Here is a 56,421-nt window from a genome sequence, read left to right on the forward strand (position 1 = left end):
AGACCTGCGTCGCTGCGCTCCGACTGCCTGTCCAAATGGACGTGGATCAGGTGTCCAAATGAGCATGGAACGAGTGTCCAAATGGTAGCGGTCTGAGTGTCCAAGTGGCGTGGAATGCGCAATCGAATCCTCTAAAAGGAATGAAAAAACGATAACGACAGGGCGATGCTCCGCGAAAACGCTAATGCATAATGCGCTTCTTGGAGGAACTTTGGATCCATTAGTCAATCCTATCCGGGCTCGATTGATGTCCTGCCTTAAAAGGAAGCCACACGTAAATGGATACCAAAGCGAAAAGCAATAACCCTATTGTTCTGGCGAGCGTGGTTCGTCGTTTGTCTGCACGAGTGCTTGATCAAAGATCGTGGCAAACCCCTTCCTTCAGGTGGGGGAAGGATAGCGTGGCCGGCAAGGCCGGCCTGGTTTTTTCGGTGAGTCCTGATTTTCGATGTACTGCCTGATGACCTCAATGGGTGCCCCGCCGCACGACCCTGAAAAGTAGCTCGGCGACCACAAAGCCCCTTTCCAGATATACTTTTCCAGCTCCGGAAACTGGTTTCGAAGTACTCTGCTGGAGGCGCCTTTCAAGCTGTTTACCAGTCCTGAAACGGCTACTTTTGGCGGGTAATTCACCAGCAGGTGGACGTGATCGTCCTCGCCGTTGAATTCCACAAGCTGCGCCTCAAAGTCTGCGCAAACCTTCCGAAACAGCCCCTCAAGGCTTTCCAGCATTGGCTGCGTCAAGACGTCTTTCCTGTATTTGGTGAGAAAAACCAAATGCACGTTCATTGCGAAAACGCAATGCCTGCCTGTTCTGATGTCATTTGCTTTATTCATAGACCAAACTATAGTCAATGCCATGAAGAGAGTCCAAGCCTATAAATTCAGAATCGAGCCAACCGGTGAGCAGCGGCAAAAGCTGCAGCAATTTGCTGGCATGGCTCGTTTCGTTTTCAACAAGGCTTTGGCAATCCAGAAGGAAAACTTCGAGGCGGGCGGAAAGTACATTCACTACGTCCCGATGGCCAAGCAATTGACCGCCTGGCGCAACGGCGATGAAACCCCATGGCTAAAGGATGCACCCGTGCATCCCTTGCAGCACGCGCTCAAACACGCGGACCGCGCCTACAAGAATTTCTTTGAAAAGAGGGCTTCTTTCCCAACGTTCAAGAAACGTGGGCAAAAAGATAGCTTCAAGTTCCCGGACGGTAAGCAGATCAAGCTTGATCAGCAGCAGGAACGAATTTCCCTGCCGAAATTGGGCTGGCTGAATTACCGAAAAAGCTGCAAGGTTCAGGGGCTCGTCAAAAACGTCACCGTCAGCCAAAAGGCGGGGCACTGGTACGTTTCTATCCAGACTGACCGCAAGGTAGCACTCACATGCCACCCCGCCACGACAGCAGCCGGGATCGACCTTGGTGTTGTTCGTTTCGCGACCCTCTGGGATGGACAAAAAGAGACAATCGTCCAGCCGGAGTCAAGCTTCAAGCGACATGAGCATCGTCTGGCCAAAGCCCAGCGTCAGATGAGTCGTAAGGTTAAATTCAGCCGCAACTGGAAGCGTGCCAAAGCACGTGTCCAGAAGATTCACGCCCAGATTGCCAACGTCAGAAACGACTTCCTGCACAAGACCTCGAACAGCATCAGCAAAAACCACGCGATGTTGTGTGTCGAGGATTTGCAGGTCAAAAACATGAGTCGTTCGGCCAGTGGAAGCCTAGAGGAACCAGGTCGAAACGTGCGGGCCAAGTCAGGTCTGAACAAGGCGATCCTGGATCAGGGCTGGGGTGAGTTTCGCCGCCAGCTCGATTACAAGTCCGCTTGGCAAGGTGGATGGCTGGTGGCGGTGCCAGCGGCCAATACAAGCCGGGAATGCCCATCATGCGGCCATACCCATGCCGATAATCGAAAAAGCCAGAGCGTGTTTCTCTGTGTAGCCTGCTGCCACACTGAGAACGCGGATCTGGTGGCGTCGAAGAATATCCGTGAGCGTGGATTGAACTGCTCAAAGGCCAGGACACTTGGCCGGATCGCCTGTGAAGTGAGTGGTGTTTCAGTGCCGCCAGTAGCAGGAACCCATCGAAGCGAGCAGCCGACTCTGGTCGACTGACGCAGTAGGGAATCCCCTTCCTTTCCGGCGAAAGCCGGCGCCTAACAAGGCGAGGTGGGGGAGGATGTCAAAACGGCCTCGATCTATCTGCTGGTCAAATCCATGGCCGCATGGATTCCCGGGTTCACCCTGAAACACGGTTTTACGGCGGCAGTTTTTCTGGCGGCGGCGTATTTCCTTCTTGCCGATGCGCTGCCGGGCGGGCAAAGCCTGGGCAAGCGGCTGTTGAGCATCGCCGTGGTCGACCGCAAAACCTTCAAGGCCTGTACGCCTGGACAATCCTTTACCCGCAACAGCGGCACGTTGATCGTTCTGGACTGGATCTGGATTTTTATGGAAGCGCGGATGCGACTGGGCGACATGTTCGCCAAGACCATCGTTATTCAGACCGGCAAGTTGCGCCATCAGGTAAGAGGCCTGTCGGATATTTATCACGGTTAAGCGCAAACGGCACACCCGTGGGCGTGCCGCTTGGTCTTTATGTCAATCACACCCCCAGATAACGCTGGGACAACTCCGGTGTCTCGGCCAGCTGCGCCGGTGTGCCGTGCCAGACCTGGCGGCCTTTTTCGACGATGTGATGGCAATCGACAACGCGGGCCATCTCCTTGAGGTTCTTGTCGATCACCAGAATCGTTTCGCCTTCCTGTTTCAGGCTCGCCAGGCAGCTCCAGATGGTTTCGCGAATGATTGGCGCCAGGCCTTCGGTAGCTTCATCGAGAATCAGCAGTTGCGGGTTGGTCAGCAGTGCGCGACCGACCACCATCATCTGTTGCTCGCCACCGGACAGGGTTTTCGACAGTTGATCCTGGCGCTCCTGCAACCGTGGAAACAGTTGGTAGATACGTGCCAGGTCCCATTTGCCCTTGGTGGCGGTGGCCAGCAGGTTCTCGCGTACGCTCAGGCTGCCAAAGCCACGCCGGCCTTCGGGCACCAGGCCCAGACCGGCCTGGGCGATGCGATAGGGCGCGGCGCCGCGCATTTCCCGGCCGTGAATCAATACACTGCCCGCCGTGGGTTTGATCAGGCCCATGATCGACTTGACTGTGGTGGTCTTGCCCATGCCGTTGCGACCGATCAGCGACACCACCTGGCCTTGTTCGATCTTCAGGTGCATGTCGAACAGCACTTGGCTCAGGCCGTAGCCGGCCTGTAATCCACTGACTTCAAGCATGTTCTTCTCCCAGGTAGGCGGCGCGCACTTGCGGATCGTTGCGGATCTGTTCGACGCTGCCGGTCAGGATGGTCTGGCCGTACACCAGCACGGTGATACGGTCGGCGAGGGCAAACACCGCGTCCATGTCGTGCTCGACCAGCAGAATCGAATAACGGCCTTTGAGTTCAAGCAACAGTTGGGTCATGCGCGCCGATTCTTCGGCGCCCATGCCCGCCATCGGCTCGTCGAGCAGCAGCACCGAGGCTTCCTGGGCCAGCGCCAGGGCGATCTCCAGTTGCCGGCGCTCGCCGTGCGACAGTTCGCTGACCAGCGAATGGACGCGTGCACCCAGGTCCACGCGTTGCAGGTAGCTGGCGGCCGACTGCATCAGGTGCGGGTCGCTGCCCAGTGGCTTCCACATGCCAAAGGTCTTGCCTTCCCGGGCGGCGATGGCGATGGCGACGTTTTCCTGCAGCGTGAACTCCGGGTACAGCTGGCTGACCTGAAAGGCCCGCGCCAGGCCCAGGCCCGGACGCCGGTGGGCAGGCACGTGGGTGATGTCTTCACCCTTGAGCAGAATCCGGCCCTTGTCCGGGGTAATCTCGCCAGCGATCTGCGCGATCAGGGTCGACTTGCCCGCACCGTTGGGGCCGATGATCGCGTGCAACTCACCGGGGGCGATATCGAAGCTGGCGTTGTTGGTGGCCTTGACCGCGCCAAAGGTTTTTTCCAGATTCTGGATCGACAGCTGCGGATTCATGGGTGCACCTCAGTGTTGACGCTGGCAGGTGAAACGGGCGCTGCCGGTTTGCGCCGCCGCGCGGGCAACGGGCTGAGCAGCAGCCCGTACAGGCCTTTTTTGCCGAACAGCACCACGGCCAGTAGCACCGGGCCGAAGATCAGCAGCCAGTGTTCGGTCCACAGGCTCAAGACCTGCTCCAGGCCCAGGTACACCGCCGCGCCCAGAATCGGGCCGAGCAGGGTGCCGACACCGCCCAGAATCACCATCGCCATCAATTCACCGGACTTGTGCCAGGCGCCCATGTCGGGGCTGACGAACATCGCGTAGTTGGCCCACAAAATACCGGCCAGGCCGCCACCGGTGCCGGCAATCACGAACGCGGTCAAGCGGTAGCGCAATGGGGGCAGGCCCAGGCTGATGCTGCGCCGCTCGCTTTGCTTGAGGCCGCGCAGCACATAGCCGAAACGCGAATTCACCAGGCGCCGGCAGAACAACAGCCAGGCCACCAGTAACCCCAGGCACAGGTAATAGAACTGCACCGGGCTGTCCATGTTCAGGCCCGGCAAGGTATTGCGCTCGGTGAGCAGGATGCCGTCGTCGCCGCCGTACAGCGACAGCGAACTGAGGACGAAATACAGCATCTGCCCGAACGCCAGGGTGATCATGATGAACTGCACCCCGGTGGTGCGCAGTGACAGGTAGCCGATCACCAGGGCAAACAGCGCACAGACCAGCAACGACAGCGGCCAGACAATCAGCGCGCTGTTCGAACCTTCCCAGCCCCAGAGTGGCATGGCCTGGGTGGTATGAAAGCCGATGACGCCGACCACATAACCGCCCAGGCCGAAGAACGCCGCGTGGCCGAAGCTGACCATCGCGCCATAGCCGATCAGCAGATCAAGGCTGGCGGCGGCCATGCCGTAGATCGCCAGGCGGGTGAACAGGCTGACCAGAAACGGCTCGTTGAGAAACGAGGCCAGCAGCGGCAACAGAGCAAAGCTCGCAAGGCACAGCAGATCAATCAATACTCGACGAGACATGGTTGCTCCTTAGGCGCGTGCAGGCAGCAGGCCGCGTGGACGGACCAGCAAGACCACGGCCATGACGATGTAGGCGCTGGCGGAAATAAGCCCGCCACTCAGGGTGCCGCTGACTTCGGCGGGCAATAGCTGGTCGAGCAATTGCGGGATGTAGGCGCGGCCCAGGCCGTCGACCATGCCGATCAGCAGGGCACCGGCCAGGGCGCCGCGTACCGAGCCGACACCGCCGACGACGATGACCACGAAGGTGGTGATCAGGACTTTTTCACCCATGCCGATTTCCACCGACAGCAATGGCGCGGCCATGAAGCCGGCGACGCCGCACAGCACGCAGCCAAACACGAACACCAGCGTGTACAGGCGCGCGATGTTGACCCCCAAGGCGCCGACCATTTCATGGTCATCGGCGCCGGCACGAATCAGCATGCCCAGGCGGGTGTGGTTGATCAGCAGCCACATCGCGATCGCCACCAGCACACCGGCGCCGATGAACAGCAGGCGGCTGACCGGGTACATCAGGCCCGGCAAGACCTCGACGAAGGCGCCATACCATTCAGGTGTCGGCATGGCCGGCGGGCTGCGGCCGAACAGTACGGTAATCAGCTCGTTGGTGAAAAACACCACGGCCAGCGTCGCCAGCACCTGATCGAGGTGATCGCGGCTGTACAGCCTGCGCATGATGCTGGTTTCGATCAGCAACCCGTACAGGGCAGAACCAATGATCGCAGCGAGCCCGGCCAGCCAGAACGACCCGCTGAGGGATGCGGTATAGGCCGCGCAAAAGGCCCCGACCATGTAAAAAGCACCGTGGGCCAGGTTGATGACGCCCATGATGCCGAAGATCAGCGTCAGGCCTGACGCCAGCAGAAACAGCAAGGCGCTGTACTGCAGGCCATTAAGGATTTGTTCAAGTAGCAGCATGCTGGGAAGTCCTACGCAAAGTGCCGGGCAACATCGTTGCCCGGTACGAGATCCAGGTGCGGGTCACAGGGCGCATTCGGCGGCGTAGCTGTCCACTTGCGAGGTGGCGAGGGTTTTCACCGGCACCTGCACCAGCTTGCCGTTGGCGTCGGCTTCTACGCGCAGCAAGTACCAGTCGATGACGGCGTGCTGGTTCTTGCCGAAGGCAAAGTTGCCGCGAATCGAGTCGAACTTGACGTTGCGCAGCGCGTTGCGAAACGCATCCTGATCCTTGATGTTGCCGTTGACGCTTTTCAGCGCGGCACCGATCAGGCGTGCGGTGTCGTAGGTTTGCGCGGCATACACAGTCGGTACGCGTTTGTATTTGTCGGTAAACGCCTTGACGAAGGCCTGGTTGGCCGGATTGTCGGAGGTCGGGTTCCATAGGCTGACGATGTTGGTGCCTTTGGCCACATCGCCAGTGGCGGCAAGCATGCGCTCGTCCATCGAGAACACCGGTACTACCATCGGAATGGTTTTGCTCAGGCCCGAGCTGCCGTATTGCTTGGCGAAGTTGATGCCGGCGCCACCCGGATGAAATTCGAAGATGGCATCCGGGGCCAGCGAGCGTACCCGCGCCAGTTCGACCGAGAAGTCCAGTTGGTTGAGCTTGGTGTAGATCTCGGTGACTTCACCCTTGAAGGTGCGCTTGAAGCCTTCGAGCGCATCGCGGCCACCCTGGTAGTTGGGCGCCAGAATCACCATCTTCTTGTAGCCCAGCTCGTTGGCGGCGACACCTGCCATTTCGTGCGGGGTGTCGTTCTGGTAGGAGGCGACGAAATAATTCGGTTTGCACTGCTTGCCGGCCAGGTTCGACGGGGCGGTGTTGTTGCTGACGTAGAAGCCGTCCTTGGTGGCGGTATTGACCACTGCCGCCAGCACGTTGGAGAAGATCACCCCGGTGTACAGGGTAATGCCGTCCAGGCTCATGCGGTCGATGATCTGCTTGGCACGCGCCGGTTGCAGGCCGTCGTCCTCGACCACCAGATTGACCGGTACACCGCCGAGAGTGCCGTTTTCCTGGTCGATGGCCAGCTGGAAGGCGTCGCGCGAGTCTTCGCCCAGGTAGCCTGCCGGTGTCGACAAGGTGGTGATGAAGCCGATGCGCACCGGGTCCTGTGCCCAGGCCGCAAGGCTGGTCACCGTGCTTGCTGCCAAAAGGGATGCCATCCATAGTTTTTTCATAGTGCCGCCTTTAATGGTGTTGTTAGTCGAGGGCAGTAAAAAAGGTCCACATCACGGGGGCGCACTGGAACAGGGTTTTAGTTGTTCGTTTCCAGTGCGTGCTTGCAGGGCTTACGTGTTGCTTTCGGTGAATTTCTCGTAATACAGGCGCGTGCGTTCCAGCGACTGATCGGCCAGCCACTGCTTGATCGACTCGACCATGGGCGGTGGGCCGCACAGGTACATGTCGAGGTCCTGATCACGAAATTGCGCCAGGTCGAAATGCTCGGTGATATAGCCGCGCTTGCCGTTCCAGTCCGGGCTCGGGTCGCTGATCACCGGGGTGAAGCTGAAGCCCGGAATGCGTTCGGCGTAGACGGCGATGCGTGCCGTCTCGCACAGGTCGGCCGCGCTGCGCACACCGTAAAAGAGCTGCACCGGGTGCCCGCAACCGCCTTTCTCGGCGATCTCGTCGAGCATGCCGAGAAAGGCCGAGAGACCAGTGCCGCCGGCCACCAGCACCAGCGGCTTGTCGACGTGGCGCAGGTAAAACGCTCCCAGCGGCGCTTCGAGCGAGATTTCGTCGCCGATCACCGCGTGTTCGCGGATGTAGTTGCTCATCAGGCCGTCAGGCAGCAAGCGGATCAGAAACTGCAACTGGTTACTGCCATTGGGGCGGTTGGCAAACGAGTAGGAGCGCATGCCTTCACCGCCCGGTACTTGCAGACGGGCGTACTGGCCCGGCAGAAAGTCGAGCTTCTGGCCGTCGACGCCGGCGTCCAGGTGCAGGATGGCGGTGTTCGGCGAGACCTGCTCGACAGCACGTACGATGCTTTTGAGCCGGGTCGGTCCTGCCGCATTGCACAGGCTGGAATCAAAGTCGAAGTAAAACGCCGCGTCAGATTCGACGCGGGTCTGGCAGGTCAGGACCTTGCGCTGGCGCAGGTCCTCGGCCGACAGCGCCTCATCGTCGACATACTCCTGGCTGTACTTGCCCGACTCGCAGCGGCCCTGGCAGGTACCGCACACGCCTTCGCGGCAATCGAGAGGAATGTTGATGCCGTTGCGCAACGCCGCATCGAGCAGGATTTCATTGGCTTGCACCGGGAAAAACAGGGTTTTCCCATCGGCAAAGCTGAACGCGACCTTATGACTCATGATCCAGACTTCCGTCAGTCAGAGGTGATAGAAATCGAGCACCGAATTAATGGTGTCGTTAAGCAGTACCACGTGCTTGCGGCTGATTTTCCAGCTTTCGCCATCGGGCCGCAGACGGTAAGTGGCGTGGCCAAAGAAGTTCTCGGCCATTTGCAGGCGGTAATACAGGGTGTGCCAGTTGACCCGCACTTCCAGATCACCACCGTCCAGTGCCGCAATGCGCACGTTGTTGATCAGGTGCAGGGTGCGCGGCATCGGAATGGTCGAGGCCGCCTTGCCGGTGCGAATACGAAACACCCGGTCTTCCAGGCCGCCACGGTTGGGGTAGTAGATCAGCGACATGCCTTTTTTCGGGTCGGTGGTGTAGACGTGCTCCGAGTCCCATTGCGGCAAGTGAAATTCACTGTCTTCACTGAACATGGCCAGGTACGCGTCCCAGTCCTGGCTGTCACAGGCCTGGGCATTGCGGTAAAAAAATTGCTCGATACGGTATTGCAGTTGCGAATCCATGGTCACACCTCACGCAGTTTCAACGGTTGCTCTTCGGCGGCCTTGCGCGCCAGGCCTTCCAGCAGAAAGCGCTGCCAGTTGCTGTGCTGATTGACATAGAGCCCCTCATGGGTGAACTCGGTGCCGGTCAGTGCCGGCGAGATGCCGATGGTTTCGCTGTTGGGCGTCGCGCCCTCGACCCACTTGCCTTCGCCGCGAGAAATGTCGCTCCAGCGTTCCAGGCGCGCTTGAAAGCCGCGCTGTGCCTCGCGAAATTCCACCAGGTCATCGGGGGTGCCCATGCCGGAGACGTTGAAGAAGTCTTCGAACTGACGGATACGGTTTTCACGGTCTGCATCGGACTCGCCGACCACGCCCAGGCAGAAGCTGTTGATCTCGGTCTTGTTCCAGGCAAGCGGGCGAATGATGCGCAACTGCGAGCTGATCTGGTCGAGGAAGAACATGCTCGGGTAGATGTTCAGGTTGCGCAGCCGGTGCATCATCCACTCGGCCTTGCCCTGGCCATGCTCTTCGAGCAGGCGCGGCATGATGGTGCTGTAGCCTGGGCGCACAGCCGGATTGGGCATGTCGCTGAACAGCAGGCTGTGGCCGTTGTTGAACGCGAACCAGCCGTCGTCGGTTTCCTTGTCGCCGGCGCCCAGCTTGCTGTAGTCCAGGGTGTCAGCGCCGGCTACGCCTTTTTCTGCGTTGACCTGCTGACGATGCTGCACGGTGGCCACGTAGTTGTAGTGCACGGTGCTGACGTGATAACCGTCCAGGCCGTTTTCGTTCTGCAGTTTCCAGTTGCCGTCGTAGGTGTACGCCGATTTGCCGGGCAGCACTTCGAGCTGGCCGGTCGGTGACTGGGCCACCATCATGTCGAAGAACACCTTGGCGTCACCGAGGAAGTCCTGCAGCGAGTCGGTGCCTTCGACATCGAGGCTGACGAAGACAAAGCCCTTGTAGCTTTCGATGCGGGCTTTTTTCAGGCCGCGAGTGGCCTTGTCGAAGCCTTCAGGGTATTCGCCTGGCGCCTTGACCTTGACCAGACGCCCGTCGCTCTTGTAGCACCAGGCATGGAAGGGGCAGGTGAAGGTCGACTGGTTGCCCTTGCCGACACGGGTCAGGGTGGTGCCGCGATGCTGGCAGGCATTGATCAGCGCGTTGAGCCGGCCTTCACCGTCGCGGGTGATGATCATCGGCTGACGCCCGGCCCGCATGGTCATGAAGTCATGCTTGTTGGCGATTTCACTTTCGTGGCAGGCGTAGATCCAGTTCTTCTCGAAGATCAGTTCCATTTCCAGATCGAACAGATCCGGTTCGGTAAACATGTCCCGGGCAATACGGTAGACGCCATCGGCGGGGCGGAAGTCCAGGCAGCCTTCAATAAAGCTTTTCCATTGTTCGACGCTTTTTGCACTGTTCATTAAACGATACCTCGTTGCATCGGGCTAATTCGTGCAGTCAACAAGTTGCTGTGTGGTGGCATTAGACAAGGCGCCCGGTCGCCGGTCTATCCGCTTTGTGTGCGAACACAGTCCATAAAATTGGCCGGCTTTTTTCAGCGCTCATTTCAAGTAACTGGATATGAATACTCGAATAACGGGATAGAGACGCGGGCCTTAATACGGCTTAATCAATGCCGCTAATAACAACTGACGCTAAAAATTTTAATAAAGAAGCAACTGCCAACGATTGGGGCCGCCGGCTTGGCTGCCCCGTACCTGATCGAGAGGGATACGTCATGTTTCAAGCGAGTTGGTTAACCCGTTGTGTGCAAACCGCCAGTCTGGCAGGCCTGTTTGCACCAATGATGGCGCAGGCGGATTTCACCGAAGACAGCCATCTGACGCTGGGCTTGCGCAACTTCTACATCGATCGCGATTTCAAGGGTGAAAATCCGGCCTTTTCCCGCGTGGGCAGTTGGAGCCAGGGTTTTGACCTGCGCTTTATCTCGGGCTACACCGAGGGGCCGCTGCAGTTTGGCCTGGACGCTTCGGCGCAATACGCCTATCGGCTCGATGGTGGCGGTGGCCGGGGGCCCGACACCATCATTCCTTACAGCCGCAGTAAACAGGAGCAGGCTACCGACTACGGGCGTGGCGGCTACACCGCGAAGATGCGCTATTCGAAAACCGAGCTGAAATTCGGTGAGCATCGGCCCACCTTGCCGGTGGCCTATCTGGATGATTCGCGGCAGTTGGTGACGACCTATCACGGCACGCTCATCGAGTCCAAAGAGGTGGACAACCTCACCCTGACCAGTGGCCGATTCACTGAAATCAGTGGCCGCGCCTCCTCCGATAGCGAAAAAATGTACCTGTTCAATGGCCCGGACGTGCAGCGCCGCAGCGACGGCCTGAACTTCGGTGGCGCCAGCTATGCCTTCACGCCAAACCTGACCGGCACCTATTTCTACGGGCAACTGGAAGACATTTACCGCCAGCATTATCTGGGCGCGACCTTGCTGAGTGACCTGGGCGGTGGTTTCAAGCTCAAGACCGACCTGCGCTATTTCAACAACAAGGAAGACGGCGATGCCTTGTATGGTCGTATCGACAACCGCTCCTACGGGGCGATGACCACCTTGCGCACCGGCGCCCATGCCTTTGGCCTGGGTTACCAGCGCATGCTTGGCGACAGCGCCTTTCCGACGCTCAACGGCTATGCGCCGCAGCCTTACCTGGTGAACTGGTCGGCCATCGCCTTCATCAAGCCCAACGAAAAATCCTGGCAGGCGCGCTACGACTTTGACTTTGCCGGTGTCGGCGTACCGGGCATGAAGTTGATGACCCGCTATATGCGCGGCAGCGATATCGACCGGGGTACGTTGAGCGACACCGCGGAGTCGGAGCGCAATATCTATCTGTCGTATGTGGTTCAGGACGGGCCGTTGAAAAACCTGGCGGTTGAATGGCGCAACATCAACGTCAAGTTTCGCCACGCCAACGACTTCGATGAAAATCGCCTGATTACCACCTACACCTGGAAATTCTGGTAAGTCGATCTGCGCAAAAAAGGGTAACACCGGTTGTGCAAGTAATACCCGGTTTACCGATGGCCCCTGCCTGACGATCGTGCAAAACCCGTGAACTTGCTCTTTTTTGCAGCATCACCGTGTTTTTAGCCGCGCCAGTGCAATCAGCACATTGCGCGAGCTAGAGCGCTAGCGCTTTTGTCGCTATCCACTAAGTGGACAAATGTTATCCGCATATTTCGCCAGCCGCCGTTCGGGCGGTTGGCGGCATAAAGATTGCTCTTTCAAATCAAAGGCGTGCCGCTAGAGCGCGTCCATGAAATAGCCGTGGGTGCCCTGATGAGTACAACTCCAGATGCGCATATCCGAGACATTCGGATCGAACGTTATGACCTCAACGGTGCGCGGCAGTGGATGGCCGGTATTTGCGGGCCACACCTGCTCAATACCCGTCATCCCAGCCGAATCCAGTTTCATCACAGCGGCACGGTGCTCAAATCGATGTCCACCACCCTGGGCGTGATCGAGTACGGCACCGATGTCACGATCGGCATCGAGGATGCCGAATACCTCAACAGTTACAGTCTCAGTTTGCCCCTGACCGGCACGCAGCACCTGAGCAAGAAGGGCTGTGAGGTCAGTTCCGACGTCGACAGCGCGATTATCATTGCGCCACATGAAAGCCAGGAACTGGCGATCGAGGGCGATTGCCGCAAGATTCAGGTCGCCATTACCCGCACGGCCATGCGCCAGTCGCTTGAAGACATGCTGCAACGTTCTCTGGAAACGCCGTTGCGCTTCGATCCGGTGATGGACGCCGTGAACGGTGCCTCCGCGTCCTGGTGGCGGATGGCGCGCTACTTCATTGGCGAGCTGGAACGCAGCCGTGAATTGTACGACCAGACCTTTTTCTCGCGTGACATTGAAAGCTCGCTGATCAAGGGGCTGATTCTTGCCCAGCCCAACAACTATTCCGAAGAACTGCGTGGCGTACTGGGCGTCAAGCTGCCGCACTACCTGATTCGCGCCAAGCAGTACATCCACGACAATGCCCGCGAGGCGCTGCACCTGGAAGACATCGAAGCGATGTCGGGGGTGTCGCGCTTCAAGCTGTTCGAGGGCTTCAAGAAATACTTCGGCATGTCGCCCATGGCCTACCTGAAGAAACATCGCCTGAGTGCGGCCCGTCAGGAAATCCTTGAAGACAATTCGGCGCGCAACATCTCGGTGATCGCCATGGGCTGGGGGTTTACCCACCTGGGGCGCTTTTCCAGCGAGTACCGCAAGCTGTTCGATGAAACCCCGAGCATGACCGCGCAGCGCAAGCACGCACGCCTTAACCGGTCGCTTTGAGCATGGCTTCGTTAACGAGTCACCCGCTTCACGGCGGGGCCGGCCTCGACTTGTCGCGGCTGTGCGAAACCCCGGTGTTCACCAGCCACTCACGTCAGGAAAGCCACCGGCTGCTGGCCCGTGAGCTGGTCGAGCATGACTTGAGCTGGCGCAGCGGCCCTGTCGACACCGCGTTTTTCCGCGCGGTGGTCGGACGCTGCCAGCTGTTCGTGCTGCGCTATGGCGCCGAGGTCGAAGTACGGCCACGGCCGTTCACTGATTTTGTATTGATGCAGATGCCCCTGCGCGGTCGGGCCAGCATCGAATGTGACGGCCTGACGCTGGAGCTTGAAGAGGGCCAGGTGGCGGTGCTGTCGCCCAATCGTCAGGCCCGGCTGGTGTGGCACAGCGGCTGCGAACAATTGCTGCTGAAAGTGCCGCGCTCGTTGCTGCGCCTGACCCAGGAGCGGCTGGTCGCCGAGGGCGGGCTGGCGGCCGATTTCAGCTTGCCGCCGGCGTACCGGCTCGACAGCGCCCAGGTGCGCGGCTGGCTGCGACGGGTCGACGAGTTGCTTGCCCAACTCGACACTCCGTCGAGCCAGCCGGTACACAGCCATTGGTTGCGGCACCTGGAAGAAAGCCTGGCGATGTTTCTGCTGACCCATCCACCGCACGGCGCTCATGCGCCCACGGCCCTGCTGGAGTCGCCGGCCCAGCGACATGCCTTGCGCCAGTTACAGCGGATCGAGGGGGTGATGCGCAGCCGCCTGGGCGAAGCTTTGTCGCTGGGAGCGCTGGCGGCCGAAGGCGGCATCAGCGTGCGCAGCCTCAATACCTTGTGCCAGCGTTGTTACGGACAAACGCCGATGGAGCGTTTGCGCAGCCTGCGCCTTGAAGCGGTTCGCGACCGTTTGCTGGAGCGCCGCGACCTGAGCATCACCGAAGTGGCGATGGCGCACGGTTTTACCCATGTGGGCCGCTTCGCCCGCTATTACCGCGAACGCTTTGGCGAACTGCCGCACCAGACGACATCTAGGCGCTAAACATTCTGTAGGAGATCACCCGCCGCCACGGCGCCGCGCTGTCGCGCAGCAAACATGGACCTGTAGGAGGGAGCTCTGCCGGAATGCCGGACCATCGCGATCGGCTGCGTTAGCAGTCGTAAAATATCAGCGTTTCAGAAATTTCTGTGAGCGCTTCGCGCTCAATCGCCAGCAGAGACGGATCGCCGCCCGCTCCCTCCTACAAGTGGTGTTTTTTAATTCAATAAAATCAATAACTTATTTTATGTTTGATGAGAGATCGCTCGTCGCCATGGCGCCGCGCTGTCGCGCAGCAAACATTGGACCTGTAGGAGGGGGCTCTGCCCGCGATCGGCTGCGCAGCAGTCGTAAAATGTCAGCGTTTCAGAAGTCACTGTGAGCGCTTCGCGCTCAATCGCCAGCAGAGCTGCCTCCTACAGATTGATATTTTTAATTCAATAAAATCAATAAGTTATTTTATGTTTGATGAGAGGCAGCTCTGCTGGCGATGACTGCATAACAGACGCTGAAAATGCATCGTATGTACTGGCCCTTTCGCCAGCAGAGCTTCCTACGGGTCAGTGCATCACGGTTATTCGCTGCTCGACCAGCGGCCCATCAATGTGTTGGACGGCAAGCGCTCATCCAGCAGTTTTTTTGCGGTTTCGACGCCGGCCACCGGCAGGCCGGTCGGGTCGAGCAGGCCGATTTGCACCAGCACACTGGCCTGGTCCCAATAGATATGTTCATGGCACAGCTTGTCGCCACGGAACTTGATCACGCCCAGCATCGGGATTTCGACATATTGACCGGTGGGCGCCACGTTGGGCAGCATCCAGTCGATTTCAGTGGTGTGGGTAAAACACATCACAAACTCATCGACGATTTGCGAAGCGCCCACGGTGCGGGAAATCGGCACCAGTTTCATGTCGGGCGGGTTGCCGTGGACGAAATGGTGCTGGTAAAAGCGGCTCAGTTCGCGGTAGCCCACGCCGCCGGTCATGGTCGGGATGTGGTTGACGTAAGGCTCGGCGACCATGGTTGCCATGGTGGCGGGCACATCGCGCACAGCAAATTCGTACTCGATATGCTTTTCCCACAGTTCGGACAGATTGAAGTCCGGGCCGATTTCCTGCTTGAGCGCCGCGATGCTGCGTTGATGGGCCATCAGGGCAGCAGGTTTGTCGTAGTGCATGCCGCCATTGCGGGCGAAGGCATGGTCCACGCCCGGGTAGGTGTAGATCTCGACCTTGGCGCGTCCGGCCAGGCGCTCGCTGATCGCGGCGCGGGCGTTGGCATCGCAATAGCCGTCCTGCTCGGCAAAGTGCAGCACCAGGCGGCCCTTGATGTTGTCGGCCTCATCCAGCAACTGCTCGATGCCCATGCCGTAGTAGCCCACGCTGCAGGCGACGTCGGTGCGGGTGGCGGTCAGGTAGGCCAGCTTGCCGCCCATACAGAAACCGACATAGCCCAGGCCTGCGCCGTCGACTTCAGGCAACTCACGCAAGGCGCTGAAGCTGGCGGCGATGTCCTCGACCGCCTTGTCGACGTCCAGACGCTGGAACAGCTCGATGGCACGGCCGAAATCGGTCTCGGTGTAACCCAGCTCGATGCCCGGCTCCAGACGCCAGAACAGGTCAGGGACCAGCGCTACATAGCCCTCTTCGGCATAGAAATCGGCAATCTCGCGCATGTTGGCGTTGATCCCGAAAATCTCCTGGCCGATGACGACGCCAGGGCCTTTGCCGCTGGCGGGAACGGCCAGATAGCCGGCAAAGGTGCCGCTGCCATCGCTGGCTTTTACAGTGATCATCTTGCCCATGTCGTTTCCTCGTTATCGATTCAATCAGGTTGGGTGAGTGTTGTTATTGAGTCAGACGTTGTCGCGCAGCCGCTCGAACCATACCCGAGGCGACAGGCCCTGGTCAGGCCCCAGAATCGAAAAGCCGCCATCCACCGGAATATCGACGCCCGTCACCCATGACGCGCCGTGGCTGCACAGGAATGCAACCACCTGGCCGACTTCTTCGCCGCGCCCGACACGGCCCAGCGGGTGGAAGGCTGCACCGACCCGATCGGCCACGGCGATGTCGCCGCCACTGAGGCCGGCCACCGTTGGCGACCAGGTCCAGGCGGGCGACACGCTGACCACACGAATGCCCGCAGGCGCCAGGGTCACGGCCAGGTTGCGGGTCAATTGCAGCATGGCGGCCTTGGAGGCCGGATACAGCGCGCGGCCGGCGGCACCGAACTTGCCGCCGGTGCTGCCAATGTTGATGACGGTGCCGCCCTGGCTCATGTGCGGCGTGGCTTTTTGTACGAAAATCGCCGCCGAGACCAGATTGACGTTCAGCGTGCGCAGCCACTGGGCGCGGTCCGACAGCAAGCCTTGATCTTCATAGATACAGGCGTTGTTGACCACGATGTCGAGGCGCCCGAAAGCGCTGAGGGTCGCGTCGATGCAGCGCTCGATATCGTCGTCCTGCTCGACGTCGCAGACGACAAAACGGCAGCGTTCGCCCAGTTCGGTGGCCAGCGCTGCACCGGTTTCTCGGCTGCGCCCGACCAGCATCACGCTGGCGCCGGCGTGCAACAGTTGACGGGCAATGTCGGTGCCAAGGCCCTGGGTGCTGCCGGTGACGATCGCCACCTTGCCGTGCAGGGTGGCGGGGGATGTCGAGGTCATGGGCGGTACTCCAGAATGCCTGGCACATCGCTGATGCTCGCGATCAAACGCATGCTTTCTAGGGCCGCCAGGTGAATGGCCGGCTTGGCGGCGGCGCAGGCGTCGGCCAGCACGGTGACGTCAAAGCCGCAGTCCACGGCATGGCGCACCGTGCTTTCGACCACTGAATGGGTGGCCACGCCGGCAATCAGCACATGCCGCGCTTCCAGCTGGCGCAGCAGAGTCTCCAGTGGCGTGCCGTAAAACGCATTGATGCGCGTGTGCGTGACCACGAACTCCAGTGGACCCGGCTGCGGTTGCAGGTCGTCATGAAACTGCGCGCCCCAGGTGCCTTCCTGCACCGCGCCGCTGGCGACCACGGCGCGCAGAATCGGTGCGTTCTGGATCAGGTCGGCATAGTCGGGGCGGTAGGCCACGCGCACATGAATGATCGGCCAGCCACGTTCACGGGCGCCTTGCTGCAGCGCCACGGCCTGTTTGATCAATGCCGCACGCGCCGGATCGTCAGCGGCCAGGCCCACGCGAATCCGCCCGTCCGGATGCAGCACGTCGTTTTGATAGTGCAGGGCGATCAGCGTCGGGCGGCTCATCAGACGAACACCTCAAGGTTGGCAAACACATCGTTGCAGTTGATCAGGTCGACCCGCTTGAGCTGGATCTTCCACTCACCGTTGTCCTGGGTGGCCAGCTTGTAGGTGTAGCGCCCGGCCAACTGGCGCTGGTCGAGACGCCATTCGCTGACCTGGAACGTCGCACTCACCACCAGCAAGCCCTGGCGGTCGAGGCCCTCGACCATCACGTTGCCGACCAGATGGGCGGTGCGCGTCACCGGCTGTTGCGACCAGTTGCGCACGTTCTCGACCCGGCGAATACGCACCTCACGCAGCATGCGGTTTTCCCAGAACAGCGAAATGTGATCGAACGGGTCGACCTGGCCGTGTTTTTGCGGCACCCAGTACATGCCCGAGTCGGTAAACAATTGGTCCCATTCCCAGAACCGGCGTTCATCCAGCAGCCGCGCTTCCTGGTACAGAAAGTGTTCGAGCTGGCGCAGGGTTTCAGCCGGCACTTGCGCAGGCGTCAGGTCGTGGGTCGACACATCGAAGGTGCGATCAAGCAGCATGGGTGCTCTCCTTGGCAATCAACGCGCCCGTGGTAATCACAGTGGCGCTCATGTAGTGCTTCCAGGCGGCAAACTGATTGCGCATGGGCAGCTCGCTGGTGCCATTGGTCGACACTGCGCCGTCTGGCAGCAACTGATCGGTGCCGGCGTAGCGGTGCATGCTGATCCACTCGCCGCCGCGGGTCATGTTGCCTTCCTGGCAGCGGGCGTAGACCTCGACATCGTCGGGCATGACATTGGAGGAGGGCGAATTGATCACGTTGGCGTAGGTGAGGGCGCGGTCGAAGACGGCGTCCGGCGCACCTTTGCAGCGGAAGGTCTGGATCTCGACCAGCGTGCGGTCCACAGCGATGGGGCGGATCACCCGAAACTGCATGAACACCGTGTGCGGCGAGCCGCTGCCGTAGATCACGGTGTTGTGCCGGTTCATGCCCAGAATGCTGCGCGCACGCTCTTCGCCGTAGGCTTGGGTCAGGCACTCGAAGTGCTCTTTGGAGACCTCGTCACGCTCGGCGGCGGCAGGGTCGAAGATCGCCTCCATGTAGCCGTGGCCGTTGTTATAGGCGCGCAGCTCGAGCTTTTCCCAGAAGTCATAAGGCTCGCCGTTGCCGTCCATGATCAACAGCTCGAAAGGCATTTCGCCCAGTGATTCGGCTTCGTCGCGGGCGGCATCGACCGAAGACTCATGGGTCACGCGGGCATGCATGGTGTCGTGCAGGTTCTCGTAGAAGACCTTCCAGTTCGAGCGCTGCTGCACCCTGAAAATACCGCCGGCCACTTCCACTTCACCGATGGGGGAGCGATCACAGAGGTTATCGATCGAGGTGATCACGCCGCCGAGAAAGCTTTTCAGGTCGGGGCCATGATCGATCTGGCTGGCGAAGACAAAGCCACGATAGCTGTTGACCCGTGCCAGGCTGACCATGGAGAAATCAGGGTGTTTGGGGTTGAAGCAGGTGCCCTCGAAACCGTTTTTGAGCGGTGCCGACAGGTGCTGGCCGTCAAGCTTGAAAGTCCAGGCGTGGTACGGGCAGCGGAAGAACTTGCCGACATTGCCGTCGCCTTCAGCCACCAGCTTGGCGCCTTTGTGCGGGCAGCGGTTGTAGAGCACGTTGACCTTTTTGTCGGCACCGCGCACCAGAATCACATCCTGATCGCCGATCCGCGTGGTGTGGTAGTCGCCGACGTTCTTGACCTGGCTTTCATGGCCGACATAAATCCAGGCCTGACCATAAATACGCTGCATTTCCAGCTCGAAAAGCTGCGGGTCGGTGTAGACGCTTTTATGCACGCTGTCGTCGCGGATCAGGGCCGCGATCTGTTCATTGCTGGGAATCATGAGGTTTCCTTTTTTGACGGCCATAAAAAGTCATGCTTACAAATCGAGGACCAGCCGGGCGCCGCTGGCGCGTGAGACGCAGGTACAAAAACTGCCTTCGGCACGCTCGCGTTCGGACAGGCAGATGTCGCGGTGCTCGACCGCGCCTTCCAGCACCTGGGCCACGCACACGCCGCAGTCGCCACGGCGGCAGTCGAACATCGGGTCCAGATCGGCCTCGATCATCGCTTCCAGTACGGTCTGGCCTGCTGGCACCTGTAGCGTGACGCCGCTGGCGCGCAACTCGACCTCGAAACCGGCTTCTGCATCGAGGCCGCTCTCTGCGCCAAGCGCACCGATAAACAGTTCGCTGTGAACCTGGCTGTCGTCCCAGCCGCACTCGCGAGCGGTTTGCAGGACGCTGGTAATCAGTGATTTGGGGCCGCAGACATACAGCTGGCGGCCGCTTGCCGGTGAAGCCAGCAACGTGGACAGCGGCATGCGCAAGGCAGGATCGCCGCCGCTGACCCAGCACTGCGCCGTGCCCAGGGCCTGCACTTCAGCGAGGTACGCCATACCTGCCGTCGCGCGGCCTGCGTAGTGAAGGGTGAAAGGCCGGTTTTGGCTCGACAGCGAGCGGGCCATGCCGAGAATCGGCGTGATACCGATGCCACCGGCGATCAGCAGGCAATCATCGGCGCCGTCCATCAGCTCGAAGTGGTTACGGGGGGCACGAACGCTGATGGGCTCGCCGACCTGCAGGCCATGAATCCAGCGCGAACCGCCCGTGCTGCGCTCTTCGAGCTGCACGGCGATTTCGTAGTGCACATCGTTGGGCAGGTTGACCAGCGAGTAGGCGCGCCACTGGCTTTTCTCGCCGGGAATCTGCACCTCGATATGCGCGCCGGGGGTAAAGCCCGGCAGGCTTTTGCCGGCGTCGTCGACCAGAATCAGACGGCGGATGGTGGGAGTGAGCGGCTCGATCCGTTCAACACGCAAAGACAGGCTGGACATGCACGATTCCTGAGTAAGGCGAGCGCGGGTCGCCGTTGAAGTCGTGCTTACTGTAGGGACGGGGGGTAGAGGGAAAAAAGCCGATACCGGCAAATCGATAGCCGCATCTTGCATATCTGCGGATCGGCGTTGTCAGCAGGCTCCGGATATTGCTTGTTGTCAGGAGGCCGGGTTGCAGGCAAGGGCCGCGTCGATCAGCCATTGTCGCAATTGCCGGGCAGCGGGGCGCATGGGCCTATCCGGGCGGTAGATGATGTAGAAGCCCCGGTCGACGACCAGCGCAGGCTCATAGAGTCGTATCAGTTCGCCGGACTCCAGCTCGTCCTCGACCAGCCAGGGACTGGTCAGCACCAGGCCCTGGCTACGCCTGGCGGCTTCGATGGACAGGATCGATTGATCGAAGCGCGGCCCGCTGTGGTCGTTCAAATGCGCCATCCCGACACGGCTCAACCACAGCGCCCAGTGATCGTGAGAGAGCGTATGCAACAGCCTGGCCTTTCCGATATCGGTGATTTCATTCAGTTGCAGTCGCTGCCGATAGGACGGATGGCAGTAGACCCGTAGTTCATCGCTGAGCAGCGGCTCGACGGTGAGCCTGGACGACTTGCCGTCAAAGTAGCGAATGGCGAAATCAATCGGATCCTTGTCGAAGTCGGTCAGCGCCTCGGTGGCCCGCAAGTGCAACTTCAACTGGGGGTGTTGCTGCATCAACAACGGCATGCGCCGCGAGAACCATTTGCTGGCCAGGGCCGGCGGCAGGCTCAGGCGTACCTCAGGATTGCTGTCGATACGGATGTCCTTGTGCGCTTCATCGAGCTGGCGTAGCGAAGGTTTTACGTTTTCCCAGTAACTCAGTGCTTCGGGCGTGGGATGAAGTTTGCGCGTGGCCCGCAAGAACAGCGACACCCCAAGCCAGGCCTCCAGTTTGCGAATCTGTTGACCCACCGCACCGGGCGTTACGCACAGTTGATCGGCCGCCGCTGTCAGGCTGCCTGCTCTCATGACGGCGTCGAAGTACGCAATGGACTTGAGCGGCAGTTCAGCTTTCATGGCGTAGTTTTTCTTCGGTATGAGGCGAACATAAAATCATTTGTCGGCCCTGCACAGCAACCACAAGAATGAGGCAGACCCTTTCCAAGGAAACCATCATGAATGTGCTGATTGTCTTCGCCCACCCCGAGCCGCAATCGTTCAGTGCGGCCTTGAAAGAGGTTGCCTTTAAAACATTCAGGGCGGCGGGTCATGAGGTCACCGTAAGCGATCTGTATGCACAGGGCTGGAATGCCGCACTGGGAGCAGGGGACTTTACCGGCGTTCGGGCCAATGCCGACTATCTGGATCTGTCGGCAGAACAGGACCACGCCTTTGCCCATGAGTCTTTTGCTCAGGACATACGTGAAGAGCAACGCAAGGTCGAACAAGCCGATCTGGTCATATTCCAGTTCCCGCTGTGGTGGTTCTCGATGCCGGCGATTTTAAAGGGCTGGGTCGACCGGGTGTTTGCCCGTGGTTTTGCTTACTCCGCCGGCAGGAAGTACGAGCGCGGCCACTTCAAGGGCAAGCGTGCGTTGCTGTGCCTGACCACCGGCACGGCCTCGACCCTGTATGAACCGGGCGGCATCGATGGTGACCTGCATCATATTCTTTGGCCGATTCATAATGGCATGCTCGCCTACACCGGGTTTACTGTGTTGCCACCGTATGCCGCCTGGATGCCCGCCAGACTTTCAGCAGAACAGCGCGCACAGCATCTGGACAATTACGCCAGGCATCTGGGCAATCTGGAGCACCTTGAGCCGTTGTACTTTCATTCATGGCAAGACTATGACGACACCCAACGCCTCAAGCCTGGCGTGATTGCCAGGTCCGGCGTGCAGTGGAACCCGCGTGCCGATCAATCCCGTGATGACGCGGCCGAACAATTCACCCCCGAACATTCCTGACAGTGGAGAACACGATGAAAGGCTACTGGATCATTCTGGGTGCTGAGGTCAAAGACGCTCAGGCACAAGCAGAATACGCACGGCTGTGGAAGCCCATCGGCGAACACTACGGTGCAAGCATTCGTGTGCTTGAGCCCGACGCGCTCAAGGAACTGACCCATGCCAGCCGGGCGCTGGTCGTCGAGTTTTCTTCTTACGAGCAAGCCAGGGCCTGCTATGCAGACCCGGCCTATACAGAAGCGAAGGCACATGCCCTTCGCGCAGCAGATCGTCAGTTGATCATCATCGAAGGGGATCTTGCCTGATTACTCAGGCTTGAAACTGCCAGGCGTCAGGGTGAAGTCTTCGTAGCGATGGCCGAGCAGGTCGCAGAGTGCTTCGACAATGATCTGATGATCCTGCCGGTCCGGCAGACCTGAGACCACTACGCTACCAATCACCCCTGCGCCCTCGACCGTCAGCGGAAAGCCACCGCCGCAATCGGCATAGTCCGCAGGCGAGAGGTGGTAACGCTCTGTAAGGGTCTTTTTCTCTAGTGCCAGCTCATGGGTCATGCGGTAGGAACTGCATAGAAAACGCTGCACGGTATTGGCCTTGCGCTTGACCCAGTCGTGGTTGTCCGAGGTCACGCCGGGGCAGGCGGCGAAGAACAGCGTGCGATCAAAACGTCTGATGTCGATGACCAGTGGCCAGTTGTGCGAGGTGGCACGGTCATACAACAGAGAGCCCAATTGCCAGGCGGTTCGCTCGTCAAAGCGTTTGAATTGCAGGGTTTGCTCCTGCTTGAGCAACGTGTTCAGGTCATCGGTCAGACTCATTAACATTTCCTTGTTTTGTTTTGTCGATGGGGCTGTCAAATACTACAGCGAATCGCTGTTCATACTCGACTCATCCACCCACTCCTGCATCGGCTGCGCCGGCGTACGGTTGATCAGCAGCCGCAACACATCCGGCCGTGCGTAATGCCCCACCGGGTCCAGCGCGGCCTTGGCCACGGCAATACTCCCCAGATCGATATCCGCGTACAAAATCCCTTCCTGCGTCTCGGCAATCGGCTCGCACAGCGGGGCGCCGTCCGGCCCATAGATCATCGCAAAGCCGCCGCCTTCAAGCAGCCATTCGGCCTTTTGCGGGGTGTCGATCAATTCGGCGAGCATGGCCTTGTCGACGATCGCGCAGGGCGCCAGCACGAAGCACTGGCCTTCCAGCGCGTAGACCTGAGAGGCGGCGTTGTTGGCTTGTGCGCTGAGCTGAAACGCCGCGCCGCGGTACACCGAAAAGCTCGGCCAGGCGGCCACATGCACTTGCTCGTGCTGGGCGTACATGGCGAACTTGGACAGCGGTTGCACGTGCTCGGCGCAGTTCAGTGCGCCGAGCCGGCCGAGTGCGGTGTCGAACACCACCAGGTCGCGGCCATCGCCTTCGCCGAACACTGAGCGTTCGACATGCGTGGGTTTGAGTTTGCGCCGGTTGCCGACCAGCCGGCCTTCGTCGTCGATGATCGCCTGCGACAGGTACAGCGTGCCGCCGCTGCGTTCCACATAGCCCAGCACGACATGAATGCGATGCTGTGCGGCGGCATCCAGCAGGCGCTGGAACGGTTCGCTACCAGGCGCCATGGCGTTTTCGAAGTAGCGCTGCACGAAGCGCATGCCGCTTGCCGGGGCATCGGTCCAGATCCACCATGGATAACCGGGGATCCACACCTCGGGAAACGCGATCAGGGCCGCGCCTTGGTTAGCGGCTTCGGCGATCAGGTCAATGGCCTTGTCGATGCTTTTGTGCAAATCGAGAAAAACCGGTGCGGCCTGGACGGCGGCAACCTTGTAGCGAGTGTGTTGGCTCATGTGGGGGCTCTCCGGTCAGAACAGGTAGGCAAGGCGCAGGTTCAGGCGCAGGTTTTCTTTGGGGCCGTTATCGACCTCAAGGTCTCGGCCAGCCTGGGTTTGCAGCTGGGTTTTCGGGGTCAGGAAGTGCGACCAGGTGAGCAGAAAGCGGCTGCCGTTGAGGCTGTCGTCAAGGGCTTGATCGTTGAAGCGGTTTTCGCCGCCGGTGGTGTGAATCCAGGTCAGGCCCAACTGGTTCGCCGGGTTGAGTACATAACGCAGGTGGCTCTGCACTTCGAAGACTGGCGCTTGCTTGAGTCGGCCGCCGAGGTAGTCGTCGTTCTCGCCGAACCAGTCGCGCTCAAAGGTGATTTCGCCGTACAGCGTGCGCGGGATCAGGGCGTGGACGTAGTTGACTTCCAGCACGCCCTTGAAGCGGTTTTCGCCAATGTTCATGGCGCCCTGATCGCCGTCGTAGCTTCCCAATGGCAGACCGACGAAGGCGCCCATGCTGAAATAGCGTTCCTTGTCGGGGTCGTTGTACAGCCAGATCGCACTGCCGATGAACGGGTCGCCAAAGGCGCTTTCGGAGCGCTTGTTGTCGCCGCTCATCTTCAGGTGGCCCCAGGGCAGGATCACCTGCGGGGTGACCAGAAAACCGGCCAGCGAGGTCCACTCAACGTAGCGCGCCAGGACGATATCGCTGTCGAGCTGAAAGTCGCCCGGCACCTTGTGGCCGTCGACCCGTACTTCGTTGCGTTCGGCGTGCTGGTAGTACATGACGCCCAGATGGGTGCCTTCCGGCAGCGGCGCATTGTCGCCGGGCTCGGTGGTGATCACGTAGGCGCTGGCAAAGCCGCTGTACAGGCCCAGCAGGGTCAGGACGCAAAACATTGCTCTCATGGCATGTCTCTTTTGAGGGGGGAATTCAGTTGCGCGACAGTGGCTGGCGGCCGATCAGGTTTTGCAGGGTCTGGGCGATGGCGAGCAGGCGCGCATCGCTGCCTGGCAGGCCGTCGAGCTCCAGGCCAACCGGTAGCGCAGGTGTGCCGGCCAGCCCGATTGGCAGGCTGATGCCCGGCAGCCCGGCGTTGCTGCCGGGGTCGGTGTTGCGGATCATGCGGGCGAAGGCGTCGAAGCTTGTGGCCTGTGGGTTGCTGGGGATTGCCAGCTCCGGTGTGGTCGGGAACACCAGAGCGTCGAGCGTGTGGCTGTCGAGCAGCGTGCGGTAATGCTGGATGAGCTGCGGCCGGCCGCTGTCCATCGCCCAGCGATACGCCGGTGCCAGGTCGGTTACCTGGCCATCCGGGTGCGGCAGTTTGCGCGGCATGATGAAATGCTCGAACAGGCCCTTCACGTCGGGGCCGGAAATCTGCCGGGCCAGTTCCTCAAGCGACACACCGGTGTGCTGGTCGCGCAGCCAGGCTTGCAGGGCATCGCGACCTTCATACAGCGCGATGGGCATGCTGATCCGCGCATTCAATTCATGAATGCCCGGCATCGTCACCGGTACCAGGGTGACGCCGGCTTTTTCCAGTTGCGCCAGTGCCGCACGCGCCTGTTGTTCGACTTCGGGGGCAAGGTCGGTCCAGAACTCGCTGACCACGCCCAGGCGAATCTGCTTTGGCAACGGTGCGGCAACCGGTTGTTCGCCGGTGATCACCCGGTCGAGCAGGATCACGTCCTCGACTGACCGAGCCATGGGGCCTGCGGTGTCGCGGGTGGGCGAAATTGGTGTAATGCCGTGCTGGCTGTAGCGTCCAACTGTTGGGCGCAGGCCGACACAGCCGTTCAGGGCGCAGGGCTGGCGCACCGAGCCGCCGGTGTCGGTGCCCAGCGCCAGCGGCACCAGCCGGGCGCCGACCGCGCTGCCGCTGCCCGATGAAGAGCCACCGGCAATGCGGCTCGGGTCATAGGCATTGCGTACGCCGATGGTGCCTGGCACGTGAAAGGCGGTGTTATAGCCTGACGAGCCAAACGCCAGTTCGTGCATATTGGTCTTGCCGACGATGATTGCGCCTGCGGCCTGCAAGCGTTCGACGACCGGCGCGCTGCTGGCTGGATAAAAATTCTTGAGTGCCGGGGTGCCGGCGCTATTGGCAAAGCCCTTGACCTGAATGTTGTCCTTGATACCGATGGGCACGCCGCCCAGTGGCAGGCAGGCTTCGCCACGGGCCAGGCGCTGGTCGTAGGCGTCGGCCTGCGCCAGGGCCCGGTCTGCCTCTACGGCGATAAAAGCGTTGAGCTGGCGGTGGCTGTCGATGCGCGCCAGAAAGGCTTCGACCAGTTGGCGGCTGCTGACCGTGCGGGCACACACCATGGCGGCCGCTTCGCTGCCGGTCAGTTCAGTGAGGTCCTGGGGCACCGTGGCCGCCAGCGTGGTGGTGGCGGCCAGTGCCAGCGGCGCGCCCTTGATCCATCGTGAATAGTGCATAGCCCGTCTCGTTCCGGTTGTGCGGCGCAAGTGCCGTTAGCGAAAACCTTATCGGGCAGGGGACGTGTTGAAACTCCTCAAGAATGAGGAGGGCGCTTTAAAAGTGCCGGGAAAGCTGGGTGCGGTTGGTGCATTCCAGTTTGTTCATGGCGTTGTTCAGGTGGGTACGCACGGTGGTGAAGGCGATGCCCAGTTGGCGGGCGACTTCTTTGTCGCTTGCACCGTTTGCGACCAGCCGCGCCACATCGGCCTCGCGCTGCGACAGCCGTGCGCCGGGGCAAGCAACCTGGGCCAGCGACTTGGTGAAGTAGGGCGTCAGTTCCTTGAGAATCCGCTCTTCGCGCTCGCCAAACGCCGGGTCGCCCGCGCCGCGCCAGATGCGCAGATCACCGACATCGCGGCCCTGATCGAAGAAATACACGTTGATGCCGTGGTGCATGCCGGCGGGCTTGAGAAAGTCGCAGTAGAACTGGCTGTGCTGCAAGGTACTGCGCTGAATGACCCGATCGACGTTGGTCGCTTCGGCCAGCGGGCGCATGGCCGGCGTGACCAGGTCGACCTGGTGAAAAAACGCATCGTAGGCGTTCAGGTGCGCGTTATCGATATTCACCGAGCAACGCCGGGTAGAGCGCTGTTGCTGTTCGTCCCAGACAAACGAGGCCGCGTAATCGGCATGCAAGAGCTGCGCGACCAGTTGCAATACGGCAGAGCGGGCATCGGGCTTGCCCTTGTATTCGCACAGGCGCCAGATGATTTCGGCCATGCAGTCCAGCTCTTTGCTCTCGAACATCAAGCCCATGTTACCCAATCTCCCACCGTGCGAACTGATGCAGCGGCGAGAGCAAGATATGTGCCTGTTGGTTTATAAAAGCGCCTTATTTCCAAGGCAAAAAACTATCTATTTGATCTATTCATGGCTGACGCCTAACGTGGTGCCTCACATGCCGTACCGGGGCGATGGCTCGACTGGTACGGCCTTGGGCGCGGCTTATGCCGCGCCTTTTTTTATGTTTCAGGAACCTGGCTCTGTAGGAGCGGCTTTAGCAGCGAAGTGCACAAATTGCGCCGTCTGTTTCCCGGCTGAAGCCGGTCCTACGGTCGTTCTACCCGCAAAAAATCCTGATCAATCAGTAACCAGCTGTTTTAAAAGTAATTTTTTATTACATCAGGGCTTCACAGATGTGAAAAATGTTGTTAAATTGCCGGCCATTCCAGCACAGCACTGCAACAGGGCTTGCGGGAATGTTCTAACGAGTGCCATGCACTCGCAGCAATACAGGGGCGTCGCCAAGCGGTAAGGCAGCAGGTTTTGATCCTGCCATGCGTTGGTTCGAATCCAGCCGCCCCTGCCATTTTTATCCTTCCTGCTTCAAATCCTCTCAGTCGATACGGCCATCAGGCGCCAGGTGCTGTTTCAGATGCGCCAGCAAGGCACTGACTTTCGCCAGCCCTTCACGATTTTTCAGCCAGACGATATTCATCGGCAGCCCGTCCGTGGCCAGCTCTGGCAGCACCTCAAGCAAACGACCTTCTTGCAGATGCCCCTGCACCAGCCAGGTGGGCAGTTGCGCGATGCCGTGGCCGGCCAGGGTTGCAATCACTTCGCCTTCGCCGTCGCCCACCGCAATGCGTGGCTGCAGCGTGCGCCGCTCCATCTCGCCGGGCTGACGACCTTTGAAATACCACGGCGCGACCAGACCGTCGGTGTGGGCATAGGCGATGCAGTGATGGTGCTCCAGATCCTGTTCGTTCAGCGGCACGCCATGCCCGGCCAGATAGGCAGGGGAGGCGCACATGATCAGCCGCTGCGCGCCGAGAAAATGATGCCCCAACGCCGCCGGCCAACTGTCCGGGCCGCCAATGCGCACCACGATGTCGATGCCTTGCTGCACCGGGTCGACAAAGTGGTCGGAAAACGAAATGTGCGGCAGCAACTGCGGGTGCGCACGGACGAAATCCAGGATCAACGGCAACGCATGCAGCCGCCCGAATGACGCCGGCAGGTCAATCCTGATCTTGCCCTGCGGCTCGTTGTGTTCAGTGGCCAGGGTCAGTTCGGCTTCTTCAAGATCCGACAGTACCGCGGTACAGGTGCGGTAAAAGGTCAGCCCGGCCTCGGTCAGCGACAAGCGTCGCGTGGTGCGCTGGAACAAGCGGGCACCCAGTCGCGACTCCAGCCGCGCCACGCTTTTGCTGACGGCGGAGGCGGTGAGGTTCAAGCGTTCGGCCGCGCTGGCAAAGCTGCCCATGTCAGCGACGGTCACGAAAACATCGAGGCCCTTGAGGCGTTCGGAAGAGTACATGGCGTGCCTTATTGATGAATCTGGCTCCGGTCATAAGGTCATTTATGTCCGAAATCGATGATTAATTCTGCAATAGGCTACGTCAAAGCCTGGCACAACGATATGAGCTGCCGGTATTCGACCTTCACTCTGGAGTTTTCATGAATTTGTTCGATTCGTTTCAGTTAGGCAGCACCCCATTGCGTAACCGTGTGGTCATGGCGCCCATGACCCGTTCCCGTGCGCCTGAAGACATCGCCACCGAGCAGATCGCGCTGTATTACACCCAGCGCGCCACGGCGGGTTTGATCGTGTCCGAAGGCACGCCGATTTCTCGCGAAGGCCAGGGATATCTGTTCAACCCGGGCATTTTCAGCCCGCAGCAAATTGCCGGCTGGAAGCTGACCACTGACTCGGTACACAGCGCAGGCGGGCGGATCTTTGCCCAGTTGTGGCATGTGGGGCGCGTGTCGCACACCTCGATCCAGATCGACGGCGCCGCGCCGGTGAGCGCCAGCAGCAAGCCGGCCCGTGGCGCCGTGGCCTTCGGTTATGACGAGCAAGGGCAACAGGGTTTTGTGCCGACCTCACAGCCACGGCCGTTGAGCACCGAAGAAGTCGGGCGGGTGGTCAACGACTTCGCCCAGGCGGCCGCCAATGCCATCGAGGCTGGTTTCGACGGCGTCGAAATTCACGGGGCCAATGGTTACCTGCTTGAGCAGTTCATGAACCCTGAGGTCAACGATCGCAGCGATCGCTACAGCGCAGGCACCCTGGAGAACCGCTTGCGCTTTGTCTTTGAGGTGGTCGATGCCGTGAGCCAGCGCATCGGCAAGGACAAGGTCGGGATTCGTATCTCGCCGTACGGGCAACTGTTCGACATGCCGCTGTACCCGCAGATCGACGAAACCTACAGCGCCCTGTGCGCCGGCCTCGGCGCGCGCGGCATCGCCTATGTGCACGTGATGGACCAGACGCATTTCTTTTTCAAGCCAGACAATGCCGTGGCCAAACAGGAAGCGCTGGACACCTTGCTCGGTAACTGCCGCAAAGGCCTGGGCAACACCGCGCTGATTCTGGCCGGCGACCTGACCCGCGAGCGCGCCCAGCAGTGGCTCGACGCTGGCTTGATCGACCTTGCGGGATTTGGCCAGCCATTCATTGCCAACCCGGACCTGGTGGCACGCCTGGAAAACGACTGGCCGCTGACCGAGGCAGATCGTGACACCTACTACGGCGGTGGCGCGAAGGGGTTCATCGATTATGCGCCGTATGTCGCGTAGGCCGCTGACTGCGTCAGGCTTGTCCATCCAGCAACAACCCCACCTGGCGGCGCTTCGAAAGCTTGCCCACCACCAATTGGTGTGAGCGGGTCAGCAGGTCACGCAGTTCTTCGTCGCTGATCGTCTCGGGCCGCGCCAAGCTGATCCAGTGGGCGCGGGCCAGGTACGGAGCGGGGCGGATGCCGGGGCGGTCGACATAGCCCAGAAACAGATCGGACGCGACCTTGAACGCCAGCCCGTCGCCGGCCAGGTGCATCAGCGCGAACATCTTGTTGTCGGCCACGGAAAACACCCGCACGCCGCCCCATTTGTAATCCTCACGGGCGCCGGGCAATTGCAGGCAGAAACCGGCAATGTCTTCGCTTTGCATAACGGGTCCTCAAGGTGGAAGGTGTTCGATAGTCGCACGAATAATCGATCAGCGGATTGTAGCCGTCCGCCCCAGTCTTTAGTGTGCAGGCTTTATCCTGTCAGGAGCCTCGAATGTCTGCCGTGCAACTTGCCGATGGTCCACTCAACTACCTGCTCGAAGGTCCGGCCGATGCGCCGGTGCTGGTGTTCTCCAACTCGCTGGGCACTGATCTGCACATGTGGGACAACCAGATTCCGGCCTTTACCGAGCATTTTCGTGTGCTGCGCTACGACACCCGTGGCCATGGCCGCTCGCTGGTGACCGAAGGCCCGTACAACATCGAACAGAATGGCCGCGATGTGCTGGCCCTGCTCGACGCGCTGGACATCGACCGTGCGTATTTCGTCGGCCTGTCGATGGGCGGCCTGATCGGCCAGTGGCTGGCAATCAACGCGCCGCAGCGCCTGCACCGTGTGGTGCTGTGCAACACTGCGGCCCTGATTGGCAGTCCTGAAATCTGGAACCCGCGCATCGAAACCGTGCTGCGTGATGGCCAGCCAGCCATGGTCGCGTTGCGCGATGCGTCGATTTCGCGCTGGTTTACCCCGCAATTTGCCGAGCAGGAACCGGCCCGCGTCGAGCCGATTGTCGGCATGCTGGCGCAGACCTCGCCACAAGGCTATGCCGCCAACTGCGCGGCAGTGCGCGATGGTGATTTCCGCGAGCAGATCGCCTCGATCAAGTTGCCGGTGCTGGTGGTTTGCGGCACTCAGGATGCGGTGACCACGCCTGAACACGGACGCTTCATGGTCGAGCGCATCGACGGCGCGCAGCAGGTCGACCTGCATGCTGCGCACCTGTCCAGCGTTGAAGCCGGCGAGTTGTTCACCCGCCCGGTGCTGGCGTTTTTGACCGCTCAATAAGTCCTTGCAGCGCCAGGTGTGTGCCTGGCGCTGGCATACTGACCGCTTCAACCGGCCCAAGGTGATGCGGTGTTCGATCTCAACGATCTCTATTATTTTGTCCAGGTGGTCGAGTGCCAAGGCTTTGCTGCGGCCAGTCGCAAGCTGGGCATCCCCAAATCCCGGCTCAGCCGGCGTATTGCCGGGCTCGAAGAGCGTCTGGGAGTGCGGCTGATTCAGCGCTCCACCCGCCAGTTTGCGGTCACCGACAGCGGTCGCGACTACCATGCGCACTGCCTGGCCATGATCGTCGAGGCCGAGGCGGCCGAAGATTTCATCCTGCGCTCGCAGGCTGAACCTCAGGGCCGGGTGACGATCAGTTGCCCGCCGATGCTCGCCTGCATGGGCGGCAATCAAGCCGTCGCCAGTTTTATGGCGGCGCACCCCAAAGTGCATGTGCATATCGAAAGCTCCAACCGCCGTGTCGACCTGCTGGCCGAACACGTTGACATCGCCTTGCGTGTCCGTTTTCCGCCGCTTGAGGATGAAGGTCTGGTGGTCAAACATCTGGGTCGCAGCTTGCAAGCGCTGGTAGCGCACCCTGATCTGGCTTTATTAATACCACCCGGTGCCGGCCTTGAGGCCTTGTCGAACCTGCCCAGTGTCAGCCAGCCGACGTCGACAGTGGATTACCGCTGGCGGTTGCGTTCCAGTGCACATGCTGACGCACACCATTACCAGGAGGTGCGCTATGCCCCGCGGCTGATCAGCACAGACCTCAATGTGCTGCGTGAAGCCGCTTTGCAGGGTGTCGGCGTGGCTCAGTTGCCTGAAATCATGGTGCGTGAAGATGTGCGTCAGGGCCGGCTGGTGACGCTGTTTGCCGAACACCCACCCGAATGTGGCATCGTGCATGCTGTATTTGCGTCGCGGCGCGGGCTATTGCCGGCGGTGAGGGGGTTGCTGGATGCGTTTGAAGTGTCATTCAAGGTGTGGCAGACCGATTGTCCTGCTGATGGGACAATGAGTCGCATTTTTCCGGGCTAATCAACCATTGTCATTGCCGGTAGGATGATCGCCATTCGTCGCCGCGCCTGGCGAGATCATTCGGGAAATAGCCATGAACATTCTGCACATCGATTCCAGCATCCTCGGCGAACATTCTGCTTCGCGTCAGCTTACCCAGCGTGTCGTCGCCGCCTTGCAGGCGGGTGAGGCGGGCAGCCAAGTGACTTACCGTGACGTGGCCAGCGATAACCTGGGACATTTCTCGGCCGCCAGCCTGGCCGCTGCCGCGACCCCGGCCGAAAGCCGCAGCGTTGCTCAACAGCAGGAAGTGGACGGCAACGAAGCGATTCTGCAAGAGTTTCTCGGCGCCGACGTGCTGGTGGTGGGCGCGCCCATGTACAACTTCACTTTGCCCAGTCAGTTGAAGGCCTGGATCGACCGCATCACCGTGGCCGGCCGTACCTTTCGCTACAGCGAAACCGGTCCCGAAGGCCTGGCGGGCGGCAAGAAAGTGATCGTGGTGTCGACCTCCGGTGGCCTGCATGTCGGCCAGCCAAGCGGGGTGGGTCATGAAGAGCTGCTCAAGGTGCTGTTCGGCTTTCTCGGTATCACCGACCTGCACTTCGTCCGCGCCCACGGCCTGGCCTATGGCGACGCACTGCGTGCCGAGGCCCTGAGTGCCGCGCACCAGCACATCGAAAAAGGTGTGCTGGCCGGCGCCTGATCGTCAGCACGACCTCCGCGTCAGCAAACGCCCGCCCGCACAGCGGGCGTTTTTGTTTTTATAGTCCGGCGCGGCAGCGCAGCGTCATCGACGGCAGTTCGCCATAACGCTTGCGGTACTCTTGCGAAAACCTCCCCAGGTGGGCAAAGCCCCATTTCAGCGCCACATCGGTGACCGACGCGTCGCGGTTGCTGCACAGCTCCTGGTGTACTTGTTCCAGGCGCACGTCGCGCAAATACGCCATCGGGCTGGTGCCGGTAAATTCTCGAAACCCGGCAAACAGCGTGCGTACGCTGACATCGGCGTGTTCGGCCATTTGCTCGATACTCAGCGGCTCGTGGGCATGGGCACGGATGAATTCTTCGGTGCGTTTGACGAACCACGGCGACAGCTTGCGGCCGTCGCCGGTGCTCTGGGGGATGTGCAGGTTATTGGGCTGGCCGTAGATCAAGGCATTGAGCAGGGTCGACTCGAACTGCTTGAACACCATCGGCTGGTGCAGCGGGTGGTCGGCGCAGCACAAGGCCTCCATCAGGGTGCTCAGCAACTGCAGGAAATAACTGCCGCCCGGACTGTCGAGGCGCAGTTGCGGGGCGAATTGCAGTGGCTTGTCGAGGTGATGGCCCAGGTGCTGTTTGCAATGGCGCTCAAGGTCGATGCGCTCCAGGCGCAGCGCCAGTTGCGGCGCGTCGGCGGCCCAGCGCATGTGTACGGGCGTGTCCGGGGAAATCAGCGAGGCGCACTGCGGGGACGAGGTAAACACCTGCCCGTCGCAGTCGATCTCGGCGCTGCCGCGAATGGGCATCTGCACCAGAAAGAAATGTTCCAGCCGGCCGGGGTCGATCAGCACCGGGGCGCCATATTCCAGGCGGCTCAGCGACAGGTTACCGCGTTGCAAATGATGCATCGCGGCGCTGATCGCTTTCGAGGGGCCGATGGCCCGCAGCTCGTGGGGCTTGAACACATTGCTGACGTTATGCCGGATGCTCTCGGCATCGTTGAGCACGAACAAGCGGTTCCTGGCATTGAACAATGGGGTTTCGGTGTTCATGTTCTACCTCGCGCACGCACGGTTTGCGAGCAGAGTGCGCCACCCTGTTACCGGGCGTTTGCAGTATCCGGATAGTTCTTGCAGTAACCGGATACTGCGGCACCTCTACTGTTTCCAATGGCCACTTGAGCGGGCCTTTACGGATATATAGCAATCGCCGCGCCAGTTTTCAGCCCATGAACAGGCCTGAAAGTTTATGCACGCGCCGGACAACCCTTGCACGGATCGGATAGTGCGCTTTCGGGCTGTACCGCAAGAATGTTTCCAACGTCCATCGCATTGGAAACATCACATGAACGGTCGCTATATCACTGTCACCAGTCCTGCCGGCGAGCAGTTTCAGGCCTACCTGGCCACCGCAATCGGTGGCCGCGGTCCCGGTGTGGTGCTGTGCCAGGAAATCTTCGGCGTCAACCCGGCCATGCGCCAGGTGGCCGATGACCTGGCCGAAGAAGGCTACACCGTGCTGGTGCCCGACTTGTACTGGCGCCAGGTGCCGGGCATCGAACTGGACTACACCGAAAAAGACTTTGCCATCGCCTTTTCACTGTATCAGGCCTATGACGAAGCGCTGGGCATCGATGACATCGCCAGCAGCCTGGCAGCCTTGAGCAAACTGCCTGAATGCACGCCGGGCGCCCAAGGCGTGGTCGGTTACTGCCTGGGTGGCAAGCTGGCCTATCTGGCGGCGTGTCGCTTGCCGCAAGTGGCGTGCGCCGTGGGCTATTACGGCGTTGGTATCGAAAATGCCCTGCACGAACTCGAAGGTTTGCAAGGCCGGCGCCTGGTGCTGCACCTGGCCGGCAACGACCAGTTCTGCCCGCCAGCGGCGCAAGCGCAGATTCAGGCTGCTGCCGGGCAGACGCCTGGGCTGACCACGCACCTGTATCCCGGTGTCGACCATGCCTTTGCCCGGCCCAAGGGCCATCATTTCGACAAGGCCGCCGCGCAAATTGCCCACGAGCGCACTGTGGCAGCCCTGCGCCTGAGCATCGGCCCGGACTACGACCTGTCGGCGCTGTGGGAAGAACACATCCGTCACGAATTCGACACCCGCGATGTGCCGGCCACCATGGCCACCATGGTCGCAGAACCTTACGTCAACCACATCCCGACCATGACCGGCGGCGTCGGCTACGCCCAGCTCAGCCGCTTCTATCAGCATCACTTCGTCCACGGCAACCCGGCCGACATGGGCCTGACGCCGATCTCGCGCACGGTTGGCCAAACCCAGATCGTCGACGAATTCATCATGACCTTCACCCACGACAGCGTCATCGACTGGATGCTGCCGGGGGTTCCGCCCACCGGGCGCAAGGTCGAGATTCCGATGCTCGGCGTGGTGCGTTTCCGTGGGCCCAAACTCTGCCACGAACACATCTATTGGGACCAGGCCAGCGTGCTGGTGCAGATCGGCTTGCTCGACCCGAACGGGCTGCCAGTAGCCGGCCGTGAAACCGCCGACAAGCTGCGCGATGAAAGCCTGCCCTCCAACACGCTGATGCCCAACTGGGCCGACAGCGCCAAGCACTCGGCATAAGGAGCCTGTCATGTCCGCTTTTCTCAATGGCACTGCATTGCACGGCAAGCTGGCGCTGATCAGCGGCGGCGCGACCCTGATCGGCATGGCGGTCGCCTGCGGCCTGATCGCCGCCGGTGCCCGCGTCGCGCTGCTGGATATCGACCGTGAAGCCGGCGCGCAGACCGCCAGCCTGCTCGGTGCGCAGGCCCGCTTCGTCGAAGTCGACATTACCGACGATCCAGCGCTGAGCGCGGCGCTGGCGCAGATTCGTGGCGAGTGGGGCCCGGTCGACCTGCTGATCAACCTGGCGTGCACCTATCAGGACGACGGCTTTGCCTCGCCGCGCCAGGACTGGCTGCGCGCCCTGGACATCAACCTGGTCTCGGCGGTGGCGCTGGCCCAGGCGGTGCATCAGGACCTCAAGGAACGGCGCGGCGCAATCGTCAATTTCACCTCGATTTCGGCCGGTTGCGCGCAGACCGGGCGCTGGATCTACCCGGTGTCCAAGGCCGCAATCAAGCAACTGACCCGCAGCATGGCCATGGACTTTGCCGGCGACGGCATTCGCGTCAACTCGGTGTCGCCGGGCTGGACCTGGTCGCGGGTGATCGCCGAGGTCAGCGGTGGTGACCGCGCCAAGGCCGACCGCGTGGCGGCGGCGTATCACCTGCTGGGGCGCCTCGGTGAGCCGGACGAGGTGGCCAATGTGGTGACCTTTCTGTGCTCGCCGGCCGCCAGCTTCGTCACCGGTGCCGACTATGCGGTCGACGGCGGCTATTCGGTGATGGGCCCGGAACAGAATCAGCCGGCCATTCCCCGCCTTGCTGAATAAAGGCCTTGCTGAGCAAACCCTGCACACAGCGTTATCAACCTCGATCCAACGGAGAACAACAATGCGTCGTATCGCTATCGTCGGAGCCGGCCAGGCCGGGTTGCAACTGGGTCTGGGCCTGTTGGCCCAGGGTTATCACGTCACCCTGGCGACCAATCGCACAGCCGAAGAAATTCGCGCCGGCAAGGTCATGTCCAGCCAGTGCATGTTCAACAGCTCGTTGCAGATCGAGCGCGACCTGGGCCTCGATTTCTGGGAAGAGCAGTGCCCGGCGGTCGAGGGCATCGGCCTCAACGTGGCCAACCCTGAAGTGCCTGGCCAGTCGCTGTTCAACTGGAGCGCGCGGCTGGACCGCTATGCCCAGTCGGTGGACCAGCGCCTGAAAATGCCGGTGTGGATGGGCGAGTTCGTCAAGCGCGGCGGTGACCTGCTGATCGAAGACGTGGGCATCAACGAGCTGGAGAAACTCTCGGCCAGCCATGATCTGGTGCTGCTTGCCGCCGGCAAGGGCGAGGTGGTCAACCTGTTCGCCAAAGACCCGGTGCGCACCGTGTTCAGCACCCCGCAGCGTTCGCTGGCGCTGACCTATGTGAAGGGCATGACGCCGGTGTCGCCGTATTCGCGGGTCGCCTTCAACCTGATTCCGGGCGTTGGCGAATACTTTGTGTTCCCGGCGCTGACCCTGAGCGGGCCATGCGAAATCATGGTCTTCGAAGGCATCCCCGGCGGACCGATGGACTGCTGGCAGGGCATTACCAGCCCCGAACAGCACCTGGAAAAAAGCCTGGAACTGGTGCGCCATTACCTGCCCTGGGAAGCCGAGCGCTGCGCCAATGTCAGCCTGACCGACGACAAGGGCTTCTTGTCCGGGCGCTTCACGCCGATGGTCCGTCGCCCGGTGCTGACCTTGCCGTCGGGCCGTGAGGTGTTCGGCATGGCCGATGCGCTGGTGGTCAACGATCCGATCACCGGCCAGGGCGCCAACAACGCCGCCAAGTGCAGCAAGGTGTACCTGGACGCGATCCTCGCGCAAGGCGACCAGCCGTTCAGCCGTTCGTGGATGGAGCAGACCTTCGAGCAGTACTGGTCGTACGCCGGTGAAGTGGTCAAGTGGACCAACAGCATGCTGCAACCGCCGGCCCCGCACCTCTTGCAGTTGCTCGGTGCCGCCAGCCAGTCGCAGCCGGTGGCCAGCGCGATCACCAACGCCTTCGACGACCCGCGCCAGTTCGCGCCGTGGTGGTTCGACGCTCGCCAGTGTCAGGACTTTATCCAGAACAAGAGCCAACAGGCCGCCTGAAGCCTGCCGCACGCCACGATCAGCCGAGGAATAATCAACATGAACGCCGCCACCACCCTGACACCCGCCGACCTGCTTGAAGCGCAAAACCTGGATGTGCGCGAACTGCGCAATCTGCTGGGCCAGTTCGCCACTGGCGTGACCGTGGTCACCACCCGCACCGCCGACGGCCGCAACATCGGCATGACCGCCAACTCGTTCTCTTCCGTGTCCCTCGACCCGCCGCTGGTGCTGTGGAGCCTGGCCCGCACGGCGCCGAGCCTGAACGACTTTCTACAGGCCAGCCATTTTGCGATCAACGTGCTGGGCGCCGACCAGCACGGGCTGTCCGGCCAGTTCGCCCGGCCTGCCAGCGATAAATTCGCCGGGGTCTCCTTCTGCCACGGCAAGGCCGGCATGCCGGTGCTCGATGACGTGGCTGCAGTGCTGGTATGCCGCAACGTCACCCAGTACGAAGGCGGCGATCACCTGATCTTTATTGGTGAAATCGAACAATGCCGACACAGCGGCGCAGAACCGCTGGTCTTCCACGCAGGCCGCTACCGTGTTGCTGCACAGCATCCAGCCCTCGGCCAATAAGCGCTTTTCATACAACGCCAACATCTGCCGCCACTTTTTGCTGTAACGGGGAGTTAATCATGAAAAAGCTGCTTTCAATCTGTGCCTGCAGTGCCGGCCTTGCGAGTGCACAACTGGCCTGCGCCTATGATCTGCCGGCGGTCAACCTGGGGCTGACCAGCTTCATGGACGGCGGTTTGCCGGCAGGTGGTGGCTGGTATATCCAGCAGTATCTGCAGAACTACTCGGCCAACCACCTGCGTGACAAGGATGGCAACGATCTGGCGTTGCCCAAGCACGAGCTGGACTTCCAGCTGGCGGTCACGCAACTGAGCTATCTGTCCGATCTGCGCCTGGGCAACGGCAGCCTGGGTCTGAACTTTGTGTTGCCGATCATCGCCGACATCGACGTCGATGACGGTTTGAATAACGCCGCCCTCAAGGCACGCAGCGGGATGGGCGACCTGTTGATCGGCCCGTTCATCCAGTTCGACCCGATCATGGGGCCCGACGGCCCGCGCTTTGTGCACCGCATCGAGTTGCAGGTCAACCTGCCGACCGGCGACTACGACCGTGACCGCGACATCAACCCTGGCAACAACGCCTGGTCGTTCAACCCCTACTGGGCTGCCACCTACTGGTTTACGCCGAAATGGACGGCCTCCATACGCGCTCACTACCTGTACAACGGCAAGAACGATTCGCCCACCCGCGGCTTCGCTGGCGTGGACGATATCCAGGCCGGCCAGGCGCTGCACGCCAACTTCACCACCGATTATGCGGTCACCGATCATCTGCGCCTGGGCCTGAACGGCTACTGGCTCAAGCAGATCAGCGACACCCGCTTCGACGGCCATGAAGTGTCCGGCCGCCGGGAAAAGGTCTGGGCCATCGGCCCCGGCGCCATGTACAGCTTCTCGCCGGAGGATCATCTGTTCTTCAACGCCTACTTCGAGCAGGACGCGGAAAACCGCCCAGAGGGCACCCGAGTGCAGGCGCGCTACGTGCACCACTTCTAAGTGATTGCTCCACAACGCTTAGGGCTTTTGCCTGCCTTACGGCAGGCTTTTTTTGTTGGTCTTCAAATGCAGTCAGCACGGCGAGGAGCCCTTATGCACACTTCTTCTGGCGCTGCGGCGCTGATTTGCCGCACTGACACCTCTGGCCGTATCGAACATTGCAGCGATGATTTCGCCGCCGCGCACGGTTATCCAGCCAGCGCACTGATCGGGCAAACCTTCGCCCGGCTGCGCGACACCTCGATGCCGCCCCCCGTGTTCCAGAGCCTCTGGGCCAGTCTGCGCGCGCAGGGGCCGTGGATGGGGCTGGTGTGTAACCGCCATGCAAACGGCGAGCTGCTGTGGTTCAACCTCTATATAAAACCGGTTTACGGCAATGCTGGCGTGCAAGGCTATGGCGGGGTGTATCTGCCGGCCAGCGCCGACCAGATCCAGCGTGCCGAACGTATTTATGCGCAGTGGCAGTCGGGCGGTTCGCCACTGGGCCTCGGGCGCCGACTGGCCCGCTTTGGCGCGGTGCATGGCGTATCACTGGTGCTGGCGGCGGCGCTCGCTGTGCTGCTGCCTTTTTTACCGTCCGGGTTATGGCAGGGCGGCGCGCTGCTGGGCGGGGTATTGGCCTTGGGCATCTGGCAGCAATCGCGTATTACCCGGCGTCTTGATCAGGTGCTGGGCGAGCATCCCAAGGCATTCACCCAAGTCGGTTTGGCCGAGGTCTACAGCGCACGCGGCAGCAGCGGCGCGTTGGTCAACATGGCCTTGCTCAGTAGTGAGGCGCGCTTGCAGACGGCCTTGTCGCGCATCGGCCTGAGCGGCCGGACCATCGATCAGCACATGGCAACTCTGGTGGCGCTGATCCAGACCGAAGCCGGGCGGCTTGAACAGCAGCGCAGCGAGTCCGACCAGTCGGTGGTGGCCCTGACCGAGATGGCCGCGACCATTCAGGAGGTGTCGCGCAACCTGCATGACAGCGTCGGGGCGACCCGTGAAGCGGCCCGGTTATCGGCCGAAGGCCAGCAATTGAGAGAGCAAAGCCTGACCGCAATGCAACGGCTGGCCGATTCGGTGACCGACATCAGCAGCGCCGCCGGGCAAATGGCCTCGGCCACCGACGCGATTGGCGCGATGACCGACATCATCAGTTCGATTGCCGCACAGACCAACCTGCTGGCCTTGAATGCCGCCATCGAAGCGGCCAGAGCCGGCGACGCCGGGCGCGGGTTCAGCGTGGTGGCCGACGAGGTTCGCCAACTGGCCAGCCGCACCCAGCAGGCGACCCAGGATATCCAGCCATTGCTGCTCAGCTTTCGCCACAGCACCGAAAATACCGTGCGCCTGACCCGCGAAGGCCAGGCTTTGGCCGGTCAGGGCAAGCAGGCTGTGCTATCGGTGAATGCCAGTTTTGGCGGGGTCAATCAGGCGCTGGAACAGATCTCGGCGATGAGCGCACAGATTGCCAGCGCCATGGAGCAACAAGGGCAGGTGGCCGATGACCTTAACCGCCAAGTGATGCAGGTCGCCGAGTTGTCACGGATCAGCGCGGGTAAAGCGCAGGAAGGGCAGAGCATCAGCCAGGCGATTGGCCGTCAGCTTGAAGCCCTGCGTAACCTGGCCGAGCGCTTTGACCGTTGACCCTGGAGCCCAGGATACTTACCGCAAACTCCACGAAACCCCGGCATAAACCCCCGCGCCTTCACCCGGTGTCGAGCGCGCCACATCCACGCCATTATCGTTGTACCCCGGCGTTACGGTGGTGGCGTAGCGCTGGTTGGTCAGGTTGCGCACATCCAGCCAGGTCTGCCATTGCTCATCCGCCGAGTTGTAGCCCAGGGTCGCGCCCAGCAGGGTGTAGCTGTCGGCATAAAACGAGTTGGCGTAGTCCACGGCCACTTTCGAGGCATGCTCGGTATTGACCCCGACATACACGCCGCTGTGGTGGGTAAAGCGCAGTTCGGCCTGGTAATAATGCTGCGGCAAGCCCGGCAGGCGGTTGTCGCCAAAGCGGTCGTCGTCGCGATAATGGAAGTCGCTCCAGGTATAGGCCTGGCGCAGGTTTACGCGGCCACCCGGGCCTTGCCACAGCGGGCTGTCCAGGCTCAGTTCAATGCCTTGATGAATCGTCGGGCTGGCGTTGCTTTCAGCCACGATCGACGAGGTCGTGGCCGTCGCGGCCTGAATTTCAACGCTCAACAGTTCATGCCGCAGTTGTGAGTAATACCACCCCATAGTCCAGTCGCCGGCCCAATTCTGACCTTTCGCGCCCAGTTCGACAGTGGTCGCGGTCTGGTTGTCGAGTTCTACGCCGCCGCTTTGCAGGCCTGTGGCGGCGCCGCTGCCGGCGGGGAAGTATTTGTTCGAGCCCCAGATCATCGACCACGAATGCGGTGGCTCGACCGAGCGGCTGAGGTTGCCGTACACCTGGGTTTGCGGGGTCAGTTGATAGCGTAGGCCGAGGCGGGCGGCGTAGTCCCATTCGCTCATGCTCAGCGGGTCGTGGGCGTCGGGGTAGGTGACTTCGGTCTCGCGGCGGGTGTAGATCGCCGCCACGCCGCTGGTCAGCCACAAGTCTGGGGCCACTTCCAGTTCGTTGGAGGCGTGCAGCACGCTGTCCGAGCCCACATAGCTGTAGTCGCGGGTACGGGTGCCGGGCGCAAAGCCTGCGGTGTTGCCCGCCGGGCTGCGCACGAATTCCGAGGTGCCGTTGTTCGGCAGGCCCTTGGTGTGGCGCAGGCCGACAGTGGTCTGGCTGGCGAGGCCGAACAGTTGATCCTGGCGAATGTAATTCAGCGTGCCACTGATGTCGGTGTAGGCGACCTTCAGCCGGTTGGTGCCTTCGCGCAGGTCCATCGGGTAGTCGTGGTAGACCAGCCCGGTTTCCAGCCGTGAGTTGTCATCCAGGTAAATCGTGGTCTTGTTCGCCAGCCAGGTGCTGCCCGGCTGCACACGCTTGTTGTCGCGGGCGACGTTGACCGGGCTGGCGGCCCGCGGGTCGTGGCGAATCTGCTCGCGGGTGAGGCGGCCCGGTGTTTCGTAGTCGTTTTCCCGGTAGCGAAAGTAGAAGCGCGTCTCAAGGTTGGGGCTGAAGCGATAGCCGACATTGGCCGCGATGCCCTGGCTGTTGCCGGCCGTCTGGTCCTGAAAACCATCGGTGCGTGAGTCATTGAGGCTGACATAGTAGTCAAGATCGCCCAGCACCTGGCCGGAGCTGATCTGGCGCTTGCTGTAGCCGTGGCTGCCCAGCTCGTAACGCAGTTGCAGGGGCGCCGCATCGTAGCCGGTGTGGGTCACGTAATTGACCGCGCCGCCCAGGGCCAGCGCGCCGCGATCAAAGCCGTTGGCGCCGCGATAAACCTCGACCCGGCTCAACCACAGCGGCTCCTTGAGTTCGTAAGGGGTGCCGCCAGAGCCGGTCAGCGGCAGGCCGTCGAACATCTCGTACAACCCGGAAGCATGCCCGCCCGGCGCACGGTTGAGGCCCGAGCCGCGAATCGACAGCTTGCTGCCTTCGTTGTGCGCGGTGCGGGCATAAATGCCCGGCTGGTACTTGAACACATCCTCGCTGCTGCTCACCCGACCCTGCTCGACGCGGTTCATGTCCACTACATTGGTGGCGCCGGGCACGCGTTGCAAGCGCTCTTCGGCGTCCTGCACGGCATTGCTTTCGCTGGCGTTGACCTCGATGCCCGACAACGTGACGGGCTGGCCTGCCGCCATTGCCTGCGGCGCGCAGGCCAGCGCAGCGCTGAGGGCACTGATGGCAAACAGAGGATTTTGTTGCAGGGGCATGGGCCGTGTTCCTTGATGCGGGTATCGGGGCGGGGGGCTTTATTACTGTGATTCGATGCCGCGACGCCTTGTCGCGGCACATAAACAGCGGTATATCGAACTCTTTGCGCCCTGCACCGGTCGTAGCCGATAAGTAGTTGCGAATTAACATCACAGGGGAAGCAGGGCGTGGCGCACGATAAAGCACGGGTTGATAATGCGGCAACAGGTGATCTGTCCCACCAGGGCAAGAACATCTTCTTTGCGGCCGTGGAAACCACGCGCATGCCGATGATCGTGACTGACCCGAACCGGCCGGATAACCCGATCATCTTTGCCAACCAGGCCTTTCTGAAAATGACCGGCTACAGCACCGCAGAAGTGCTGGGTCACAACTGCCGGTTTCTTCAAGGCCCGGAAACCGACCGCCAGGTGGTCAGCGATATTCGCCAGGCGATTGCCACGCGCACGGACATTTCCACCGAAGTGCTCAACTACCGCAAGGACGGCTCGACCTTCTGGAACGCGCTGTTTATCTCGCCGGTCCTCAACGACAACGGCGAGCTGATCTATTTCTTTGCATCCCAACTGGACATCAGCCGTCGCCGCGATGCCGAAGACGCGTTGCGCCAGGCGCAGAAGATGGAAGCGCTGGGGCAGTTGACCGGTGGCATTGCCCACGACTTCAACAACCTGTTGCAGGTCATGGGCGGCTACATCGACCTGATCGGCAGCGCCGCCGACAAACCGCAGATCGATGCACAACGCGTGCAACGCAGCGTTTATCACGCCAAGGCCGCCGTCGAGCGCGCCAGTACCCTGACCAAGCAATTGCTGGCCTTTGCCCGCAAGCAAAAACTGCAGGGCCGGGTGCTCAACCTCAATGGCCTGGTCGATGCCAGCGCGCCGATGATCGAACGCACCTTTGGCGCCCATGTGCTGGTCGAAACCGATCTTGAGCCGGCGTTGCGCAACTGCCGCATCGACCCGACCCAGGCCGAAGTCGCGCTGCTGAACATTTTCAATAACGCCCGTGACGCACTGGTGGGCCGGTCTAACCCGAAGATTTTCATCGAGACCCGTAACGTGGTGGTCCACGACCTGGCCAGCATGTCCACCGACGGCCTGTTACCAGGGCATTACGTGTGCATTGCGATCACCGACAACGGCACCGGCATGCCGGCCAGTATTCGCGACCGCGTGATGGACCCGTTTTTCACCACCAAGGAAGAAGGCAAAGGTTCAGGCCTGGGCCTGTCGATGGTCTATGGCTTTGCCAAGCAGTCCGGCGGCTCGGCGCGTATTTATACCGAGGAGGGCGTCGGCACCACCTTGCGCCTGTATTTCCCGGTGGACGAAGCCAGCGTGTCCAGCCACGAGGTGCAGCATGTGTCGGAACAACGCCAGGGCAGCGAGCGCATCCTGATCGTCGAAGACCGCCCTGATGTGGCCGAACTGGCGAAGATGGTGCTGGACGACTGTGGTTACGCCACCGACATCGTCTTCAATGCCCGTGAAGCACTGGGCAAGTTCGAGTCTGGTGCCCAGTACGACCTGCTGTTCACCGACCTGATCATGCCCGGCGGCATGAACGGCGTGATGCTCGCCCGTGAGGTCAAGCGCCGTCACCCGCAGGTCAAGGTGCTACTGACTACCGGTTACGCCGAAAACTCTATCGAGCGCACCGACATGGGCGGCTCGGAGTTCGATGTGGTGTCCAAGCCGTGCATGCCGCAGGATCTTGCGCGCAAGGTGAGACAAGTGCTGGACGGGCCGAACGGGATTTCTTGATGCCTGCGCCAGGCGGTGTCGTCAGCAGTTTTGAGTCAGTGCTGGCGACACAGGTCCGGTTGGACAGGAATATCAGAAGCGGAATGCCTGACGACCGATCAAGAGCCACTGGCCGTTCTGTTTCTGCCAGACCTGAAAGTTTTCGATTTCAGTGGGCACTACTTTTCCGCTGTTTACGGCCTGAGCCGAAAAGTGGTTGCGCACCAGTGCGACATCCCCGGACAGGGTGATCTTCTGGTTGAGCATTTTCAGTTCGTTGAATGCGCTTTTACCGGTCTCGATGTCGGCGATGAACGCTTGCTTGTCCTGAATGTTGCCGCCTGAATGGCCATAAGTCAGGTTGTCGGCGGTCAGTGCCTTGAGTTGCGCTATATCCTTGTGCCACATGGCTTGGGTCAGCTTGTCTACGGCGGTGGCGACATCACTTTCATCACTGGTCGCGGCGGCGACATAGCCCGTGAACAGGCACAGGAAACCTACCAGCAATTTCAGCTTTTTCATGCTCAGATCCTTTTGTTGTAGTTGTCGGAAACGGTACGCAGCGAAAAGTCGCAGATGATATTTATTGTCAGTCATCGTACAACAAGGGCGATTCTGCCTGTCCGATGAACGTAAACGCAAGTTTTTGTAACAACGAAAGACAAGACGCTCGGCAAGCTCGTAATGGGGATGTGAATGGGTCAGCTCTAGACAGCAACAGCTCGTAATCCCGACGGCAAATCACCCACCGTGACGTCTTCCAGTTCCAGCACCTGACCGTTATTCAACTGCCAGTCGAAATAATCGCTGAAGTCATCACGTGCCAGCGCTCGCACGGTCTTGGCGACAAAACCATGCGCGACCAGCACCAGCGTCTTGCCCTGATAATCCTTGCTCAACTCGATCAGGCCCTCGCGAACCCGATAAGCCACGTCCTTGATGGTTTCCCCGCCGTCCGGGGCGGCGTCCCATTGGCGGGTGATATTGCGTGCCCACAAGTGCGGGTAGCGCTCGCGGGCCTCGGCCTGGGTCAGGCCTTCGAAAACCCCGACATTGCGCTCGCGAAACTGCGTGTTCACCCGCAAGGGGCGTTGCAGCTGCTGGTTGAGAATCTCGGCAGTCTGCCTTGCGCGTTGCAGCGGGGAGGTGAGGATGGCATCTAAGTTTGCCGGCAATTGTCCGCGCAGGGCCTGGGCCTGTTGCCGGCCATGGTCGGTCAGGTCTGGATCGAGGGCGCCCAGATAGCGGTGTTCAAGGTTGGCCTGGGTTTGCCCATGGCGGATGACATACAGCTTCATGCTCAAAGATTCCCTACGCCGCCATCGACCAGTAATTCGGTGCCGACCACAAAACGTGACTCGTCCGAGGCCAGGAATACCGCCGCCTGCGCCAGTTCCCAGGGCGTGCCGAGGCGCCCGAGCGGCACCAGTTCACGGATCTGCGCGCGCAATGCCTCTTGCTGCTCTGGCGGCAGGCCGAGTTTGCCAAGGGCGGCGGTTTCGGTCGGGCCAGGGCTCAAGCCATTGACGCGAATGCCACGGCCGATCAACTCACCCGACAGCGTGCGCGCCAGCGACAGCAGGCCTGCCTTGCTGGCCGCATAAGCACTGCTTTGCGGCAGGCCGATCTGTGCGCTGACCGAGCCGCAGAGAATCACCGACGACGGATTGCCGAGCAGCGGCAACAGTGCCTGAATCAGGAAAAACGGCCCTTTGAGATTGGTATTCAGTAGTTGGTCCCAGGCCGCTTCGTCCCAGTCTTGCAGCGAGCGATGGGTCACATCGCCGGCATTGGCGAACAGGACGTCCAGGCGCGGCCATACCGCGCCGAGTTGCTGTGCCACGGCCGCCTGACCCGCACTGTCGCCGGCATCGCTCTGGATCAGCAGCACGCTGTCGCCCAGTTGTTCGCGGGCCTGTTGCAGGCCCTGTGTGCTGCGCCCGGTAATTGCCACCGTAGCGCCCTGGGCGATAAATTCCCGCGCGGTTTCCAGGCCGATGCCGGAAGTACCGCCGGTGATCAATGCAAATTTGTCCTTGAGGCGTGACATAAGGCGCAGGCTCCTGTGCGTGAACGGCTATACATCCTGCGGTCCTTATAAACAGCCTCTCTGGATCGGTAAAAGGCTTTAGCGATCTAACTCATTCCTTGAAAGCATATGGGTGCGCTTTACACGGCGGTCGAGTGAAACGGTACCCGGCCCAGTTTGGTCACCAGCAAGGCGATGGTGTCGGCATTGGCCAGAATCACATTGCAGCGTTTGATCGGGTCGTTGTAGAACACATCGCGTGCCTGCTCCAGGTTACGTGTGTTGGTCAGCTTCAGCACAGCTGAAAGACCGTAGCCTTCGTCGTCACCGAGATCCTGCCAGGTTCCATTCCGGTTCATCTTGAATAACCGGTCTCTGGGCGTATACAGCGAGAGGCGGCGGTTCTGTGCGTCCAGCAATTGTGCCTGGGCCTGGGGGTGCATGCGGCTGATCAGGTCGGCAAAGGGCGCTGCCGAGTTGAGGTAGGCAATGTCCGAGGTCCTGTTGTTGAGGTGGGATAACTCATGGATCAAGACCGTCGCCTGAAAGTGCGTGCGTGGGTCAAAGCCGCCTGTCTGTGTTTCAAGCATGGGATAAGCCACAGGCAGGTAACTGAAAAAACTGTCGGCCAGAAAAATCCTGCGCGAAGGATCATTGCGATAAACGAACGCGTCTGAAGAGGCATCTGAAGATTTATGAGTGCCTGTAACGAACCTTGTCGAAGTTTTGGGCGACAGAGAAGGTGAAAGCATGTCGACATAAATATCAGCCACCATGTTTCTTAATCGTTGCGCCACGACTGTGGGTGTGGCCGGAAAGCCAAATACTGCCTGCAGAATAATGTCGCTGGTGTGAGGGATGAAACCTGCTCGCCGATCGGCATCCAGGTTGACCAGGCAAGTGCGCAAATAGCGCAGCGCCAGTGCATGGGCTGCCTGAATCTGCCGCGCCTTGATTCGGTCGGCCGCCTTGATCTGTGGCATCCCCGTGGCCGTGACGGTGAAGCGGTCTTCCAGTGCTTCATCGATATCGGCCGCATCCGTGCCGAATATATCGATTTTACTGCTGCCGATACCGCCGCCGCGTAACCCGGCCGGGTTATCCAGCACCCAATGGCGCTCGGCATCCAGGCGGATTTTTGGGCCAGGTTGCGATTGGCCGGTAAAGATGTACCAGTCTTCGCCCTGCTGGACGATTCGGTAGACCCGACCCTGGACTGCCGCGTACACCGTTTGGCCTTCGCGATAGACCGGCAGGGCAAGGTCTTTGACCAGATTGGCCAGCGAGAGCGTTCTGACCTCATACGAACGCAGCCGCCGTGCGCTATCCAGGGTCGTTGGCAGGTCATGTGCAACCGATGATCTGGCAGGCTCGTCAGGTTGTTCGGCTGACCGGGTGCTGACCATACTCGCCAGTGCCGTGGCGAACTCGGACAATGCCTTGCCCCACTGACTTCTGTGCGCTGCGTCCGTTGCAGCACCCATCCAGCTTTTCGCCTGCCACAGGTTTACCAGGATAGCGAGTCGGCCGGGCAGGAAGGCACTGGCCTGCTCGACGCCCAGTGTCATCAGATCGGTGAAGCTTTTCCATTGCGCTTGTGCGCTGCTGATCGCCTGTGTCGCGGCGATGGCCTTCAGGTGCTCGATCATGTCCTCAAACATGATTGTCAGGGCATTTTCTTTCAGTGGAACCAGGTGCAATCGGGCCGGGCCGGGTGCGGTCGGGACAATATCGAATGAGCTTTCAGCGCTCCAGCGCACATGGGGTTCAAGCCAGCCGCCGTTGTCGTAAGTGCGCCTGGCCTCAGGTTTCAGGCGCTCAAGTAACTGGCTTTGCAAGACCGGGTCGGTTTGCACCGCAGCGATCAGTTCAGCCCTGCCGGGGTAAAGCCGCAAGCTGTGTTGCGATGCATAGGCGGTAAACAGGATCACCGGCCCCTGATTCTCGACTACCGGACAGATGACATACACGCCTGTGACCGTGTCGGGCGCTGCATCGGCGGCGGCACAAAGCTGCAGGCGACTGAAAGCGATGTCCTGGCCTGCCACCGGTTGTCGCGCCAGCCCGTCGGGCATTTCCAGGATGGCGTCTACGCAGCCCAGGGTTGCCCGGTTCCAGCCATCCTGCAGTACATGCTGCAGTGTCGACAACTGGAGCATGGCGCTGGCCATGGCACTGAAGCGTGCCTGGCGCAGGTTGAACTGCTTGTTTTCAGGCGCGAACTCCTTGCTCAGCAAGGTCTGGTACTGGCCGCCGATGTCGAGCTCGCGAACCAGCGTCCTGACATAGTCCGGGGTCAGGCCGGCAGGCAGGTCTGTACCATCGGCCAGGCGAATGTGCATGACGGCACCTGTGTTTTTGCTGAAGTGATCGATGGCCGACTGGGTCAGGCTCTGCTCGATCTCAAGGGTTGCTGCCGGTATTGCCCACGGAACCTCGCCGGTGGGGCCGGGGGCTGCGGTAAAGTCTTTCAGGGTAATGATGACCGTATCGGGGTCGATGGGGTGCGAGGCAAAATCCCTGGCCAGGCGCGCTTGCAAATGCTGGCGTGTGAAATCAGCGATCGTCGGGATGCCCGATAAATAACGGTTGGCGGGGCTTAACGTCTCTTGAGTGCGCTGCAGTAACGCTGAAAACGCCACGAAGTCTGTCGCAGTGGCAAGGTCCAGCCAGTCGGGCAATACTTCGCGAGTGTGCAGGTCGGCAAAGTGAAGTGACTGGGCCTCGAAATAGTCGCAGATACCGTCGTAGGTGTGCAGCGTATCAATCAGGGGGGCGAAAATACCGGGCCTGTCCTGATCTGAAATAGCCAGGGCCAGTGCCTGTTGGGCGTCATCGTTTTGTGCGCGTATCAGGGTTTTCTGCATTTCATCGAGCAAGTCACCGTCGATCGGCCAGGTGCTGATGCTCAAGTGTGAATTGACAGAAGCCTCCAGCCAGGGATTCCACTCGCCGACCTGTGCAGCAGGCAGCAGGTTCAGCCAGGCATCACGACGCGGGCCGGAGGTCATGTTGCTGACCAGTGCGTTGCTCAGTTGTTGCAGGTCGATATACGCCTTCAGTCCTTCGAGCGGTGACCAGAACAACAGCGCGTGGTCGCTGGAGTCAGGCTGCTCGATGACAAAAGCAAGCTTCAAGCGGATGCCTGGCGTCTGCCGGGCAGGCGCCAGTTGCAGTCCCGACACACGCAGACTTTGCGTCCCCATGGCCTGTGGCTGACCGGCAAGCGGTCTTTCAAGCGCTTGCTTGAGCCGTTTCATAAGCGCTGGCGGGAGGGTCTTGAAATAATCGTGTAGCGCCATTTCCAGGCGTAACCCGTCTTCCAGGTTCGTGCGCAACAGGGCCGGCAGGCTCAGCCAGCGGCCATCCAGGCACAGGCTTAGCGTATCGCTGCCCTTGAGCCAGCCTGCAAAGCTGTTGGCAAACGCCTTTTCTGCGTCGTTCAGCAACTGCTCGACCGCCGCCGGCGCCAGCGACAGCAACGGCTGGCCTGCGGTGTTGCTGAACATGTCGGTATCGCGCAGCGGAACTCTTGAAAAGCCGCTGATGCGCTGAAAAAGCAGTTCCAGCAGGTTTGAGCCGCTGGCGCGCTGATCGTCCTGGTGCAATAACGTCGTGTGTGCTTGCAGGTTGTCATCGAACACCGCCAGGGCGGGTTGCAAAAGACCCTGCGCCACAGACAGGACACCAGGGCTGATCTGGTAGATCGCATCGCGGACATTGGCCAGCCATGCCAGCCGGTCAATGCTCTGCAACAACGGTTTTATCACCGGGTCAATCGACGGCGGCTGGCGTGCCGGTGCGACGACACCCCGGGTCCAGCGCAGGGTAGGGTCCAAAGACGCCAGGCGACGATCGATCAGGGTACGCACATCCAGTGCATCGTCCACCGCAATCCGGGCCTGGGTCGCGTCGTTACTGGCGATGGACAGGGTGTAGGCCAGGTTGAGTTCCTGCAACGTGACGATTGAATCCAGCCGGTCAACGAACACCGACTCTTTGATCGCTTGCCCCTGATAGACATGCGCGTCGTTCTGGCGCCACTGTGCGGCATATTTCAACGGCAGACCGATCTGCAACGCCTGCGTATCGAGGTACGCATGTAACGCTCCCTCACCGGCAAAGGCGTGCAGGCCAGTGGGCGGCCAATAAAGCATCAGTGCATTGCGGCTACTGTGGCTGAAGGTAAACGCACCGGCCAGCTCGACCCATTCGCTGTTCAGGCGGACAAGAATTTTTTCACAGCGCGATACCGGTGCCATTAACGCAGGCCATTGCGGGTCCAGACTCAACAACGGGTTGCCGGGGTCGGCAAGACGGGTTTGGGCCAGGTCCTGGTAGAACCCTTCGGCAAAGGCCTTGCTCGCTAATTGGTGCAGATGTTTGGCGCCCGCCGTCGAGGTTTTCCAGAATTGATGCAGGGCCTTGTTGTAGGCTGTCGCGCTACCGGCCGTGGTGGTGCTGTTGCCGATCTGCGCATCCAGAGCAGGCAGCCGGGCCAGTTCTTCGGCCATGCGCGCAAGGCGTCGGGCGCGCACGTTCAGGTAACTGTTCATGAGTGCGGTGAAAACGTCGCTTTGCATGTGGGTCGCTTCCAGCGTCGTGTCATGGCGGGTAATGCGATGGTGAAGGGTATCGTCAACGGCGGTGCGATCATCGAATGCTTCAAGCCCATAAACCGGGCTGTACAAAAAGATCCGGTGCGAGGTCGAGCCAGGATGGCTGAACATCAGTGTTGCGCTCAGTGCGGGCGGGTCGCTGCCATCGTCCACCCCCAACAGGTCGACTCTGGCAGAATCGCCGGTTGTGGTGTGGGTCACCAGCGATTCGAGCCAGGTGTGTTCTTGCTGATCGATCTGCTGATCGGTCAGTGCCCTGGCGGTGCATTGCATGAACGCGAGTGCAAGTTGTTGTGGGTGAAAAAATGCTTGGGGATGATTTGACAAGAGGGCCTCCTGGCCGTTGATCGTGCTGGCAACTGCTTACCAACCGGCTGATGAGGCTGAACTTTAGGGGGCGGCATAGCGGTGCAGGCGTTACATAATGCTACTTGCCGTTTTTTGCATCCTTGCAGGACTTTTGTACGGGTGGCAAACGTTGCACCGCCCCAGAACGTGTTACACGATCTTCAGGCTCAGCAATGCCCGCCGAGGGGCACTGTCCGAAGATTTGGAGGCAGCTATCGCCGCTGTTTGTGAGGAATTCTATTCGGTGAGTAAAAACGTCAGGCAGCTCTTATAGCCCCCACCCCAGTGCTTCCCGGCAGCCTGTAGCCGGGTAAAAGCCGCCGTTGCTGACTATGCCAACTGCCGATCCAACGGGATTGATGTTGCTGAGGTCGTTGCTGGCGCCTCGCCGGCGCTGAAGTTTTCCTGCATCTTTGCGGCGCTCATGGGCTTACCCAGCAGGTAACCCTGCAAGATGTCGCATCCCAGGTCGGTGAGCATCTCGCGTTGTTCGGCGGTTTCAACGCCCTCGGCGACGATCCGCAGGCCAAGGGTCTTGCCCAGCGCCACAATTGCCGCAACGATGGCTGCATCATCATTGCCCTGCGCCAGCTCGGTAATGAAGCCCCGGTCGATCTTCAGTTCATTGGCGGGCAGACGCTTGAGGTAAAGCAGGCTGGAATAACCGGTGCCGAAGTCGTCGATGGAAATATTGACGCCCAGTGCGGCCAGTTTATCGAGGACAATCAGGGCGGCTTCGGCGTCGCGCATCGCCGTGGTTTCAGTGACCTCCAGGGTCAGGAAACGAGGCGGCAAGCCATTGCTTTGCAGTGCATTTCGCACCACCTCAACCAGCCCGGTGTTGGCCAGTTGCACCGTTGACAGGTTGACCGCAACACTCCACTCATGGTGGCCCTGCTCATGCCATTGGGCCATTTGCCGACAGGCTTCGTTGATGACCCAGTTGCCGATGGGCACGATGAGCCCGGTGCGCTCGGCTGCGGGCAGAAAACGATCAGGCGACACGATGCCCACGTCAGGCCTGTTCCAGCGCAGCAGGGCCTCGGCGCCGGTCATGGGGCCGTCAGGGGCGGTTATCTTCGGCTGGAAGAACAACACAAACTCGTTCTGGTCGATGGCCTTGCGTAGATCGTTTTGCAGCTGCAAAAGCTGATGCGCATTGATGTTCATGGTCTGTTCGAAGAAGCAGTAGCCGTCACGCCCTTGTTCCTTGGCGTGGTACATGGCGGCGTCAGCGTTCACCATCAGTTCATGGCCAGAGCCGCCATCGGTCGGGAATATGGCAATGCCGATACTGGCCGACACATGCACGGTCTGCCGCGCCAGAACGTAAGGTGCCTTGATATCTTCCAGCAAACGCTGGGCAAGCACCGCCGCTTCATCGGGCTCGTCGAGGTCAATCAACAGCACAAATTCGTCACCGCCCAGGCGCGCCGCTGTATCTTCGCCGTGCTTGGCCTCATTGATTCGTCTGGCCACCTCGACCAGTAACTGGTCGCCGGCGTGGTGGCCGCAAGAGTCGTTGACCGCCTTGAATCCGTCCAGGTCCATGAACAGCATGGCAAACTGGCTTTTTTGCCGGATCGATTTCTGGATCGCCTGTTCAAGGCGGTCGTTGAGCAGGATGCGATTGGGCAGGCGGGTCAGACTGTCGTGCAACGCTAACTGCACCAGCTCGTTATTGGCGCGATCAAGAGAATTGGCCAGAAGACTGGTGCGGATGTCGAGCATCGCGATAATCAGGGCGATGGCGCAGACCCCCAGGGTCACCAGGATCACCACAGCCACCAGCCATTCGCTGTCGATGCCATTGTTGGCGGCACCGCACACGCTGCCCAGCGGGAATTGTGCAGCAGCCATGCCGGTATAATGCATGCCGACGATGGCGCAGCCCATTATCAATGAAGCGCCTATGCGCGCGCGGTTAATGAGATTGCCTTCGTCACGCAGGCGAAAAGCGATCCACAGCGCTGCACCCGACGCGAGGATGGCGATGAACACCGACAAGATGAACAGCGACGGGATGTATTGCACATCGGGATTCATCAGCATCGCCGCCATGCCGGTGTAGTGCATGCAGGCAATGCCAATACCCATCAGCACCGCGCCCAGCAGCAGGCGCAGCAACGGCATTTCCTTTTGGCACACCAACCACAAAGCGAAGGCCGAAGAGGCGATGGCAATCAGCAGTGAAAAGCCCGTGAGCGTCAGGTCATACCCTAACTGGATGGGCAGCTCAAAGGCGACCATGCCGATGAAGTGCATCGACCAGATGCCCGTCCCCATGGCGATCGAGCCGCCCGCCAGCCACAGTGCCGAGGCTGTACCCTGACTGCGCGAGACCCGGCCCGCCATGTTCAGAGCGGTATAGGACGCCAGGATCGCGACGATCAGGGAAAACAGGACATACAGGCTGTTATAGCTGCTTGCGAGCATGGGAACTCCAGAAGCGTAGTGCTGTTTCTTGGCTATCGGCGGCAACGAGCGCTTCTGAAGCAGGCTAGATCAAGTCACGACAAGGCGCCGCCATATTCCTCGATCAGCACCGCCATCAACTCGCTTGCCCCCATGGCGCGCACTCTTGCAGCCTGCTGTCCGGCCCAGAAGGGTGAAAACTCGTCACTGCCCGCTTTCGATGCCGCTTCGCTCAGTTGCTTGCCCGCGTTATAGGCGATGCCGAACCCTGGCACTGGCGGATGCCCCGCTGCGCCCACTTGCGTCATGAAACGATTGACCATGCCGCGTGCCGGGCGGCCTGAAATCACATCCGTCAGAGCGGTGCTGCTGGCGCGCTCGCTGGCCAGCATTTTTCGGTAGGCCGGGTTGGCCGACGATTCGGGACACAGTACAAAGGCGGTGCCCAGTTGCGCTGCAAGTGCACCGTGGTTCAGTGCATTGCGGATGTCATGGCCATCCATCAGGCCGCCTGCGGCGATGACCGGGATGTGCAGTTGCTGCACCAGTTGTTGCAAGAGCACCAGCGCAGGCAGCTGTTGATCATGGGCGCGCGGGTCGAAGATGCCGCGATGCCCGCCGGCCTCGATGCCCTGGGCGACCACCACGTCGACGCCTGCCGCCTGAACGGCCAGGGCTTCGCTGAGGCTGGTGGCGCTGGCAAACAGCACGATACCGGCCGCCTTGAGCGCATCGATATGGCTTTGCGGCGGCAGGCCAAGGTGAAAACTGACGATGGCCGGTCTCTCTTCGAGCAACAACTGCAACTGGGCGTCGCCGCTGCAAAAGCTGGTGTAGATGTCATGAAGACGGGCGGGCGTTGGGGTATTGAACTCGGCGAAGAACGGCGCCAGATGGTTTAGCCAGTTCTGCTCCAGCACAGCATCAGGCACTGAGGGCTGGTTGCAGAATACGTTCAGGTTGAAAGCCTTGTCGGTCCTGGCGCGCAGGTCGCGAATCATTTTGCGCCCGCTTTCAACATCGACAGCAGCGATGGAAATGGAGCCCAGACCGCCCGCTTCACAGACTGCCGCCGCCAGCGCCGGCGTTGCCGTGCCGGCCATCGGTGCCTGGATGATCGGGTGTTGAATGCCAAGCGATGAAAGAATGTGGCTCATGGTCGTACCTTGTCGGGTCGTTAGGGCCTGTGGCCAAAGCATGCGGTGATGGAAGTCTAGGCGTTCACGATATAGTGATAAACACCCCATCGTTGCTATTGGATATGAGCCAAATGAATATCGCCACCACCGACCTGAACCTGCTCAAGGTCTTCGAAGCCTTGTATGACGAAGGCAGTGCCAGCCGGGCGGCGATTTTGCTGGGGGTCACGCAATCGGCGGTCAGTGCGGCGTTATCGAGGTTGCGCGTGTTATACGCCGATCAACTGTTCGTGCGTACCGGGCGTGGGTTGGCGCCCACTTTGCTCGCCAATCAGCTCAAGCCCGTCATTGGCGAAGCCCTGGCTAAATGCCGACAGAGTTTGAACATGGCCATGCCGATGCCTGAAAGTTTTGCCGGGCGGTCGGTGACGATCGGGCTTTCCGATGATTTTGAAATCGCTTTCGGCCGCCCGCTGATGGCCGTTCTGGCGCGGCGGGCGCCGCAACTGCGGGTGATCTTTCGCCAGAGCCACAGCCAGATCGTCAGCGATGCATTGCTGGATCGCAGTATCGATCTGGCAATCACCTCTGGCGGTATTTCCAGCCGGGTGCTCAGCCGCCAGTTATTGGGGGAGGGTGGCTACAGTTGCCTGGCCGATCCTGCCCAGACACGACTGGACCCGGCCACCTTCAACCTCCAGCAGTTCGTCGAGCACGAGCAAGTGTTGATTTCCTCGGGCGGGTTTATCGGTGTGGTCGACGAAGGGCTGGCGCTGCTGGGCTTGAAGCGCCGGGTGGTGGCATCGACCACGCACTTTGCGGCAGTGCCTTATCTGCTCAAGGGCACGCGGGCCATTGCGACTGTTCCGCAGCATGCCGCGCAAGCGATTGCGCAACTGTGCGGCTTGCAGGTGCTGCCGTGTCCGCTGGCACTGCGGCGTTACCCGGTCGAGCTTGGCTGGCGCACCCAGGAACTGGTCGAAGCTTCGGTGATCGAGGCGCGGGCAGC

The 56,421-nt window shown here is 60.7% G+C and carries 51 protein-coding genes and 1 tRNA gene (1 of these 52 only partly in view); 21 read left to right on the forward strand and 31 right to left on the reverse strand.

The window, feature by feature from the left end; genetic code table 11:
- Window positions 1-381: 381 nt before the first annotated feature.
- Window positions 382-837, reverse strand: coding sequence for an IS200/IS605 family transposase (gene tnpA / locus ACYP2A_RS03205; RefSeq protein ID WP_459742706.1), 456 nt, complete (start codon window positions 835-837; stop codon window positions 382-384).
- Between the two features lie 22 nt (window positions 838-859).
- Between tnpA and ACYP2A_RS03210 the strand changes: the two genes are divergently transcribed.
- Together ACYP2A_RS03210 and ACYP2A_RS03215 are read left to right on the forward strand one after the other, a co-directional pair.
- On the forward strand, window positions 860-2,110 hold the full coding sequence (locus ACYP2A_RS03210; RefSeq protein ID WP_459742708.1) for an RNA-guided endonuclease InsQ/TnpB family protein: 1,251 nt from the start codon (window positions 860-862) through the stop codon (window positions 2,108-2,110).
- 102 nt (window positions 2,111-2,212) lie between these two features.
- Window positions 2,213-2,551: an RDD family protein gene (locus ACYP2A_RS03215; RefSeq protein ID WP_459742710.1), complete on the forward strand. Its 339-nt coding sequence runs from the start codon at window positions 2,213-2,215 to the stop codon at window positions 2,549-2,551.
- A 46-nt stretch (window positions 2,552-2,597) separates the two neighbouring features.
- Here the strand turns inward: ACYP2A_RS03215 and ACYP2A_RS03220 are convergent, their stop codons facing one another.
- From ACYP2A_RS03220 to antA, 8 genes are all read right to left on the reverse strand, one after another.
- Window positions 2,598-3,284: an ABC transporter ATP-binding protein gene (locus ACYP2A_RS03220; protein WP_459742711.1), complete on the reverse strand. Its 687-nt coding sequence runs from the start codon at window positions 3,282-3,284 to the stop codon at window positions 2,598-2,600.
- Window positions 3,277-4,026, reverse strand: coding sequence for an ABC transporter ATP-binding protein (locus ACYP2A_RS03225; RefSeq protein WP_459742713.1), 750 nt, complete (start codon window positions 4,024-4,026; stop codon window positions 3,277-3,279). The genes ACYP2A_RS03220 and ACYP2A_RS03225 overlap by 8 nt, the downstream gene beginning before the upstream one ends.
- Complete coding sequence (locus ACYP2A_RS03230; protein ID WP_459742715.1) at window positions 4,023-5,048, reverse strand: branched-chain amino acid ABC transporter permease; 1,026 nt, start codon at window positions 5,046-5,048, stop codon at window positions 4,023-4,025. Before ACYP2A_RS03230 ends, ACYP2A_RS03225 begins: the two co-directional genes overlap by 4 nt.
- A gap of 9 nt (window positions 5,049-5,057) precedes the next feature.
- Window positions 5,058-5,969, reverse strand: coding sequence for a branched-chain amino acid ABC transporter permease (locus tag ACYP2A_RS03235; protein WP_459742717.1), 912 nt, complete (start codon window positions 5,967-5,969; stop codon window positions 5,058-5,060).
- A 63-nt stretch (window positions 5,970-6,032) separates the two neighbouring features.
- On the reverse strand, window positions 6,033-7,166 hold the full coding sequence (locus ACYP2A_RS03240) for an ABC transporter substrate-binding protein (RefSeq protein WP_459742718.1): 1,134 nt from the start codon (window positions 7,164-7,166) through the stop codon (window positions 6,033-6,035).
- Window positions 7,167-7,304: 138 nt separating this feature from the next.
- A complete protein-coding gene (gene antC, locus ACYP2A_RS03245) occupies window positions 7,305-8,330 on the reverse strand; it encodes an anthranilate 1,2-dioxygenase electron transfer component AntC (protein WP_459742720.1) in 1,026 nt (341 codons plus the stop codon).
- Window positions 8,331-8,348: 18 nt separating this feature from the next.
- Window positions 8,349-8,840: an anthranilate 1,2-dioxygenase small subunit gene (antB, locus tag ACYP2A_RS03250; RefSeq protein ID WP_459742722.1), complete on the reverse strand. Its 492-nt coding sequence runs from the start codon at window positions 8,838-8,840 to the stop codon at window positions 8,349-8,351.
- A 2-nt stretch (window positions 8,841-8,842) separates the two neighbouring features.
- Window positions 8,843-10,246 carry an anthranilate 1,2-dioxygenase large subunit gene (gene antA / locus ACYP2A_RS03255; RefSeq protein WP_459742724.1) on the reverse strand — a complete coding sequence of 468 codons (1,404 nt, stop codon included), beginning with the start codon at window positions 10,244-10,246 and terminating at the stop codon, window positions 8,843-8,845.
- Between the two features lie 317 nt (window positions 10,247-10,563).
- Between antA and ACYP2A_RS03260 the strand changes: the two genes are divergently transcribed.
- The 3 genes from ACYP2A_RS03260 to ACYP2A_RS03270 all read left to right on the forward strand — a co-directional run bounded on the left by ACYP2A_RS03260 (window position 10,564) and on the right by ACYP2A_RS03270 (window position 14,171).
- Entirely contained in the window at window positions 10,564-11,820 is a 1,257-nt protein-coding gene (locus ACYP2A_RS03260) for an OprD family porin (protein ID WP_459742726.1), read from the forward strand.
- 315 nt (window positions 11,821-12,135) lie between these two features.
- Complete coding sequence (locus tag ACYP2A_RS03265; RefSeq protein ID WP_459742728.1) at window positions 12,136-13,149, forward strand: AraC family transcriptional regulator; 1,014 nt, start codon at window positions 12,136-12,138, stop codon at window positions 13,147-13,149.
- Window positions 13,150-13,151: 2 nt separating this feature from the next.
- Window positions 13,152-14,171: an AraC family transcriptional regulator gene (locus ACYP2A_RS03270; RefSeq protein WP_459742729.1), complete on the forward strand. Its 1,020-nt coding sequence runs from the start codon at window positions 13,152-13,154 to the stop codon at window positions 14,169-14,171.
- Between the two features lie 571 nt (window positions 14,172-14,742).
- Here the strand turns inward: ACYP2A_RS03270 and ACYP2A_RS03275 are convergent.
- From ACYP2A_RS03275 to ACYP2A_RS03305, 7 genes are all read right to left on the reverse strand, one after another.
- Complete coding sequence (locus ACYP2A_RS03275) at window positions 14,743-15,972, reverse strand: dienelactone hydrolase family protein (protein WP_459742731.1); 1,230 nt, start codon at window positions 15,970-15,972, stop codon at window positions 14,743-14,745.
- 51 nt (window positions 15,973-16,023) lie between these two features.
- Window positions 16,024-16,836, reverse strand: coding sequence for an SDR family oxidoreductase (locus ACYP2A_RS03280; protein WP_459742732.1), 813 nt, complete (start codon window positions 16,834-16,836; stop codon window positions 16,024-16,026).
- A complete protein-coding gene (locus ACYP2A_RS03285) occupies window positions 16,833-17,426 on the reverse strand; it encodes a cysteine hydrolase family protein (protein ID WP_459742734.1) in 594 nt (197 codons plus the stop codon). The genes ACYP2A_RS03280 and ACYP2A_RS03285 overlap by 4 nt, the downstream gene beginning before the upstream one ends.
- The gene (locus ACYP2A_RS03290; RefSeq protein ID WP_459742736.1) at window positions 17,426-17,959 is read right to left on the reverse strand and encodes an aromatic-ring-hydroxylating dioxygenase subunit beta; all 534 of its coding nucleotides are present in this window, start codon (window positions 17,957-17,959) and stop codon (window positions 17,426-17,428) included. Before ACYP2A_RS03290 ends, ACYP2A_RS03285 begins: the two co-directional genes overlap by 1 nt.
- Window positions 17,949-19,298 (reverse strand): aromatic ring-hydroxylating dioxygenase subunit alpha, encoded by a 1,350-nt coding sequence (locus ACYP2A_RS03295; RefSeq protein WP_459742738.1) that lies wholly within the window; start codon window positions 19,296-19,298, stop codon window positions 17,949-17,951. Before ACYP2A_RS03295 ends, ACYP2A_RS03290 begins: the two co-directional genes overlap by 11 nt.
- 36 nt (window positions 19,299-19,334) lie before the next feature.
- Window positions 19,335-20,291: a PDR/VanB family oxidoreductase gene (locus ACYP2A_RS03300; protein ID WP_459742740.1), complete on the reverse strand. Its 957-nt coding sequence runs from the start codon at window positions 20,289-20,291 to the stop codon at window positions 19,335-19,337.
- Window positions 20,292-20,450: 159 nt separating this feature from the next.
- Window positions 20,451-21,341 (reverse strand): LysR substrate-binding domain-containing protein, encoded by an 891-nt coding sequence (locus tag ACYP2A_RS03305; protein WP_459742742.1) that lies wholly within the window; start codon window positions 21,339-21,341, stop codon window positions 20,451-20,453.
- Between the two features lie 98 nt (window positions 21,342-21,439).
- Between ACYP2A_RS03305 and ACYP2A_RS03310 the strand changes: the two genes are divergently transcribed.
- Both ACYP2A_RS03310 and ACYP2A_RS03315 read left to right on the forward strand, forming a co-directional pair.
- Complete coding sequence (locus tag ACYP2A_RS03310; protein WP_459742744.1) at window positions 21,440-22,234, forward strand: NAD(P)H-dependent oxidoreductase; 795 nt, start codon at window positions 21,440-21,442, stop codon at window positions 22,232-22,234.
- A gap of 14 nt (window positions 22,235-22,248) precedes the next feature.
- Window positions 22,249-22,539, forward strand: coding sequence for a DUF1330 domain-containing protein (locus ACYP2A_RS03315; RefSeq protein WP_459742745.1), 291 nt, complete (start codon window positions 22,249-22,251; stop codon window positions 22,537-22,539).
- On the opposite strand, the gene ACYP2A_RS03320 is transcribed toward ACYP2A_RS03315, so the two are convergent.
- The 5 genes from ACYP2A_RS03320 to ACYP2A_RS03340 form a co-directional block, all read right to left on the reverse strand.
- A complete protein-coding gene (locus tag ACYP2A_RS03320; RefSeq protein WP_459742747.1) occupies window positions 22,540-23,052 on the reverse strand; it encodes a heme-degrading domain-containing protein in 513 nt (170 codons plus the stop codon).
- Between the two features lie 42 nt (window positions 23,053-23,094).
- Window positions 23,095-24,081, reverse strand: a complete 987-nt coding sequence (locus tag ACYP2A_RS03325) for a carbon-nitrogen hydrolase family protein (protein ID WP_459742749.1) — start codon at window positions 24,079-24,081, stop codon at window positions 23,095-23,097.
- Between the two features lie 15 nt (window positions 24,082-24,096).
- Window positions 24,097-24,963, reverse strand: a complete 867-nt coding sequence (locus ACYP2A_RS03330) for a transporter (RefSeq protein ID WP_459742751.1) — start codon at window positions 24,961-24,963, stop codon at window positions 24,097-24,099.
- Window positions 24,964-24,988: 25 nt separating this feature from the next.
- Window positions 24,989-26,494: an indoleacetamide hydrolase gene (gene iaaH / locus ACYP2A_RS03335; protein WP_459742753.1), complete on the reverse strand. Its 1,506-nt coding sequence runs from the start codon at window positions 26,492-26,494 to the stop codon at window positions 24,989-24,991.
- A 97-nt stretch (window positions 26,495-26,591) separates the two neighbouring features.
- Complete coding sequence (locus ACYP2A_RS03340; protein ID WP_459742755.1) at window positions 26,592-27,257, reverse strand: helix-turn-helix transcriptional regulator; 666 nt, start codon at window positions 27,255-27,257, stop codon at window positions 26,592-26,594.
- Here ACYP2A_RS03340 and ACYP2A_RS03345 point away from each other — a divergent pair.
- A complete protein-coding gene (locus tag ACYP2A_RS03345) occupies window positions 27,256-27,792 on the forward strand; it encodes a hypothetical protein (RefSeq protein ID WP_459742757.1) in 537 nt (178 codons plus the stop codon). The genes ACYP2A_RS03340 and ACYP2A_RS03345 overlap by 2 nt on opposite strands.
- Window positions 27,772-27,846, forward strand: a tRNA-Gln gene (locus ACYP2A_RS03350). The genes ACYP2A_RS03345 and ACYP2A_RS03350 overlap by 21 nt, the downstream gene beginning before the upstream one ends.
- 27 nt (window positions 27,847-27,873) lie before the next feature.
- Here ACYP2A_RS03350 and ACYP2A_RS03355 read toward each other — a convergent pair.
- Entirely contained in the window at window positions 27,874-28,797 is a 924-nt protein-coding gene (locus ACYP2A_RS03355) for a LysR family transcriptional regulator (RefSeq protein WP_459742759.1), read from the reverse strand.
- A gap of 140 nt (window positions 28,798-28,937) precedes the next feature.
- On the opposite strand from ACYP2A_RS03355, the gene ACYP2A_RS03360 reads away from it, so the two are divergent.
- Window positions 28,938-30,059 carry an alkene reductase gene (locus ACYP2A_RS03360; RefSeq protein WP_459742761.1) on the forward strand — a complete coding sequence of 374 codons (1,122 nt, stop codon included), beginning with the start codon at window positions 28,938-28,940 and terminating at the stop codon, window positions 30,057-30,059.
- Between the two features lie 13 nt (window positions 30,060-30,072).
- Here the strand turns inward: ACYP2A_RS03360 and ACYP2A_RS03365 are convergent, their stop codons facing one another.
- Window positions 30,073-30,429 carry an MmcQ/YjbR family DNA-binding protein gene (locus ACYP2A_RS03365; RefSeq protein WP_459742763.1) on the reverse strand — a complete coding sequence of 119 codons (357 nt, stop codon included), beginning with the start codon at window positions 30,427-30,429 and terminating at the stop codon, window positions 30,073-30,075.
- Window positions 30,430-30,542: 113 nt separating this feature from the next.
- Between ACYP2A_RS03365 and pcaD the strand changes: the two genes are divergently transcribed.
- The 3 genes from pcaD to ACYP2A_RS03380 all read left to right on the forward strand — a co-directional run bounded on the left by pcaD (window position 30,543) and on the right by ACYP2A_RS03380 (window position 33,045).
- Window positions 30,543-31,334 carry a 3-oxoadipate enol-lactonase gene (gene pcaD, locus ACYP2A_RS03370; RefSeq protein WP_459742765.1) on the forward strand — a complete coding sequence of 264 codons (792 nt, stop codon included), beginning with the start codon at window positions 30,543-30,545 and terminating at the stop codon, window positions 31,332-31,334.
- A 69-nt stretch (window positions 31,335-31,403) separates the two neighbouring features.
- Window positions 31,404-32,360, forward strand: a complete 957-nt coding sequence (locus ACYP2A_RS03375; protein WP_459742767.1) for a LysR substrate-binding domain-containing protein — start codon at window positions 31,404-31,406, stop codon at window positions 32,358-32,360.
- Window positions 32,361-32,433: 73 nt separating this feature from the next.
- Window positions 32,434-33,045, forward strand: coding sequence for an NAD(P)H-dependent oxidoreductase (locus ACYP2A_RS03380; protein WP_459742769.1), 612 nt, complete (start codon window positions 32,434-32,436; stop codon window positions 33,043-33,045).
- 58 nt (window positions 33,046-33,103) lie between these two features.
- Here the strand turns inward: ACYP2A_RS03380 and ACYP2A_RS03385 are convergent, their stop codons facing one another.
- On the reverse strand, window positions 33,104-34,096 hold the full coding sequence (locus ACYP2A_RS03385) for an AraC family transcriptional regulator (RefSeq protein ID WP_459742770.1): 993 nt from the start codon (window positions 34,094-34,096) through the stop codon (window positions 33,104-33,106).
- 292 nt (window positions 34,097-34,388) lie between these two features.
- On the opposite strand from ACYP2A_RS03385, the gene ACYP2A_RS03390 reads away from it, so the two are divergent.
- From ACYP2A_RS03390 to ACYP2A_RS03415, 6 genes are all read left to right on the forward strand, one after another.
- Entirely contained in the window at window positions 34,389-35,636 is a 1,248-nt protein-coding gene (locus tag ACYP2A_RS03390; protein ID WP_459742772.1) for a dienelactone hydrolase family protein, read from the forward strand.
- Between the two features lie 10 nt (window positions 35,637-35,646).
- Window positions 35,647-36,450: an SDR family oxidoreductase gene (locus tag ACYP2A_RS03395; protein ID WP_459742774.1), complete on the forward strand. Its 804-nt coding sequence runs from the start codon at window positions 35,647-35,649 to the stop codon at window positions 36,448-36,450.
- Window positions 36,451-36,511: 61 nt separating this feature from the next.
- On the forward strand, window positions 36,512-37,750 hold the full coding sequence (locus tag ACYP2A_RS03400) for a styrene monooxygenase/indole monooxygenase family protein (protein WP_459742776.1): 1,239 nt from the start codon (window positions 36,512-36,514) through the stop codon (window positions 37,748-37,750).
- Window positions 37,751-37,789: 39 nt separating this feature from the next.
- Complete coding sequence (locus tag ACYP2A_RS03405) at window positions 37,790-38,329, forward strand: flavin reductase family protein (RefSeq protein WP_459742778.1); 540 nt, start codon at window positions 37,790-37,792, stop codon at window positions 38,327-38,329.
- Window positions 38,330-38,388: 59 nt separating this feature from the next.
- On the forward strand, window positions 38,389-39,327 hold the full coding sequence (locus ACYP2A_RS03410; protein ID WP_459742780.1) for a SphA family protein: 939 nt from the start codon (window positions 38,389-38,391) through the stop codon (window positions 39,325-39,327).
- 93 nt (window positions 39,328-39,420) lie between these two features.
- Complete coding sequence (locus ACYP2A_RS03415; RefSeq protein WP_459742782.1) at window positions 39,421-40,959, forward strand: methyl-accepting chemotaxis protein; 1,539 nt, start codon at window positions 39,421-39,423, stop codon at window positions 40,957-40,959.
- Window positions 40,960-40,977: 18 nt separating this feature from the next.
- On the opposite strand, the gene ACYP2A_RS03420 is transcribed toward ACYP2A_RS03415, so the two are convergent.
- The gene (locus tag ACYP2A_RS03420) at window positions 40,978-43,113 is read right to left on the reverse strand and encodes a TonB-dependent receptor family protein (RefSeq protein ID WP_459742784.1); all 2,136 of its coding nucleotides are present in this window, start codon (window positions 43,111-43,113) and stop codon (window positions 40,978-40,980) included.
- Between the two features lie 168 nt (window positions 43,114-43,281).
- Between ACYP2A_RS03420 and ACYP2A_RS03425 the strand changes: the two genes are divergently transcribed.
- Window positions 43,282-44,883: a hybrid sensor histidine kinase/response regulator gene (locus tag ACYP2A_RS03425; RefSeq protein WP_459742786.1), complete on the forward strand. Its 1,602-nt coding sequence runs from the start codon at window positions 43,282-43,284 to the stop codon at window positions 44,881-44,883.
- A 72-nt stretch (window positions 44,884-44,955) separates the two neighbouring features.
- Here ACYP2A_RS03425 and ACYP2A_RS03430 read toward each other — a convergent pair whose 3' ends face one another.
- From ACYP2A_RS03430 to ACYP2A_RS03455, 6 genes are all read right to left on the reverse strand, one after another.
- On the reverse strand, window positions 44,956-45,384 hold the full coding sequence (locus tag ACYP2A_RS03430) for a nuclear transport factor 2 family protein (RefSeq protein WP_459742788.1): 429 nt from the start codon (window positions 45,382-45,384) through the stop codon (window positions 44,956-44,958).
- Between the two features lie 185 nt (window positions 45,385-45,569).
- The gene (locus ACYP2A_RS03435) at window positions 45,570-46,160 is read right to left on the reverse strand and encodes a histidine phosphatase family protein (protein ID WP_459742790.1); all 591 of its coding nucleotides are present in this window, start codon (window positions 46,158-46,160) and stop codon (window positions 45,570-45,572) included.
- A gap of 2 nt (window positions 46,161-46,162) precedes the next feature.
- Window positions 46,163-46,912 (reverse strand): SDR family oxidoreductase, encoded by a 750-nt coding sequence (locus tag ACYP2A_RS03440; RefSeq protein WP_459742791.1) that lies wholly within the window; start codon window positions 46,910-46,912, stop codon window positions 46,163-46,165.
- A 119-nt stretch (window positions 46,913-47,031) separates the two neighbouring features.
- A complete protein-coding gene (locus ACYP2A_RS03445; protein ID WP_459742793.1) occupies window positions 47,032-51,837 on the reverse strand; it encodes a dermonecrotic toxin domain-containing protein in 4,806 nt (1,601 codons plus the stop codon).
- A 351-nt stretch (window positions 51,838-52,188) separates the two neighbouring features.
- Window positions 52,189-54,294 carry a putative bifunctional diguanylate cyclase/phosphodiesterase gene (locus ACYP2A_RS03450; protein ID WP_459742795.1) on the reverse strand — a complete coding sequence of 702 codons (2,106 nt, stop codon included), beginning with the start codon at window positions 54,292-54,294 and terminating at the stop codon, window positions 52,189-52,191.
- A 74-nt stretch (window positions 54,295-54,368) separates the two neighbouring features.
- Window positions 54,369-55,430 carry an NAD(P)H-dependent flavin oxidoreductase gene (locus ACYP2A_RS03455; protein ID WP_459742796.1) on the reverse strand — a complete coding sequence of 354 codons (1,062 nt, stop codon included), beginning with the start codon at window positions 55,428-55,430 and terminating at the stop codon, window positions 54,369-54,371.
- 104 nt (window positions 55,431-55,534) lie between these two features.
- On the opposite strand from ACYP2A_RS03455, the gene ACYP2A_RS03460 reads away from it, so the two are divergent.
- On the forward strand, window positions 55,535-56,421 hold the 5' portion of the coding sequence (locus ACYP2A_RS03460) for a LysR family transcriptional regulator (protein WP_459742798.1). It continues 31 nt past the right edge of the window; 887 of the gene's 918 nt are visible here — the first part of the coding sequence; the start codon lies at window positions 55,535-55,537; the stop codon falls past the right edge of the window.

The sequence above is a fragment of the Pseudomonas sp. 3A(2025) genome (assembly GCF_054589175.1).

Bases quoted from the DNA above. Each gene is read 5' to 3' on its own strand.
- tnpA (WP_459742706.1), bottom strand. From the start codon at position 837: ATGAATAAAGCAAATGACATCAGAACAGGCAGGCATTGCGTTTTCGCA.
- ACYP2A_RS03210 (WP_459742708.1), top strand. From the start codon at position 860: ATGAAGAGAGTCCAAGCCTATAAATTCAGAATCGAGCCAACCGGTGAG.
- ACYP2A_RS03215 (WP_459742710.1), top strand. From the start codon at position 2,213: ATGGCCGCATGGATTCCCGGGTTCACCCTGAAACACGGTTTTACGGCG.
- ACYP2A_RS03220 (WP_459742711.1), bottom strand. From the start codon at position 3,284: ATGCTTGAAGTCAGTGGATTACAGGCCGGCTACGGCCTGAGCCAAGTG.
- ACYP2A_RS03225 (WP_459742713.1), bottom strand. From the start codon at position 4,026: ATGAATCCGCAGCTGTCGATCCAGAATCTGGAAAAAACCTTTGGCGCG.
- ACYP2A_RS03230 (WP_459742715.1), bottom strand. From the start codon at position 5,048: ATGTCTCGTCGAGTATTGATTGATCTGCTGTGCCTTGCGAGCTTTGCT.
- ACYP2A_RS03235 (WP_459742717.1), bottom strand. From the start codon at position 5,969: ATGCTGCTACTTGAACAAATCCTTAATGGCCTGCAGTACAGCGCCTTG.
- antC (WP_459742720.1), bottom strand. From the start codon at position 8,330: ATGAGTCATAAGGTCGCGTTCAGCTTTGCCGATGGGAAAACCCTGTTT.
- antB (WP_459742722.1), bottom strand. From the start codon at position 8,840: ATGGATTCGCAACTGCAATACCGTATCGAGCAATTTTTTTACCGCAAT.
- antA (WP_459742724.1), bottom strand. From the start codon at position 10,246: ATGAACAGTGCAAAAAGCGTCGAACAATGGAAAAGCTTTATTGAAGGC.
- ACYP2A_RS03260 (WP_459742726.1), top strand. From the start codon at position 10,564: ATGTTTCAAGCGAGTTGGTTAACCCGTTGTGTGCAAACCGCCAGTCTG.
- ACYP2A_RS03265 (WP_459742728.1), top strand. From the start codon at position 12,136: ATGAGTACAACTCCAGATGCGCATATCCGAGACATTCGGATCGAACGT.
- ACYP2A_RS03270 (WP_459742729.1), top strand. From the start codon at position 13,152: ATGGCTTCGTTAACGAGTCACCCGCTTCACGGCGGGGCCGGCCTCGAC.
- ACYP2A_RS03275 (WP_459742731.1), bottom strand. From the start codon at position 15,972: ATGGGCAAGATGATCACTGTAAAAGCCAGCGATGGCAGCGGCACCTTT.
- ACYP2A_RS03280 (WP_459742732.1), bottom strand. From the start codon at position 16,836: ATGACCTCGACATCCCCCGCCACCCTGCACGGCAAGGTGGCGATCGTC.
- ACYP2A_RS03285 (WP_459742734.1), bottom strand. From the start codon at position 17,426: ATGAGCCGCCCGACGCTGATCGCCCTGCACTATCAAAACGACGTGCTG.
- ACYP2A_RS03290 (WP_459742736.1), bottom strand. From the start codon at position 17,959: ATGCTGCTTGATCGCACCTTCGATGTGTCGACCCACGACCTGACGCCT.
- ACYP2A_RS03295 (WP_459742738.1), bottom strand. From the start codon at position 19,298: ATGATTCCCAGCAATGAACAGATCGCGGCCCTGATCCGCGACGACAGC.
- ACYP2A_RS03300 (WP_459742740.1), bottom strand. From the start codon at position 20,291: ATGTCCAGCCTGTCTTTGCGTGTTGAACGGATCGAGCCGCTCACTCCC.
- ACYP2A_RS03305 (WP_459742742.1), bottom strand. From the start codon at position 21,341: ATGAAAGCTGAACTGCCGCTCAAGTCCATTGCGTACTTCGACGCCGTC.
- ACYP2A_RS03310 (WP_459742744.1), top strand. From the start codon at position 21,440: ATGAATGTGCTGATTGTCTTCGCCCACCCCGAGCCGCAATCGTTCAGT.
- ACYP2A_RS03315 (WP_459742745.1), top strand. From the start codon at position 22,249: ATGAAAGGCTACTGGATCATTCTGGGTGCTGAGGTCAAAGACGCTCAG.
- ACYP2A_RS03320 (WP_459742747.1), bottom strand. From the start codon at position 23,052: ATGAGTCTGACCGATGACCTGAACACGTTGCTCAAGCAGGAGCAAACC.
- ACYP2A_RS03325 (WP_459742749.1), bottom strand. From the start codon at position 24,081: ATGAGCCAACACACTCGCTACAAGGTTGCCGCCGTCCAGGCCGCACCG.
- ACYP2A_RS03330 (WP_459742751.1), bottom strand. From the start codon at position 24,963: ATGAGAGCAATGTTTTGCGTCCTGACCCTGCTGGGCCTGTACAGCGGC.
- iaaH (WP_459742753.1), bottom strand. From the start codon at position 26,494: ATGCACTATTCACGATGGATCAAGGGCGCGCCGCTGGCACTGGCCGCC.
- ACYP2A_RS03345 (WP_459742757.1), top strand. From the start codon at position 27,256: ATGCAGTCCAGCTCTTTGCTCTCGAACATCAAGCCCATGTTACCCAAT.
- ACYP2A_RS03340 (WP_459742755.1), bottom strand. From the start codon at position 27,257: ATGGCCGAAATCATCTGGCGCCTGTGCGAATACAAGGGCAAGCCCGAT.
- ACYP2A_RS03355 (WP_459742759.1), bottom strand. From the start codon at position 28,797: ATGTACTCTTCCGAACGCCTCAAGGGCCTCGATGTTTTCGTGACCGTC.
- ACYP2A_RS03360 (WP_459742761.1), top strand. From the start codon at position 28,938: ATGAATTTGTTCGATTCGTTTCAGTTAGGCAGCACCCCATTGCGTAAC.
- ACYP2A_RS03365 (WP_459742763.1), bottom strand. From the start codon at position 30,429: ATGCAAAGCGAAGACATTGCCGGTTTCTGCCTGCAATTGCCCGGCGCC.
- pcaD (WP_459742765.1), top strand. From the start codon at position 30,543: ATGTCTGCCGTGCAACTTGCCGATGGTCCACTCAACTACCTGCTCGAA.
- ACYP2A_RS03380 (WP_459742769.1), top strand. From the start codon at position 32,434: ATGAACATTCTGCACATCGATTCCAGCATCCTCGGCGAACATTCTGCT.
- ACYP2A_RS03385 (WP_459742770.1), bottom strand. From the start codon at position 34,096: ATGAACACCGAAACCCCATTGTTCAATGCCAGGAACCGCTTGTTCGTG.
- ACYP2A_RS03390 (WP_459742772.1), top strand. From the start codon at position 34,389: ATGAACGGTCGCTATATCACTGTCACCAGTCCTGCCGGCGAGCAGTTT.
- ACYP2A_RS03395 (WP_459742774.1), top strand. From the start codon at position 35,647: ATGTCCGCTTTTCTCAATGGCACTGCATTGCACGGCAAGCTGGCGCTG.
- ACYP2A_RS03400 (WP_459742776.1), top strand. From the start codon at position 36,512: ATGCGTCGTATCGCTATCGTCGGAGCCGGCCAGGCCGGGTTGCAACTG.
- ACYP2A_RS03405 (WP_459742778.1), top strand. From the start codon at position 37,790: ATGAACGCCGCCACCACCCTGACACCCGCCGACCTGCTTGAAGCGCAA.
- ACYP2A_RS03410 (WP_459742780.1), top strand. From the start codon at position 38,389: ATGAAAAAGCTGCTTTCAATCTGTGCCTGCAGTGCCGGCCTTGCGAGT.
- ACYP2A_RS03415 (WP_459742782.1), top strand. From the start codon at position 39,421: ATGCACACTTCTTCTGGCGCTGCGGCGCTGATTTGCCGCACTGACACC.
- ACYP2A_RS03420 (WP_459742784.1), bottom strand. From the start codon at position 43,113: ATGCCCCTGCAACAAAATCCTCTGTTTGCCATCAGTGCCCTCAGCGCT.
- ACYP2A_RS03430 (WP_459742788.1), bottom strand. From the start codon at position 45,384: ATGAAAAAGCTGAAATTGCTGGTAGGTTTCCTGTGCCTGTTCACGGGC.
- ACYP2A_RS03435 (WP_459742790.1), bottom strand. From the start codon at position 46,160: ATGAAGCTGTATGTCATCCGCCATGGGCAAACCCAGGCCAACCTTGAA.
- ACYP2A_RS03440 (WP_459742791.1), bottom strand. From the start codon at position 46,912: ATGTCACGCCTCAAGGACAAATTTGCATTGATCACCGGCGGTACTTCC.
- ACYP2A_RS03450 (WP_459742795.1), bottom strand. From the start codon at position 54,294: ATGCTCGCAAGCAGCTATAACAGCCTGTATGTCCTGTTTTCCCTGATC.
- ACYP2A_RS03455 (WP_459742796.1), bottom strand. From the start codon at position 55,430: ATGAGCCACATTCTTTCATCGCTTGGCATTCAACACCCGATCATCCAG.